Consider the following 52,649-nt stretch of genomic DNA (forward strand, 5'->3'; position numbering starts at 1 on the left):
GCGAAGCCCTGCTCGTCCGTGCGCGGCGCGGGCGTCCGCGTCGGCTCGGCGCCGGGAGAGGCGCCCGCCTCTGCGGGCTCCGCGGAGGGCGACTCCCCCGTGGTGTCCGGAGACGCCCGCTCCGCGACGGGGGCGGTGTCCGCCGCCCGGGCGCCCGTGACACGGTGGACCCATATGCGCGCGCCGCAACCGATGAGCACGACGACGGTCACCAGCGCGAGAGCCCGGACGAGCTTCCACGGCTCGGTGAGGACGAGGCGACGACGGCGCGGCTTCCCGCCCGACGCGCGGACGGGGCGGGAGGCCGGCGGCCCGCCGTCACCGCCGGGCGCGCCGCCCCCGCCTGACGCGCGGTCCGGGCGGGAGGGGGCGGTGCGAGCCCTCGACCCGGCGCGGGAGCGGCCGGCCGATGTCGACGACGGGCGCGCGGGCCGCCGCTGCGGCCGCGAGGATGACGGGGACATGACTGCATAGTAGGCGCAGTCGCCTCGAGGACGATCCGCGGGCGCGGGACCCGGGAGCCGTCCGGCCGGTCGGCGACCGGCGCCGCCTCACGCCTCCCAGGGGTTGAGCAGGGTGACGCCGGTGGGGGCGAAGTCCCTCACATTGCGAGTCACGACGATCATGCCGTGGACGAGAGCCGTCGCGGCGATGTACATATCGCGTTCGGGGCGAGGATCGGGCACCTGGAGCGCCGCCGCCTGGCGCGCCACATCGGCGTCGATCAGCAGGAGCCGATCGGCGAAGGCCTGAACGACCTGGTCGTCGATCCAGCGGCGAAGCCGTCTGCCGCCCACCTCGTCGCGGCGCTCCAGCCTGCGCGCGCCGACCTCCAGCTCGTACAGGGTGACCATGCTGAGGTAGAGGCTGTTCGGGTCCTGCGCCGAGGCCCATCGCACGACCTCGGGGGCGACTCTCGACGGGGGCTTGCGCAGCTCGCAGATGACGTTGGTATCGAGGACGAGCATCAGAACTCCGGAACCTTGGCGCCGAAGAAGCCGGGAGCGAAGTCGGCGTACACGTAGTCCTCCTCGCTCATGCTGAGCCGTTCGACGAACTCCTCGCCGGTCACCCCCCGGTCCCGCTCCCCGGCGAGCCGCCGGTAGTCGTCGATCCCGAGCAGCACGTACGCGGGCTGCCCCCGATCGGTGACGATGACCGGGCCGTTGGCGGCCGCACGCTTGGCGGCGCTCACGTCCCGGTTGAACTCACGCGAGGTGAACGTCGTTGTTGCCTCCGCCATCATTCAGGCCGCCTTTGATGTAGGTACGTGTTACTACGACGCAAGGATCTCCTGCCGCGGAGGCCGCGTCAACCCCCGATTCCCCCGGTTCGGGGCGGTCGCGGCGCCCCGCCGCGCGGCGTCGGAGAGCGGGCCCCGCTGCGCGGGCCTCTCCCGCCGGGCGGTGCGGCGACCGGCCTGCGCATGGCGACGCCCGCCCCCGCCGCGGGTCTCTCACCGCGGACTCCTGTGCCACACGACGATCGACCACGGCTGCACCGCGACGCCGTCGGAGACGACCTCGCCCTCGCCCTCGGGCCAGCAGTTGTCCTCCTTCTCCGCTCCCACGGCGGTGTCGACCAGGCGCCGCCACGCACGGTCCCCGTCGACCTCGGGCACCCGGAAATCGACCGGGTCCGAGGTCATGTTCAGCATGACCCAGAAACCGTCGTCGGGGGCGTCGATGTGGATCGCGAGAGCCCGGTCGCCCTCGTTCGGGGAGCCGTCGGCGGTGGGCGCGTGGAACAGGTAGGAGACGTCGTCGCCCCCGACCGCCATGTCGCCCCAGGCGGCCTGACGCAGGCAGGCGTGCCGGCCCCGCAGCCGCATGAGGAAGGTGGTGAAGCGGAACAGAGGGTTCACCCGCTCGTCCCGGCCGTCGAAGACGCCCAGGTTGTCGTGGTAGACGGCGCCCGTGCCGTCCTCGATGCCCACCCGCTGGGGTGCGCTGGTGGCGATCATCGCGTAGTTGTTGCGCATGGCCGTGGAGTCCAGCGCCCACGGGTTGTTGTTGCCGTTCTGGGTGCGGCCGAACTCGTCTCCGGCCACCACCATGGGCACGCCGCGGGAGAGCATGAGGATCGTCCACAGGTTGCGCAGCCGCTGGCGCCGCAGCCCCTGGTCGCCCCCGGAGTCCCACGACAGGTTGTCGTCGCTGCCGCCGTCGGAGGGGCCGAAGGGGTAGGGCTGGTCGTTGACCTTCGTCTGGTAGCTGACGAGGTCGGCCAGGTTGAAGCCGTCATGGGCGTCGATGAAGTTGATCGACTTCTGCGGGCCGCCGTTGTCCTCGAAGTGGTGGTAGTCGCCGTTGACCATGTCGAGGAAGTCGGCGGTGTTCCCGTCCCCCTTGGTGAAGCGGCGGACGGCGTCGCGGTAGCGGCCGTTCCACTCGCCCCAGCCGCGGGGGAAGTTGCCCACCTCGTAGCCCCACAGGTCCCAGGCCTCGGCGATGACCTCGATGTTCTCCTCCTCGGCGAGGGCGGCGATGTCGGTCAGCAGCGGGTGCTCGTTGAAGAAGCGCTTCTGGGCGCCCCAGTCGTCGGGCTCGGCGTCGGCGGGCAGCCGGCCCAGCACGGTGGCCAGGTCGAAGCGGAAGCCGTCGACCCCCATGTCACGGCTCCAGTAGCGCAGCGAGTCCAGGACGAGCCGCCGGGCCACCGGGGAGGAGTAGTTCATCTGGTTAGAGGTCCCCGTGGCGCCGTCGACGAGGATCTTCTCGCGGGTCATCTGGTAGTACTCGGCGGTGGCGAAGCCCCCCAGGCTCGTGAAGCCGGTGGTGCTCACGTCGCCGTTCCAGTTGCCGCCCTCGGCGGTGTGGTTGTAGACGACGTCGAGGTAGACCTCCATGCCGGCGTCGTGGAAGGCGCGGACCATCTCCTTGAACTCGCGGGTGGGGCCGCCCCGGCCCTTGTCGGCCGCGTAGCGGCGGTTGGGCGCGAAGAACGACAGGGTCATGTAGCCCCAGGCGTTGGCGGCGCCGGCCCGGCCGGTCTCGGACGCGTTGGTCTCGTGGACGGGCAGGAGCTCGACGGTGGTGACGCCGGCGGCCTTGAGGTACGGCGCCAGCATCCCCGCGCCCCTGTACGTGCCCTGGTACTCGGCGGGGATGCCGGCCACGCCCTCGAAGCCGGGCTCGCCGACCAGCAGGTCCGCCAGCCGGGCCGCGGAGGGATGGCCGGTGAGCTGCGTGACGCCCGCCTCGTAGATGATGGCCCGCTCCGACGGCAGCTGCGGCTTGCCGACCCGCCCGTCGCCGCCGGCGCCCCCGGGATCCTCGGGGACGACAATGCCCTTGGGGGCGTAGGGGGCGGTGTCGATCCGACGGCGGGGCACGCCATCGACGAGCTCGCCGCCGGTGCCGAACACCCCGTCGTCGACGCCGAGGCGGGCCAGGGCGTCGGTGCGCACGTTGTGGGTGATCTCGCGGGAGTAGGGGTCGAAGAGAACCTTGTTGGGGTTGAAGCGGTTGCCCTGCTCGTCGAGGTCGGCGATGAAGCCGGCGTCCGAGCCGGGGGTCCAGGCCTCGTCGTAGGGCCAGTTGGGGCCCCAGACGCGGAATCCGACGAGTGCGCCGGCCTCCAGGCCTCCCAGCCGGGCGCGCCAGACGCCGTCGGCGCCGCGAGCGGGCAGGAAGACGGCCGAGGCGGTGGCGCCGAGCGCCTCGGGGTAGATCTCCAGCTGGACCCGGGTGGCGGCGGGGGCGTGGACGGCGAAGACGACGCCGTCGCCCTGGATGTGGGTGCCGAGCGGCCAGGTCGCATCGGCCCATGCGGTCTCATCGAGTGCGGTGATAGCAGACATGCGGGGCATGATCGCACCCGAGTCTGACCGCCGGCTGATCACGGCCCGCCCGAACGCGCCCGCCGGACGGGCCCCGGCCGAGGCGGACCGACCCGCCGAACGGGGCCCGGCCGTGACGGGCCGTTACATTGGATGCTTGAATGCACGGATGCACTGAACGCGTCGAGGACGACGCCGCTACGAGTGAGGACCGAACCATGGGGAAGTTGGGAGTATCAGCCGGATCGCGAGGCCTCCGGGCCCTCGTCGCCGGGGCCATCATCGGATCGCTGCTGTGCGTCCAGGGGTGCGCCGGCGCCGACCTGCCGGAGGGCACGTGGGTGGTGACCTCCTCCGAGGGCCACGATCTCGTGGAGGGGACGCGGCCCAGCATGGTGCTCGACGGCCGCGGCATCAGGATCGACAGCGGCTGCAACACCCTGTCCGGTCGGGTCGGCTACTCCCACGGCGTCCTGTCGGCCAAGGACCTGACGTCCACCCTCATCGGCTGCGACCCGGACCGGTTGGCCCAGGAGGAGTGGCTGACGGAGTTCTTCAGCGCCGGGGCCGAGGTCGCGCTCCAGGGCGACACGATGACTCTCACCCAGGACCGGGTGACGCTCACCCTGGAGCGGGAGTCCTGACCCTCCGGGGGACCGCGCCGGGAGTCTCCCAGCGCCGTCGAGCGCGAGCATCGCGTCGCCGGCGAACGCGGCCGTCGGCGCCTCCACCGAGAGGATGAGAGGCGCCGGAGCCCGCCGTACCCCGGGTGGACGAGGGCGGCGGCGGATTCGTCCGGCAGCCCGATGTGCACCAGGTCACCACCACGAAGACTGGGCTCATGAACACGATCACGACCACCTACCCGCGAAGCCGGCTCCTCGTCCTCGCCGATCAGCATTCTCGCCACCGCTGGACCAAGTCCGTGCAGGCGGCGTTTCTCACCGGGCTCCTCTGCCTCGTGCTCATCGGCGTCACGGGCACCCTGCTGGCGCTGATCGGAGGCGGCTCGACGACGGGCTCCAGCCGGTGACGACGGCGTCACCGCTCTTGGCGGTCGGACGCCGAGGCGACGTCCGGTGCCGTGGCGCCGCGCGCCCCGGAGCCGGCCATGAGACCGTGACGTGCCCGCTTCACCCGAGCAGTGCCGGCAGCACGCCCTCGACGCGCTCGCGCAGCTCGTCCAGATCGAGGACGAGCGGGCGACCCACCGGCCCCTCCCCCGCGGCGTCCCCACCGGCGAACCCGGCCCCGCCCTCGTCGAGCAGATCGGTGCCGGCCACGACGAGCAGGTCGCCGCCGGTGGTGCCCAGACGCGCCCAGGCGACGTCCTCGGCCTCGGCGGCCGCGGACACGGCCGCCACGGCCCACTCGGGCACGGCCACGATCGCGCGGGCCCCGGACTCGGAGAACAGGGCGGTGACGTCGTCCACGCCCTCGCCCTGGATGGCGGTCAGATCCACGCTGGCGCCGACGCCGTGGCGCAGGCAGGAGTCCACAAGGGTCTGGACGAGCCCACCGGTGGACAGGTCGTGGGCGGCGCGCACCAGCGTCTCGCCGTCGGGCCCCTCCGCCTCGCCGAGGGCCAGCAGGACACGCCCGAGGGCCATCTCCGCCTCGAGGTCGACGCGCGGGGGCAGCCCGCCGAGGTGGTCGTGGACCACGCGCGCCCACGCCGAGCCGTCGAGCTCGTCGGCGGTGGCGCCCAGGGCCATGATGGCCAGGCCCTCCTCGAACCAGCCCGAGGGGTTGGCGCGGCGCACGTCGTCCATGACGCCCAGGACGCCGACGACGGGCGTGGGATTGATCGAGGAGTCGATCCGCCCCTTGACCTTGCCGTGGGAGTTGTAGAGGGAGACGTTGCCACCGGTGACGGGCACGCCCATGACGGCGCAGGCGTCGGCCAGGCCGGTGATGATCTCGACGAGCTGCCACATGGCGTCGGGGTCCTCCGGCGAGCCGACGTTGAGGCAGTCGGTGACGGCCAGGGGCCGGGCCCCCACGGTGCACACGTTGCGGTAGGACTCGGCCAGGGCCGCGGCGGCGCCGGTGGCGGGGTCGAGCTTGGTGAAGCGGCCGTTGGCGTCGGTGGCGATGGCCACGCCCCGCCCGGTGGCCTCATCCACGCGGATGACGCCGGCGTCGTCGGGCTGGCACAGGGCGGTGCTGCCGCGCACGAAGCGGTCGTACTGGTCGGTCACCCAGGCGACGGGGGCCTGGTTGGGGCTGGTCACGACGGCGAGGACCTGCTCGGCGAGCTCGGCCGCCGTCTCGGGGCGGGGCAGGCGCGAGGAGGAGTCGGCGTTGAGTTCGTCCTGCCAGGCGGGACGGGCGTAGGGCCGCTCGTAGGTGGGGCCCTCATGGGCCACGGTGCGCGGGTCGACGTCGACGATCCGCTCCCCGAAGTGGTCGATGGTCAGGCGGCCCGAGCCGTTGACCTCGCCGATGACGGCGGCCTCGACGTCCCACGTGTCGATGACGGCCATGAACTCCTCGAGCCTGTCGGGCGCGACGACGGCCATCATGCGCTCCTGGGACTCGCTCATGAGGATCTCGCCGGCGGTCAGGGTGGGGTCGCGCAGCAGCACCTTCTCCAGGTCCACGTGCATGCCGCCGTCGCCGTTGGAGGCGAGCTCGCTGGTGGCGCAGGAGATGCCGGCGGCGCCCAGGTCCTGGATGCCCAGCACGAGGTCGCCCGCGAACAGGTCGAGGCAGCACTCGATGAGGACCTTCTCCATGAAGGGGTCGCCCACCTGGACGCTGGGCCGCTTGGCGGGCATGCCGTCCTCGAAGGACTCGGACGCCAGGATGGAGGCGCCGCCGATGCCGTCGCCGCCGGTGCGCGCCCCGAAGAGCACCACCTTGTTGCCGGTGCCCGAGGCGTTGGCCAGGTGGATGTCCTCGTGGCGCAGCGCGCCCACGCACAGGGCGTTGACCAGCGGGTTCTCCTGGTAGGAGGGGTCGAACTCGGTCTCGCCGCCGATGTTGGGCAGGCCCAGGCAGTTGCCGTAGCCGCCCACGCCGGCCACGACGCCGTGGACGACGCGCGCGGTGTCGGGGTGCCCAGCGGCGCCGAAGCGCAGCTGGTCCATGACGGCCACGGGCCTCGCCCCCATGGACATGATGTCGCGCACGATGCCGCCCACGCCGGTCGCCGCGCCCTGGTAGGGCTCGACGTAGCTGGGGTGGTTGTGGGACTCGACCTTGTAGGTGACGGCCCAGCCGTCACCGATGTCGACGACGCCGGCGTTCTGGCCCATGCCGACCAGGAGGTGCTCGCGCATCTCGGGGGTGGTCTTGTCCCCGAACTGGCGCAGGTGGATCTTGGAGGACTTGTAGGAGCAGTGCTCGGACCACATGACCGAGTACATGGCGAGCTCGGCGCTGGTGGGGCGGCGGCCCAGCAACTCGCGGATGGACTCGTACTCCTCGTCCTTGAGGCCGAGCTCGCGGTGGGGCATGGCCCGCTCGGGCGTGGCGGCGGCATCGGCGACGGTGTCGGGGTGCTCGGCGGGCCGGACCCGGTCGGCGGAGGGCGCGGGCGGCGCAGAACTCGTGGGCGCAGTGGATTCCGCAGCGATTTCAGCGGATTCGGCGGACTCAGCGGATTCGGCAGCCATGAATGCTCCTGGGATGCTCCTGGGCGGGGACGGAGTGGGACCCCGCATGAGGATACCCGTGCCGGCGACACGGACGCGCGCGGTGGCCCCGGCGCGCGCCGCGCGGCGAACGCACGGTGGCGCCCCTCCCCGCGGGGAGGGGCGCCACCGTCATCGGGTTCGAGCGGGTTCGGCAACCGACCCGCGCGCGTCACCCGACCCGCGCGAGCCGGCGGCGCCTCACTGAAGCGTGCCGTCCTTGGAGACGAGGATCATGATGAACTCGACGAGCGTCCAGATCCCGTTCGCCGTGCCGGCCAGCCCGGCGATAAGGCCGCCGAGGCCCAGGCCGGCGGCCGCGCTATCGGTCATCTGCCCGGTGCTCGCGGTGTTCACCGCTGTGACGATGGCGATGATGTAGCCGATGACGAAGATGAGGGACAGGACGAGGTGGCCGAAGCCGCGGCCCTTCTGACCACGGTAGAAGTTGTGAATGCCGAGGCCTCCCAGGAAGAAGGCCAGCAGTGCGGCGGTCGTCTTGGACTTGGGGGCGACGCCGGTGCCGTAGGCGGGCTGGCCGTAACCGGCATCGGGGTATCCGGGCTGACCGTAAGGGGGCGGGGTACTCATTCAGGTCCTCCAACTGAATTGCGGGCCTCGGAATCGGCCCTGCGATGGCACTGCATCATGACTCGTCTGCGGACTCAACGCAACCAGTGCCGCCGATCGTCGGCGGCCGCATCCTCCGATCGCGCGACACACGCCCTCGAAAGTGCCTCGCATCACACGCATGTAGGGCAGGATCGGTCCATGAGAAGCATTGACGTAGCCTCCCTGCCCATCCCGGAGCTCGAGAGCCATCTGGACGAGGTCGCCGGACATCGGCTGAAGAGCGGCATCGACGCCGCCCGCACCCTGCTCGAGGGGCGCACCGTGTGGACGGTAACGCCATCGGCCGCCGCAGGGGCGGGGCCCGCGGAGACGGTCGCCCCCCTGGTGGGCTACGCGCTCGGGCTGGGTGTGACGGCGCGGTGGCTCGCGCTGGACGCGCCCGCCGACTTCGTGCGCGTGGCGGCACGGCTCCACGCCGGCATCCACGGCGACCGGGGCGACGGCGGCAAGCTCGGCGAGAAGCAGCGCGACCTCTACGAGCACGTGCTGGCCTCGAACGCCGAGAACGTCGTCGACGACGTCCGCGAGGGCGACGTCGTCATCCTGCACGACCCACCCACCGCGGGCCTGGCTCGGGCCTTCCAACGGGCCGGCGCCGCGGTCGTCTGGCGCTGCCACCTGGGCGGCGGCCGTTCCGGGGAGGCGGCGGAGCGCGCCTGGGCCTTCCTCGACCGGTACCTGGAGGACGTCGACCTCGTCGTCGTCTCCCGGGAGGAGTACCGCCCGCCCTTCATCGAGCCGGAGCGCTGCGCCGTCGTCAAGCCCTCGATCAACCCCGACTCCCCCAAGAACCGGGTTCTCGACCTCGACGAGGCCTGGTCCGTGGCGCGCCTGGCGGGGATCTTCGACGGCGAGCCGCCCTTCGACGCGGTCCCCTTCGTCCACGAGGACGGCCGCCCCGACGCCATTCGACGAATGCCCTCCCTGGCCGGTGCGGGCCTGCCGGTGCCGACGGGGGTGCGCACGATCGTGCAGGTGGGCCGTTGGGACCGCCTCAAGGGCGCCCGGGAACTCATCGGGGCCTTCGCCTCGAACCTCGCCGTCCTCCCCGAGGACGCCCACCTGCTGATCGTCGGCCCGGACCCGGACCCGAACCGCGACGAGGCCTCCGCCGAGGTGCTCGGCGAGGTCCTCGACCGCTGGGACCTCCTGCCGGAGTCGGTGGCGGGCCGGGTCCACATCGCCGCGGTGCCGATGCACGACCGGGAGGTCAATGCGACGGTGGTCAACGCCGTCCAGCGCGTCGCCGACGTCGTCACCCAGCGCTCGCTCGTGGAGGCCTTCGGACTGCCCGTGGCGGAGGCCATGTGGAAGAAGGCGGCCGTGGTCGCCTCCGCGGTCGGGGGCATCCAGGACCAGATCGTCGACGGAGTCGACGGCGTGCTGGTCGATTCGGCCGAGGCGGGCGCGTGGGCGGAGGCCACCGCCGACCTGCTGCGCTTCCCGGCCAGGGCTCGCGAGATGGGGCTGGCGGCTCACGAGTCCGTGCGACGCGAATTCCTCCCCGACCGGCACTTGAGCGAGATCGTCGGTGCCATCGACCGCGCCCTGGAGCTCCGCGCGGACTGAGGGGCTTGACGGCCCGCGGCGGACCGACGATGCGCCGCTCCCGGAGCCCCGCGCGGACCGAGGGGCTGCTGCGGCTCCGCTGAGGGGCCGGAGCGGATCCCACCCGCCCGGCGACATCCGCTCGCCCCGCGCCGACCGCGTTATCCACAAGGTGAATCCACAGGCTTGTGCGCGCGCACGGCGGAGCGACGCCGTGACGCGATCGACACCTTGGTGGCTCGATGAGAGGACAAACCTGCCGAGCCGAGCAGGTCCCGGACCGAGGGACGCCTCCCTCGCAACCTTCATTAAACCAACGAGTCCATTGCGTCAAATCGTTGGCAGCAGGGGCCAATCCTGTGACCGACCGACCGGCGGGGACACGAGATCCGCACCACGGCGCGCCATGATCGTTATCCAACCGTGATCTTCAATGCGTGCGAGCGGCTCGGTCGCCCCTCGCTGTGTTCGCCGATGGCGGAGACTCCTCACCGCCATCGTCCACAGTTATCCACAACTGTCCACATGGCCGGGGAGTCTTCCACAGGCCCGATGAGACGGAGCGAGAAGGTGGGCTCGTCGGTGCTGTCCGGGCCGGGGAAGCAGCGGGGCCGTCCGCCCGGAGCGTCAGGCCCCTTCCCCGACACGACATTCCGCGGATTGACGCGGGGCCGTCCGCCCGGAGCGTCAGGCCCCCACCAGTGAGTCGATGGCGGAGCGGAAGAGCCGCAGACCGTCCACGCCGGTGCGCGGGCCCGCCGCGGAGTCGGGGCCGAAGCCGGGCTCGACGGCGTGCTCGGGGTGGGGCATGAGGCCGACGACGGTGCCCCGCTCGTTGCGCACACCGGCGATGTCGCGAGCCGACCCGTTCGGGTTCCCGCCGACGTACCGGAAGACGACGCGTCCCTCCCCCTCGAGGCGGTCGAGCTCGTCGGGCGGGGCGATGAAGCTCCCCTCCCCGTTCTTGAGCGGGACGGTGATCTCCTCGCCGTCCTCGAACAGTCGCGTCCACGCGGTCGAGGTCGACTCGATGCGCAGGCGCTGCTCGCGGCAGATGAACCTCTGGTGGTCGTTGCGGATGAGCGCGCCGGGCAGCAGGTGCGCCTCGGTGAGGATCTGGAAGCCGTTGCAGATGCCCAGGACGGGCATGCCCTCGCCCGCGGCCCGGACCACCTCGCTCATGACGGGGGCGAAGCGGGCGATGGCGCCGCAGCGCAGGTAGTCGCCGTAGGAGAAGCCGCCGGGGACGACGACGGCGTCGACGGCCTTGAGGTCGGCGTCCTTGTGCCACAGGGCCACGGAGTCGGCACCAGCCAGGCGCACGGCGCGGGCGGCGTCGACGTCGTCGAGGGTTCCCGGGAAGGTGATGACGCCGATGCGAGTCATCGGGTCTCCTCGTCGGCGCGCACGGAGACGACGTCCTCGATGATCGGGTTGGACAGCAGCGTCGAGGCGGCCTCCGCGGCGGCGGCCAGGTGGGCGTCGGTGACCGGGCCGTCCACCGTCAGCTCGAAGCGGCGGCCCTGGCGCACCGCGGTGAACTGGTCGAACCCGAGGCGCGGGAGGCTTCCGACGACCGCCTTGCCCTGCGGGTCGAGGATCTCGGGCTTGGGCATGACCTCGACGACGATGCGTCCCATCGGTCCTCCTGAGTGCGGTGCGGGAAGCGTCCAGGACGCAGAGTACCCGGGCGCCCGGCGCTACGGCGAGAGGACCGCGCCGATTCTCCCATCGGGATCGACCGGCGGCTCGCCGGCATTGGGCTCGACCGCCAGCGCGGCCCGGCAAATCCGTCAGGCCCGTCAGACATGGCCCAGCCAGTCGCCGGCCAGGCGGATGGCGAGCGCACCGCCGATCGCCAGGGACACCGTTCCCAGCAACCACGCCGCGCCCAGCACGAGGGCGAGGATCGCGCACACCACGGCCGCCGCCAGCATGAAGCCGCCGACGGCGCCGGCCACGCCCGCGGGGGCGTGGGCGGACTGATCGAGGGTGGAGCCGCCCATGAGCGGTGCGGGCCCGGAGTCCAGCGCCGCGCGAGACGGCCCCGCGCGCCCCTCTCCCGGCGCACTGTCGCCGGTGGCGCTCCCGGTGGCGCCGGCGGTACCGGCGGCACCGGCGGGCGACGACCGGGGCGGGGAGGCTTCCTGACGGCCGACCAGGAGACGCTGGGCGTCGACGACGTCGACCGTTCCCACGGTCAGGCCCGCGGCCGCATCCAGCACGGTCGGCGTCCAGCGCTCGCCCTCCCGGCGCACAGCAGTGCCCCCGGCCCACGCCAGGTACCCGGCGGCGGAGACGAGTCCCGCCCCCGCCAGGACGACGACGAGCCACGGCGGGATCCACAGCCGCCCGGCCTCCGCATTGGTCGCCAGGTTCATCGCCGACCAGGTCGCCAGAGCCAGCCCCACCAGGGCGAAGGCGATCCCCGCCAGGCGCTGGCGCCGCACGGCCACCGGCCAGGGACTGCGCGCCCGCTGCCCGGGCGTCGGCTCGCTCGGCGCGGCGCCGCGACCCACGCCCCAGTCGACGGGACCGCGCTCCGTCGCCGGACGCCGGTCCCCGCCCGGCGGGGTCACGAGAGCACCTGCCGCAGGATCGAGGCCAGTCCCAGCGCCATCAGGAGGAACCCGAGGGAGCCGGCCAGCAGCTGCGTCACACGGGCGAGTCCCTCGCCCGCCGTCGTCCCGGCGAGGCGCTCGTCGGCGACCCGCCCGATCGTGGAGGCCGCCAGGGCGGTCGAGAAGGGGCCGGAGACGACGTCGAGAGTGGTCAGCTCGCGCCGACCGGTCGATTCCGGGATCGCGATGTCGGTGCCGGGGACGGTCAGGGGGACCGCCAGGTCGCCCCCGGGCATCGCGGCGCCTCCGGTGCCGGACGAGTCGTGTCCGGCGCGCCGCCCGGTCCCGGAGGGATCGCGGGTGTCACGGGCATCGTGGGCGTCACGAGTACGACGTCGGGCGAAGCGCGCGCGGTTGCGCTCCAGCCGCAGACGCGGCGCATTGACGACGAGCGAGCGCGCCGGTACGCGCAGCAGGGCGAGCAGGCCAGCGCCGACCGCCACCAGCGCGATGCCGCCCAGGACGCCGGAGGTCCCGCGGGCGCCGAGCGCCGCCGCGACGGCCGCCGCGAGCATCAGCACGACCACGAGGGCGGTGATGGCGACGGCGACGGCGAAGCCCGGCCCGGGGCGGAAGGTTCGGGTCGTCGACCGCTGGGAGGAGGTCGGGCCCGCCTGGTCCGCGGGGCCGGAGGCGGTCATCGCGGCCCCGCCGTCGGCGCTGTCGGGCTTGCCGGTGCTACCGGCTCCACCGGTACTGCCGGTGCTGCTGGCCCCGTCGAGGCCATCGGACCCGTCGGCGCCGTCCGCCCCACCGGCTCTGCCGGTGCCCGCGCCGTCGGCGCTGACGGTGGTGCCGACTCCACCGGTCCTGTTGACGCTGCCTGCGCCGTCGCCTCCACCCACGCCCCCGGAGCCGGCAGCGGGGAGCCGGTGAGGCGCTCGTAGGCCTCGAGGTAGCGGGCCCGGGTGCGCTCGACGACGTCGGCGGGCAGGGCGGGGGGCGCCTGCCTCGAGGAGCGGTCCCATCCCGACGCCGGCGAGGCGAGCCAGTCGCGCACGTACTGCTTGTCGAAGGAGGGGGTGACCCGGCCGGGAACCCACTGGTCGGCGGGCCAGAATCGGGAGGAGTCCGGGGTGAGGACCTCATCGCCGAGGACGAGCCCGCCGCTCGGGCCGACGCCGAACTCGAACTTGGTGTCGGCGAGGATGATGCCGCGATCGCGGGCGATGGCCGCGGCGCGCGCGTACAGGGCGAGGGAGGTCTCGCGCAGCGCGGCGGCCGGCTCCTCGCCGATCATCGCGACCACACGGGAGAAGGGGATGTTCTCATCGTGGTCGCCGAGCTCGGCCTTGGCGGCGGGGGTGAAGACGGGCTCGGGCAGTCGGGAGGCCTCGGTGAGTCCCTCCGGCAGCGCAACACCGCACACGCGCCGGTTCTCGCGGTACTCGGCCAGGCCCGAGCCGGTGAGGTAGCCGCGAACCACGCACTCGACGGGGTGCATCCTCAGGCGGCGGCAGATCATGGCGCGGCCGGCGACGACGTCGGGCACATCGAGGCTGACGAGGTGGTTGGCAACGATGTCGTCCAGCTGCTCGAACCACCAGGCGGACAGAGCGGTGAGGACCCTCCCCTTGTCCGGCACGGGTGTGGGCAGGACGTGGTCGTAGGCGCTGATGCGGTCCGAGGCGACGACGAGCAGGACGTCCCGACCGGCCCACGGGGAGTCGGTGGCGGGGGCGTAGACGTCGCGGACCTTGCCGCTGGACACGTGCGTCCAGCCGGGGACGTCGGGGGCCGGGGGCAGGGAGAGGCTCATGGGCTCATTTTGCCACCGCGACGGCCGGGCTTCCTTTGCATGACCTGCATGACCTGCGAGACCACGGCGTACGACCGAGGTCCAGGGTTGACTCGAACCGACGATATCGCTACCGTGAGTCGCGTTTGCCATGCTCTGAATGTCCTTTGAATATCCTGAGTGTTTTCGGCGTTTCGCACCGCTCAGGATTGCTCCTCACCGTCCTCTCACTGTCCCTGCACCCTTCGGAAGGCGTGCGGCAATGACCGCGAATATCCACATCATTAACGGCGACCTGGAGATGGCGGCCGCCTCGATCGACTCGATTCGCGACGGTTTCCACGGCCTCGACGCCATCGGAGCCATGAACGGCGCCGAGTCGGCGATGCCCGCCTCCGCGAGCTCGGGGGCGGCGAGCGGGGCCGCCGCGGCTCTGAACGATCTGACGGCCGCCCTGGTCGGCCGGTACGGGAGGACGAGCAGCGGCACGCGCAGACTGCTGTCCATCCACCGCAGCAACGACGAGGCGGTCGCCGCGTCCCTGCCCGGCCCGTCCGGGCCCACGGCGGAATCGACGAGCCAGTGGGCGCGCGAAGGGGCTGGACTGAGCCGATGGCGACCTGGGCGAATGTATGCGAATGGCGCCCCGAGCCATTGGAGGAGTCCGCGGAGAGTCTGAGAACGATGCACGGCACGCTGACGCACCTGCGCGAGGACGCCCAGCTGACGCTCGCGCGGGTCGCGTCCCGGGGCGAGGCCGTGGACGCGGCGCGTGCGGCGCTGCGCACGTGCATCACCTCCCATGGGGAGCACATCGACGTGGTGACTCGCCTCATGACGGCCACCCGTGAAGCCGGAGACGGGGTCGCGGCGGTCAGGCGGAAGGCGCTCGCCTGCCTGGACTACGCCGACGCCCACCCTCAGGTGGTGCTCGGCCCGGACGGGGCGGTCACCGTAGCGCCCACGGCGAGCGGGACGGGCGCCGGCGGGACGCCGCCGACCGCCGATGGCAGCACCGCCGATGCGGGTCAGGCGCAGGCGCAGGCCGCCGAGCTGTCGACCATGGTCTCGTCCACCCTCGCTCTGGCAGACCAGGTCGACGCCGACTACACCCAGTCCCTGACCATGGTGTCATCGAGCGCGCAACCGGCGTCATCCGCACCCGACTCCTCCTCGTCCGATAGGGCCGATAGGGCTGACGACCCCGACACACTCGCATCTCGAGGGGGCCGTCTCGTCCCCTACGGCGGTCGGCGTCCGAGCAAGGATGGCGAGGAGGGCGGGAGCAGTGACGACACCACGGGCCTGGGAGATCCCGTTCCCGGCGAGCACGCGGACATGCCCGGCGTGGATCCGTGGCAGTACCCGGGCGACTCCGATAATGAGGGCTCCGGCCAGTACAGGCAACGTCCTCCGACTCCGCGCGACTACGCCGTTCACGAGGCCGCCACTCTCGCCGCGGGGACGTGCGCGTCGATGTGGCCGGACGCCTCGAAGAACCTCTACCACTACCTGCAGAACACCGGCAGCCACCAGGACATGGACGTCGATGGCATGCTGAACGACCTGCCCAGTCTTGACAATGATACGCAGACAGCCGTGACTACTATGGCAGGTCAGGCGGTCGATGATGCGCAGGCCTCGGGATACACCGGGCCGATGACCTATCCGTTCAATACCCCGTGGGAGCATGCGGACGCCAATCCTATCGAGAGCGACAACTGGTTCTACGCCACCGGCGGCTACCAGCGTGCCACGGACGGGACCATCACCGTGTACCCTCCTACCGACGGCAACTCGGAGTGGACCTACTCCTACGACTACCGCGCCCACACCGCCGACCGGTACAACTGGGACGGCGATAAATCCACCGAGATCTTCGGCATGACCATCACCGACAAAGAGTTGCAGGAGCTCCATCGGGCCGGGCTCGCTCAGGAGTACGACATGAGCGGGGAGTCCTCCGTCCGCCACGGGACCGGGCCATGAGCCGGCCGCGCCCACCGGCGGTGGCCGGCACCGTCCTCGCGTTCGCCCTGCTGGCGGCCTGCGGCGGCCCATCGACCCCGCGCACCACGACCACCACCCAACCGGCACCCACCCAGGAAACCCAGGAGGCCACAGTGGCGGTCACCCAGGAGGGCGCGCCCTACCCCGCGGACATGGACCACCTGGACGACATCCTGTCCATCGGCAAGGGCCACCAACTGCCCGACAACGCCCACGTGCTCTCCGTGGACCCCGCCACCAACTACGCCAAAAACAACCCAGGCGGCTGGGGCTACATCATCGCCTTCACCGCCACCGACCAGGCCATCCGCGACTACGTCACCAACAACACCGGCTATCTCGGGAAGAATATCGAGATATTCCCACAATCAAGACCCGACGACATGCGCCTGGAGGACGTCGACCTGTCCACCATCGCCAACCCCTGGAACACGGGATTCGATGACACCACCCTCCTCCTCGAGCGCCCCCTGGGACGCGGCTGGCTCATCATCCGCGGCGGATCCCGGTAAAGCCCGCACACCCAAGGAGTACGACATGAGCGGGGAGTCCTCCGTCCGCCACGGGACCGGGCCATGAGCCGGCCGCGCCCGCTGAGCCCACCGGCGGTGGCCGGCACCGTCCTCGCGTTCGCCCTGCTGGCGGCCTGCGGCGGCCCATCGACCCCGCGCACCACGACCACCACCCAACCGGCACCCACCCAGGAAACCCAGGAGGCCACAGTGGCGGTCACCCAGGAGGGCGCGCCCTACCCCGCGGACATGGACCACCTGGACGACATCCTGTCCATCGGCAAGGGCCACCAACTGCCCGACAACGCCCACGTGCTCTCCGTGGACCCCGCCACCAACTACGCCAAAAACAACCCAGGCGGCTGGGGCTACATCATCGCCTTCACCGCCACCGACCAGGCCATCCGCGACTACGTCACCAACAACACCGGCTATCTCGGGAAGAATATCGAGATATTCCCACAATCAAGACCCGACAATATGAGCCTGGAGGACGTCGACCTGTCCACCATCGCCAACCCCTGGAACACGGGATTCGATGACACCACCCTCCTCCTCGAGCGCCCCCTGGGACGCGGCTGGCTCATCATCCGCGGCGCACCCCGGTAAAGCCCAACGCTGTCACCGACCAGCGGCAATGTCCGTGCGGTACTGGCCGCCGTCGAGGTGGATGCGGGACATGGCTTCGTAGGCGCGCTCCCGGGCGGTCTGGACCGAGGACCCGAGCGCGACCACGGACAGCACGCGCCCTCCGGCAGCGACCAACCGACCGTCGTCATCGAGGCCGGTACCGGCATGCAGGATGTGAATACCGGGAAGAGCCTCGGCCTCCTCGACTCCCGTGATGAGGCCGGCAGTGAGGTCAGCAGAGCCAGCGGTTTCAGTGGCCTCGACGGCCCCGGCAGAACCAGTGGACCCGGCGGAGCCGGACGGCATCGATACGGCGCCGGGGTAGCCGGGAGCCGCCAGGACCAGGTCGACGGCGGCCTGCTCCGACCAGGTCGGCGCGGGCGCCTCGGCGAGGCGGCCGGTCGCGGCGTGGTGCAGCAGTTCGGGCAGGGAGGAGGTCAGACGCGCCAGGACGACCTGGGCTTCGGGATCGCCGAAGCGCACGTTGAACTCGACGACTCGCGGGCCGTCGGCGGTCAGCGCCAGCCCGCAGTAGAGCAAGCCGATGAAGGCGGTGCCGCGCCGGGCCATCTCATCGACGATGGGCTGGGCGATCTCGCGCACGACCTGCTCGGCCAACTCCTCGGGAGCCCAGGTCAGCGGTGAGTAGGCGCCCATCCCGCCGGTATTGGGTCCGACGTCGCCGTCGCCCAGACGCTTGAAGTCCTGCGCGGGGGCGAGCGGATGGACGGTGGCGCCGTCGCATACGCAGAAGATGGAGACCTCCGGACCGTCGAGGTAGTTCTCGACGAGGACGGAGCCGTGCTCCTCGGCGAGTCGGGCCCGGCCATGATCCATGGCGGCAACGCGATCGGAGGTGACGACGACACCCTTGCCGGCCGCCAGACCGTCCTCCTTGACCACGTACGGAGGGCCGAAGCGGTCCAGGGCCGCATTCAGCTCGGCCTCGGTGGTGCACACGACGGCGTCGGCGGTGGGCACGTCGGCGGCGGCCATGACCTCCTTGGCGAAGGCCTTGGACCCCTCGAGACGGGCGGCCTCCGCGCCGGGGCCGAAGACGGGGATGCCGGCCTCGCGCACGGCATCGGCCACGCCCGCGACGAGTGGCGCCTCCGGACCGACGACGACGAGCTCGGCACCCATCTGGGTGGCGAGCTCGACGACTTCCGTGGGACTGGTCGGATCGATGGCGAGATTGGTGGCGATCTCGGCGGTACCGGGGTTGCCCGGGGCGACGACGAGTTCGCTGGTGGCTGGGTCTGAGGCGAGGCACCGGGCCAGAGCGTGCTCCCGCGCGCCGGAACCGAGAAGCAGGATCTTCACGTCCCCAGGTTAGCGGCCCTGCCGCCCGTGGTCGCGCCCACTCGGATCGTGACACGGCGGTGGACCGCACGCGCCCCGCCCGCTTCGCCGAGATCGGTCCGGTTCCGGCTCGAGATCGGTCTGGTTCCGGCTCGAGATCGGTCTGGTTCCGGCTCGAGATCGGTCCGGTTCCGGCTCGAGATCGGTCTGGTTCCGCACCGAAATCGGTCCGGCCCCATCTTTCGTTGGATCGCTCACGCATCTCATCGGCCCAGAGATTCACTGATGAGTGACTCGGGCGGGAGAATCCGCCCCTGCGTCCCCTCCGAAATTATTCGAATGCGGAGCTCGTGTGCCACGAGTCGACCATGCTGCGATCCTGCGGGGCCGAGGTTGATTGCGACATCGCCGTCTTCCCTTCCGACCTCTCGCCAGACAAAATGATACCGAGTTCATCATCGATGTAACGGCGCACGTTGGCCGCATCCTTCCCCGCGCAGCGAGGCTCATCCCCGGACGGTACCCAGACCTTCGCACGCTCCACCCACGACCTTTTCATCGGCTTTCCGGACTTCCCCGATTTCCTCCACCGATTTCACCAACACCTCAAGGAGCTCCGCGTGTCCGACGAAGACCCAGGAAACCTAATTGTCTCGCCTTCAGAAATCACAATACCCTCAATCGGGAGCGGCGTCGTGGGACACCCGGTCGCGTACGGTTTTCCCGCGAAACCAAACCGATCTCGATGCGGAACCGGACCGATCTCAGCGAAGGGGGGGGATCCCCGTAGGAGCGGCAGTCGGCCACGATGTCGCCGTCCGACCAAGAGCACAGCCCGGCCGGAGTCACAGCCCGCGGGCCCCTCAGCGAGGTGCGACTCCGCCAAGGTAGCCCCCATGAGCCAGGCGGTTATCGTCATGGTCCGCTGGACCGCGGCGGGTCTGATCACGTCCACGCTGGGCGATCGGATGACGGCCTACCGCAAGCGGAAGGCCGGCGAGCAGAAATCCGCCACCCGAACCACCACCTGCCGGAATGGCACCTCCCATGGTCGCCCCTCCTCCACGACGAAGGAGGGCCGACCCGCATGCTGCCGCCAACCGCGGGCGCCGCGCACACCTCCGGTCCCGCGGAGCGCGAACTGGTGACCACATCGCATGCGCACTACAATCTGCACCATATGATGACGTTCATGATGTAGGAGTCACCATGCGGACCACCGTGACACTCAATGACGACCTCATCGCCAGCGCCCAGGAGCTCACAGGCATCACCGAGCGCACCGAGCTGCTGCGAGAAGGGCTGGAGACCCTGGTCAGGGTGGAGAGCGCGCGCCGCCTTGCGGCTCTCGGCGGTTCCGACGCGGAGGCGAGTGTCTCGCCACGACGGCGGAACGATCCATGGTGATCCTCGTCGACACCTCGGTGTGGATCGACCACCTCCACCACACGAACCCGAAACTTCGGGACCTGCTGCACCACGACGAGATAGGTGTCCATCCACTCGTCATCGAAGAACTGGCGACGGGATCGCTGGCGGCCAGGGACGACACCCTGAGATACCTGTCATACCTCCATCGATTCCCGGTTCTCTCACATGAGGAGCTTCTTGTCCTGGTCAGAACCCATGCGCTGTGGGGACGAGGCCTCAGCCCGGTTGACGTGCACCTGCTTGGCTCCGTAGCGCTGGTTCCCAGCGCACTGCTGTGGACTCGAGACAAAAGACTGTTCCGGGCGGCGGAGGAGCTGGAGATCTCCTATCTCGGCGGCTCCACCGCGTGAGGATCGATACACCAGTCGCACGCTAGCCTCGACGCGGGACCGCCATGCCCATGCCTTTCTCAAGAATCTCGCGTTCTCGCTGCATGCTCTCGTCCCGCACGGGAACATACCGACCGCTCTCACGGGTGGCGCCGTACGCGACGCCCCAGAGCCAAATGGCCTCGCACCGGGCCACCAGCCTCTCCTGTCGTCGTTGGAAACCGCCCCACGTGACGCCGGCGCCATCCAGGGCGATACCCCGTCCGCCGGCGCACGCCAGGAAGATCCTGTCCCCGACGACGAACAGGCCGGAGCGGGACTCCGGCCACGCGCAGGACTTCCCACCAGCGCGGATCTCCTTGTCATCAACGATCACCCGTTGAAAGCACCCATAGATCCTGTACAAGGGAGGGGCCATGGACAGGGGACCGAGAATGAGGAATAGAACTGCGTAGAAACGGTCGGATGCGCTCAGCGGCGAGGACTCGAAGAGCAACTGCTGACCACCCATCGCGAGGAGCAGAACCCCCAAGCCTATGAGGAACATGCCGCCATTGCAGAAATGCTCCTTGATCCTGCGCCAGGCCGGGACGCAGAACACGAGACGGCTCCTTTGCGCGATCTCATCGGCTCCATGGCTCTGACGCGCCCTCACCAACCCAGGATCCTCCCAGCCGAGGTCAGTATCCGACACGATCCAGCCTTGCCCGTCGACGTAATTCAACAGAGCCCTGAGAGCAGCGGATCCCCTTTTACGAGAGTCAACCAGAGTCGTACCGAGAACACAGCCGGGAAGCCTGATGACATCATCGAGATCACCATTAACGAGAGCGATCCGAGTTCGGTCGATTCCGCTTTCAGCCCCAGGGCCGCTCATATCAAACGTCGAAAGAGTGAGCCTCGAGAGCACCGACACCCAGGGACGCCGCTCCGTGAACAGCAGGCGCCTCATTTCAACGCCATACTCGCTCAAAACAGTCCTGCGCCGTAAAACGTTGACAGCCCAGACCGTCGGGATGCTGAGCAGCACAACAAATATCGCATCGTCAGAACGATCGAACCCGCTCGTCAACGGATCCAGCATCTGCAGGGCCAGTAGGGCCATCCAGATGGCTCCGACAACAGCCACAGGCACCGCAAGACACCGAATGAGCACTGAGCGCCGCAGGATCAGCCGCCCATCGGGCATCTGCATCGTCCACCCCCGCAGTGACGCATCCCCACCTGAGCGACCAACCGTGAAACCTCCGGAGGAGGACTTCCTCCCGCCATCGCCGGACATCCTCACGTGAAACCCCATCGCGCATCACCTCGCCCGCTCCATTGCAACAGAAAATGAAAACGGGGGCTCCGACCGGCGAAACGGTCGGAGCCCCGTCGGATCCTGCCCAGGACAGGAGGGAGTCAGCCGAGATCAGGCCTTCTTGGCCTCGGCGATGCGCTCGCGGAAGGTCGCCAACTGCTCCTTGACGGCAGCGGGCAGCTTGTCACCGAACTGCTTGAAGTACTCCTCGGTGTCGTCCATCTCCGCGGCCCAGGCGTCGGGGTCGATGTCGTACATCTTGTCCCAGGTGGCCTTGTCGACGTCGATGCCCTCGAGGTTGAAGTCCTCGAACTTCGGGTACAGGCCGGTGACGCCCTCCTCGGCCCCGACCTCGCCGCCGGCGCGGCGGACGATCCAGTCCAGGACGCGGGAGTTCTCACCGTAGCCGGGCCAGAGGAACGAGCCGTCCTCGTCCTTGCGGAACCAGTTGACCTGGTAGACCTTCGGGAACTTGTCACCCAGCTCCTCCTGCATCTCCAGCCAGTGGCCCCAGTAGTCGGCCATGTTGTAGCCGCAGAAGGGCAGCATGGCGAAGGGGTCGTGGCGGAGCGCCCCGACCTTGGCGTCCAGGGCGGCCGCGGTGACCTCGGAGGCCACGGAGGCGCCGATGAACACGCCGTGGGCGGGCTCGTACTGCTCGGCGACCAGCGGCACGTTGCTGGCGCGGCGACCGCCGAAGAGGACGGCGTCCACGGCGACGCCCTCGGGGGCCTCCCAGTCGGGGCAGATGATCGGGCACTGCGAGGCGGGCGTGGTGAAGCGCGAGTTCGGGTGCGCGGCCTTCTTGCCGGCCTCGGCATCGGCGGGCGTGTAGTCGTTGCCCTGCCAGTCGATGAGGTGCTCGGGCAGCGGGGCGTCGATGCCCTCCCACCACACGTCGCCGTCGTCGGTCAGGGCGACGTTGGTGAAGATGGAGTTGGCCTTCATGGTCTCCATGGCCATCGGGTTCGTCTTGTAGGACGTGCCCGGGGCGACGCCGAAGAAGCCGGCCTCCGGGTTGATGGCGCGCAGGCGGCCGTCCGGGCCGGGGCGCATCCAGGAGATGTCGTCGCCGACGGTCTCGACCTTGTAGCCCGGGATGGTGGGCTGGAGCATGGCGAGGTTGGTCTTGCCGCAGGCGCTCGGGAAGGCGGCGGTGACGTGGTACTGCTTGCCGGTCTTCTCGTCGGTCAGTCGCAGGATGAGCATGTGCTCGGCCATCCAGCCGTCGCGACGCGCCATGGTCGAGGCGATGCGCAGCGCGTAGCACTTCTTGCCCAGCAGGGCGTTGCCGCCGTAGCCGGAGCCGTAGGACCAGATCTCGTTGGTCTCCGGGAACTGAGTGATGTACTTCTCGTCATTGCAGGGCCAGGGGACGTCCTGCTCGTGCTCGGCCAGCGGCGCGCCGACGGAGTGCGCGCAGGGGACCCAGGTGCGGCCCTCGCTGATGAGGTCCATGGCCTTGGAGCCCATGCGCGTCATGATGCGCATATTGACCACGACGTAGGGCGAGTCCGTGATCTCGATCCCCAACTGGGAGATCGGGCCGCCGAGCGGCCCCATCGAGAAGGGGATCACGTACATCGTGCGGCCCTTGTAGGTGCCGTCGAACTTCTCGTGGAGGATCTTCTTCATCTCCACCGGGTCGTACCAGTTGTTGGTCGGACCGGCGTCCTCCTCCTTCTCGGAGCAGATGAAGGTGCGGGACTCGACCCGGGCGACGTCGCTGGGCAGCGACCGGGCGAGGAAGGAATTGGGGCGCTTCTCCGGGTTGAGGCGGGTGAACATGCCCGACTCGACCATCTCGGACGTCAGGCGGTCCCACTCCTCGTCGGAGCCGTCGCAGAAGTACACGTTCTCCGGCTTGCCGAGCTCGGCGAGGCGAACGACGAACGCGATGACGTCCTCAGGAGCGTTGGCCGGCGCAGCAGCGCGAACATCCTGCTCAGTCACAGTCATATGAGTCCCTTCCTTGGATTCTTGCGACTCTTACTGTCGACTCAATCCTCTCCCATCGGCCCGTTCGGAGCACGCCCCTTAGGTCCCATCGACACCACATCCGTCACATCCGTCACTTTCGGCTCGTGTTTCCGGACACATCCGCACCCGTGTAGCGTCGAAGCCGTGAAGACCCGACGTCGCACCGCCCTGACCACCGGAGCCGCAGTCGCGGCCGCAGCGCTCGGCCTGTCGGCCTGCACGGCTCGCATGGACATGACCATCGCCCCCTCCGATACCTACGACGCCACCCTCGTCATGCGCGATACGACCGGCACGGTGCTGACCGGCGACACCGACTGCCAGGACTACGCGGACCCCTCCCTCGTGGGCGTTCCCGCCGGCACCGCCGTCAGCTCGACGCCCGTCGGCTCGGTGGACGACGCCGAGGGCGTGGGCTGCGAGGTGACGGTGACGGGCGTCAGGATCCTCGACGCCGAGGAGGCGAAGGAGTCCGGCACCGCTCCCCTCGTCGCGCGCGACGGCGACCTCTACGTCGTCACCCTCTCGGCGGTGGCAGCCGGTCTCGACACGGCCCCGAACGGCTCCGCCGGCGCGGACTCGACAGCGGCGGGCACGGACTCCGCAGCCCCCTCCGCCCCCGCGCCCCCCTCCGCGTCGTCCGGCTCGCTCAGCTCCATCGTCGATGCTCATCTGTCGATCACCTTCCCCGGTGCCGTCGTGGATGCGGGCGGGGGAAGCGTCTCCGGGCGCACCGTCACCTGGGAGGGAGCCGACGCCCTCGCCAACGGCGTGAGCGCCTCGGGCTACGCGACGCCGAACGAAGGGGTGAGCGCCTGGAGCCGCTTCAGGCCGTGGGCCGTCGCCGGCGTCGTGGTCATCGGGCTCGGTGCGGGCACCGCGGGCGCAGTGCTCGCCATGCGCCGACGCCGGTCGGCCCCGCAGCGGGCATCGCGCGGCTCCGCGGGCGATCGGCGATCCGGCTCGAATCGGACGTAGCAGGAGGCGGGCCGACGTAGACTTCCTCACTATGCACGCTCCCCACCTTCTCCGCGGGCTCGGCATCGCCGTCATCGTGTCAGCCGTCCTCACCCTGAGCGCCTGCGGCATCAGTTACGACGTCACGATCCACGACGACGACACACTCGACCAGACGATCCTTATCTGGGACTCCGGAGGAGTGATGGGGAAGTCCGACTGCTCCGCGGAGGGAATGGGCGCCAGCGGCGCCACGGCCCCCGCCGGCGCGGACATCACCTACACCTTCACCGACCATAACGGGGATCCGGCCTGCCGGATAAGCGCACGGGGCATCCCCGTCTCGGAATTCAGCGGCTCGAACAATTCCATGTCCATCACGCACAATGATGGGAAGTTCGACGTCACAGTGCCGTCGGGCGACGCGAGCGCCAAAGCCCTCTACGACGACTCGGACTCCAGCTACTCGGTGACCTTCCCCGGAAAAGTCATCAAGGCCTCGGGCAACGCGACCATCGACGGCAACACGGTGACCTGGAACAACTATCTGGAGGAGAACGGAGACCTGCACGCGGTCGGCAAGGACTCTCCGGACCGGCCCTGGACGTGGGTCGCCATCGGCGTCGCGGTCGTCGCCGTCGTCGGAGGCAGCATCGTGCTGACCCTCGCGCTCACCACCCGCGGGAAGAGGCCGCCCGCCCAGCCCGGAGTGCCCGGGCTCGAGTACGCCCAACCCGCGCAGCCGGCCCCCGGCGCTCACGGTCACGTCCCGCCGGCCCAGCCCGACTACGGCCAGTTCCAGACACCCGCCCAGCCCGCCGCCGGCTACGCCGGGCCCTGGACGCCCCAGCCCGGCGGTCAGAGCGCCCCCGGCCACGTCCAACCCGGGCAGCCGGACTATCCCCAGCCCGGCGGTCAGAGCGCCCCCGGCTACGGGCCGTACGGCCCGTACAGCAATGGGCAATTCTGATGAATCGGTGAATCGACCGTCCCCGAGTCACGGTCGAGCACGATCGAGCACGATCAGCGCAGCCCTCATCCCGACTCCGATCGAACCCGGGCGCGGAGGGACGGCACGAGCGCGACAGGCGGAGAGTCCTACCGGTCAGCCCGGCGGGCCCCGTCCCGTAGACTCATCCGCATGCGCACCCTTCTCCGCAACCGCCTACGTCATCTGACAGCAACCGTCGCCATCCCCGTTCTCGCACTCGCTTTCGCACTCGTCGGCCTCGTCGGCGCCTCACCGGCCGTCGCCGCTACAGGAGACGTCACGAGCTCCTTCGATATCACCATCCACGAGAACGACACGTTCGACATCACCTTCACCATGAAGGTCGAAGGCGCGTCCCCCAGCCTCTACTGCACCAAGGAGCTGCTGGATCTCGACGACCCGGGTACTGACGTCGACGTCAGCACCCAGAGCGACCAATGCATCCTGTCCGCGACCAATGGGGACATCGAGAGCACGAGTGACGACGATGATTTGTCCATCAAGCACGAGGACGGCAAATACATCTTCAAGGCATCCAATTTCTCCGACCTGAAGGAGGCGAACACCTCCATGGCGGTCACGTTCCCCACCAAGGTCACGGACTCGGACAGCCATGCCACGGTGGACGGCAACACGGCCACCTGGTCCGATATCGGTTCCCTCACCTCGATCAACGCCGAGAGCAAGGACTCGTCGGGACTGCTCGGGATATGGATCATCATCGGTATCGTCGCCGCCGCCGTCGTCGGAGGCGGCATCGTGCTCATCATCGTACTCACCACCCGCCAGAAGAAGCAGCCCGTCGCACCGGTCGGCGCCTACGGCCAGCCCCAGATGCCCGGTCAGCCCGGGATGCCCGGTCAGGCGTCTCCCGGTTACGTCCAGCCCGGCGGCCAGCCGGCACCTGGGTTCGGCCAGCCCCAGACGCCCGCCCAGCCCGGGATGCCCCAGCCCGGGACGCCCGGTCAGGCGTCTCCCGGTTACGTCCAGCCGGGGCAGCAGCCGTACAACCCCAACGGCGAGGGACAGTACTGAACCCGTACTGAACCGCACCGCGTCTGCTTCACCGTCGTGTTCGCCCGGGTCCGGGCCGCTCGGGCCACTCGGGACCGGGGCGGACGCCCGTGCGGAGCGGTCGATGGTGGTCAGGAGTCCTCCGGATCATGGGGAGCCCGCAGCACGGCCGTGACCCTGGGTATCGTCATCCCGTAGAGTACAGGGCCATGCACCTCCCCCACTCCTTTCGACGGCTCGCCATGACTGCGGTCGTCCCGGTCCTCATCGGCACCGCCGTCGGCTCGCCGGCCGCGGCCACGTCCACCCCGAGCCCCGACTCGGACGGCTCCTACAGCTTCTCCGTCACGATCACCGAGGAGAGCCTCGTCGATGTGGATGCCACGGTCAAGGGCAAGCAGGTTGATTCAATGAACTGCGATACCGACGACATAGAGGATAGATTCAGCTCCAGTGTCAAGGTCCAGGCCAAGCTGGACTCCAAGAACGACACGTGCACGCTCAAGGCGAGCGGCATGACCGTCAGGGAGTTCAACAACTACTTCAGCGCAACGATCGAGCACGATAACGAGACCTTCTCCTACGAGGATCACTCATATCTCACCCGCTTCGACGAGGCGGAGATCTCGGTGACCTTCCCGGGCAAGGTCTCGCGGGTCTCCGGCGGTGGCAAGCGCTCGGGGAGCACCGCCACGTGGAAGAACGCCGAGAACGAGACCGCCACTATCGAGGCCATGGGGGCCGACCACGGCACGCCGCCATACCCCGCCATCATCATCGGCATTCTGATGGTCTTCGCGGCCGTCGGCGGACTGTCCTACTACCTCCTCGTCGTGCGCAAGAGGAAGCAGACGGCCTACGCCGGCCTCCCCATGAATCCCGGCGCGCCCCAGCCCGGTTACGCCCAGCCGGGCGCGCCCCAGCCCGGTTACGCCCAGCCCGGCGCGCCCCAGCCCGGTTACGCCCAGCCCGGCACGCCGCAGCCCGGTTACGCCCAGCCCGGTCAGCCCGGCACGCCGTTACCGCCCGCCCCGGCCCAGCCGACCGCACCGCCACCGCCCGACCCCGGTCAGGCCTGAGTCGGGCGGATCCGAGGCTCCCGCCGGGACCGGACGGACGAACCCCGGCGCGGCCGCCCGACACCCCGAGATGTCGAGCCGCCGGGCATGAGCCCCGGCATAAACTGCGGGGATGAGCTCCCTCATCAGACCATCCCGCACCGCTCTAACAGCGCTCGCACTGTGCGCGCTCGCACTGGTCGGCATCGTCCCCACCTCCGCGGCCGACATGCTGGACCCGCAGTTGAAGGCGAGCTATGAGTTCACGATTCATAAGGAGGAGACAGTCGACCTCACCGCGACGATGACCGCCGCCGGGCTGTCGGACGACAACTTCTCCCAGTTCTGCAAGAAGGAGAACTTCCCCACCTTCGAGGGCGCGACCCCGGACACCGTTGAGCAGATCGAGCAGGACGGGAAGCCGGCGTGCAGAATCTCGGTCGCGAACCTGTCGCCGGATGAGATGTCGAGCGTCACCTGGTCGGTGACCCACGAGGACGGCCGCTTCACCTTCTCCGCGACGACCTACGCCGATCTCGATGACACCACGATGACCGTGAACTTCCCGACCAGAGTCGCACAGGCCAACGCGGACGGGACGATCAACGGGAGCAGCGTGACGTGGACCGGGCTCGCCAGCAACACGGCGATCGAGGCCACGGCCAAGGACTCCTCGGGACCGCCCTGGATGTGGATCATCGCCGGCGTCGCGGCCGTCATCGTCGTCGGGGGCGGCGCAGCACTGGCCATCGTGCTGCGCTCCCGCGGGAGGAAGCCGGGCGGGCGACTGAATCAGTAGGCGATCGGAAGCCGAATCAGGCGGAGCGCGTCCATGCGGCGGCCCGGCGCCCGATGCGCCGGGCCGCCGCCGCGCGACGCATCATGACGCCGGCGGCCCGTCGTCGTGATGCCGGCGCGCCGATGGGTCCTTCCGGGTCCTTCCCGCGGCCGCCTCAGCCGAGCAGCGCGTGGCGCGTGATCGTGGCCTCCCGTCCCGGACCGACACCGATCGCGGACACCCGCGTGCGGGCGAGCTCCTCGATGCGCAGCACGTAGTCGCGGGCGGCGCGCGGCAGGTCGGAGAAGTCGCGCGCCCCGGTGATGTCCTCGCTCCAGCCGGGCATCTCCTCGTAGATCGGCCGGGCATGGTGGAAGTCCGTCTGGGTCAGCGGCATCTCGTCGGTGCGCGCGCCGTCGATGTCGTAGGCGACGCACACCGGGATGGTCTCGTGACCGGTTAGGACGTCGAGCTTGGTCATGACCAGGTCGGTGAGCCCGTTGACGCGGGCCGCGTAGCGTGTGACGACGGCGTCGTGCCAGCCGCAGCGGCGAGGGCGGCCCGTGGTCACGCCGTACTCCCCGCCCTCGGAGCGCAGGCGCTCGCCCATGGCATCGGTGAGCTCGGTGGGGAAGGGCCCCTCACCGACGCGAGTGGTGTAGGCCTTGACGACGCCGACGACGGAGTCGATGCGGGTCGGCCCGACCCCGGTGCCGGTGCAGGCGCCGCCGGCCGTGGGGTTGGAGGAGGTGACGAAAGGGTAGGTGCCGTGGTCGATGTCGAGCATGGTGGCCTGACCGGCCTCGAACAGGACGGTCCGGCCCTTATCGAGGGCGTCGTTGAGGACCAGGGAGCAGTCGATCATCATGGGGCGCACGCGGTCGGCGTAGGCCAGGAGCCCGTCGGCGACCTCATCGGGGTCGATGGCCGGGCGGTTGAAGATCTTGAGGAAAAGGCCGTTCTTCTGGTCGAGTGCGGAACGGATCTTCTGACGCAGGATCGACTCGTCGAAGAGATCCTGGACGCGCAGGCCCACGCGATTCATCTTGTCCGCGTACGTGGGTCCGATCCCCCGCCCCGTGGTGCCCAGCCGGCGGGCACCGAGGAAGCGCTCGGTGGTGCGGTCCAGCACCCGGTTGTAGGAGGGGATGAGGTGGGCGCCGGCCGAGATGCGCAGGGACGAGACGTCCTTGCCGCGCGCCTCGACCTCGGCGATCTCGCTGAAGAGCACGTCGAGGTCCACCACGACGCCATTGCCGATGATCGGGACGACGCGGGGGGTCAGCACACCCGCCGGCAGGAGATGGAGGGCGAAGGCCTCGCCGTCGATGACGACGGTGTGGCCGGCATTGTTGCCGCCATTGAATTTGACGACGTAGTCGACGTCCTGGCCGAGCTGGTCGGTCGCCTTGCCCTTCCCCTCGTCCCCCCACTGAGTCCCGACGACGACGACGGCTGGCATGGGCTTCTCCCCTGTTGTGACGGCAGCGCGGAAGCACCCGCACCGCGCACCAGCCTACCCGAGAGCGCCGCGCCCATGGGGTGCGAACGGTCCGCGCCCCGCGGGACGGCGCCTGCCGCCGCATTGCCGCCGAGCAGCAACTCCGGAACGGTCCGCGCCCCGCGGGACGGCGCGCGCGGAGCACGCCTGCTCGTCGTCGCCGATCCGGACGCCGCCGGACGACTCGCGGAGCGGGCCCGGGATATGACGACCCGCGGAATGGAGCCGGGATACCCGGTCTTGACGGGGCCGAACAGGAACCATAACATCGTTACTGTAGATAACGACGTTATTGACCAGGATCTCCATGAGTCGCAGTTCCGAGCAGACCAGGGCGCGCATCCTGGATGCGGCTATCGCCGAGTTCCGACACCGCGGGTACGCGGGGGCGAGCCTGCGCCGCATCGCCTCCGCCGCCCATGCGACCACCGGCGCCATCTACAACCACTTCGGGAGCAAAGAGGGACTGTTCGACGCACTCGTGGGCGAGTCCGCGGAGCGACTCGTCTCGGCGTGGGCCGCCGGCAGGACGGGGAGCGGCTCCGGTGGCCCTGGCCCCGCGACCGGTCCCGGCGGTGGCCGGGGCGAGACGGCCCCCGGATCCGATGGCGGTGCTGCCGACTCGGAGGCGCTCGCGCACTCAGTCGGCCGCACCAACGACCTCCTCGCTCTCATCTACGACGACCTCGACATCTTCGAGCTCCTCCTGTGCCATGCGACGGGAAGCCGCTACGAGCACTTCCCCGAGCAGCTGGTGCGGATCGAGGAGGAGGCCTACCGCAGCCTGCCCGGGCTGACGGACTCGCCGGCTGACCGGCTCTTCGCGCACTCATTGGCCTCCAACGGCCTCGAGGCGCTGCGCGCCGCGGTCGATCACGGCCTGACCCGGCAGGAGGCCCGGCAGTACATGGACCGGGTGACGCGCTTCCGTCTCAGCGGCTGGGCCGGACTCCTGGCTCAGTCCCCCAGCGCCCCGCCCGCCCCCGGCACTTCCCCCGACGATCCTCGGACAGGAGAGCGCTCATGATCCTCAGCACCGCCCTGGGACGCCTCACCGCGCAGCAGGTGGGACGCACGCGGACCGGGTCCCCCGTGATGAGAATCCTCGGCATCCCCTACGCGCGGGCCAGGAGATTCCGCTCCCCCGTCCCCGTCGGCGCTCCGTCCGGACAGGCCCCGGTCAACTCCGGCCTGGGCCACTGCTTCCCGCAGCGCCTCGTGCCCGGGGCCGTCAACATCGCTCTGCGTCACTTCCAATTGCGCCCGGAATGGCAGCCGCGCCACGACGTGATGGGCGAGGACTCCCTGCGGGTCAATGTCTGGACATCCGGAACCAGCGCACCCAAGCCCGTCCTCGTGCTCATCCACGGCGGGGACTGCGGCTCCGGGACGCTGCCGGTCTACGACGGCACGCACCTGGCCGAGCAGGGCATCGTCGTCGTCACGGTCACGTACCGCATCGGTGCACTCGGGCACCTGCACGTCGTCGACGGCGATCGGGTGAGCTGCGACCGCGGCCTGCTGGACCAGCAGATGGCGCTGCGATGGGTACGGGAGAATATCGGGGAGCTGGGCGGGGATCCGGACAGCATCACCCTCCTCGGGCACTGCGGAGGCGCCCAGTACGCCCTCTACCAGGCCCTCAACCCGGACAACGTCGGCCTGTTCCACCGGCTCATCCTGTGCAGCGGCCAGAGGGCCGCACCCGTACCGCTGGACCCCGATGACGAGCGCAGAGCCTTCGCGGACCTCCTGTCCGACAACCGTTTGTCGAGCTATCGGGAGCTGGTGGGACTACCGATCGAACGCCTGCTGCGCTTGCGGATGCCCCGGGCGAGTCTGTCCACCACCATGGACCGCCCCTTCTTCTCCACCGACCCGCGCGTCGTCCTGCACGACGGCGCCTTTCCCCGCCTGCCCGTCCTGATCGGGACCACGGCGGACGAGTTCTCGATGATCGAGATGCCCATGTGGTACAGGCGCATGGGCATCGCGACCCGAAGCCGGGATCTCACCCGGAGAATCAAGGAGGTCTACGGGCAGCACGGCGAGCGCATCGCCGCCGAGGTGCGGGAGGAAGCGGAGAGCGTCGTCGACCTCCAGATCCGGATGATGGAGCTTGTCGTCTTCCACGGAGCGGCTTTGAACCTCATGGACCGGTTCTCCCGATTCACCACGGTCTACGGGTATCGTTTCGAGGGCGTGCCCAGGGTGTACGGCGGACGACCCGGCTCCTACCACGGCGCCGAGGTGGTGTTCCTCTTCGGCACGCTCGACCGGATGCGCGTCCCGGTGACCGCGGAGAATCGCGCCGTCGTCGAGCGGGTCCAGAGGGACTGGCTCGCCTTCATGCGCAACGGCGAGATCCCCGACCGCCCGGTCTTCGAGCCGGAGTCCAGCCGCATCACCCGCTACTGCGACGACGGCGGGGTCCGCACGGCCGCGTTCCCGCACGCGGGTCTGCTGCGGAGTCTGGAGGGGACAGGACTATCCACCGACGTGGTGAACGCCTACATGCGGCGTCGGTGAGAAGGCGGGAGAAGCGCGTCGGGCGGCCGATCGGGCCGGCTCGTCCGCGGGAGGCGGCTCTCGCCGCTCCTCGGAGGCCGGGTCTCCCCGGCCTCAGCCCGGCATAGGCCTCAGCCCGGCACGGGCCTCGAAGACCTCGCGCTCGCGCTGCCAGTCGGCGAACCGCAGAGGAATGTAGCGACCGGACTCCCGGGTGGCGCCGTTGGCCGTACCCCAGCGCCAGATCTCCTCGCACTGCGACGCGGCCAGCGCCTCACGCCGTGCGAACCCACCCCGGCCACCGCCGGTACCCGGCAGAGGAACGGCACGCCCGCCGCCGTCCACCATGAAGACCCGATCCCCCGCCACGTACAGGCTGGAGCGGGACCCGGGCCACGGGTACTCCTTCCAGCCCGCACGAATCGCTCCACGGTCCACGATGGTTTTCCGGAAGAACCGGCGCATTCTGACCAGAGGAGTCATCACACCGGCCAGCCCCAGAACCAGGCCTCCGAGTCCGATGAGCACAGTCTTGGTGTCCCCTCCGGGCTGATGCAGGGCCAGGACCCCGATCACGCCGAAAACCACTCCCGCGCAGAGGAGGAGCAGGCCGCCGTCGAACAGGAACTCCCGCACCCGACGCCACGCGGGAGCGCCGTAGATCAGAGGCCCGCTCGCCGCGCTCCGAGCGGCTTGGATACTCCGGGCATTCCGGGACGCCTCCGCCAACTCCGGCTCCGCCCGCACGGTCCCGACGTCGGGGACGATCCACCCCTGGCCGACTGCGAAGGCCCAGATCCCCTCCAGGGCGAAGCGGGCCCTGGTGACGCAGTCCTTGCTGAAGAACCGGAAGGTCCCGCCGAAGATGCATCCCGGCATCCTCATGACGTCGTCGGGCCCGCCGTTGACCAGCATAAGCCGACATACTCTGTAATGAAATGAGGACTCCGAGGACTCCGGATTCGATAAATCGATCTCACGCTCCGAGAGGGCGAATCCCGAGCGCGTGGCCGGCCACGGCCGCCTCTCCGTGCGGAACAGGCGGCGCATGTCGATGCCGTGGGCGCTCAGAACCGTCCGGCACCGCAGCACGCCGGCCCCCCACAGCAGTATTGGGAGATTCACGAAGAAAAGAAGAAAAAGGGAGAAAACGGTAAGAGAATCCAGGGCGGTCCGTCCCGTGATCAGACCAACCAGCCACGGAATGGTGAACAACTGGATGAAGGCGGTGTGGAGCACAACGATCCCCGCGACGACCCGTGCCGCGATCGACCGGCGCCGGATGAGTCGGGGTCCCGTCGCGCCGCTCGTCTTCACCCGCGCCCAGCTCCTCAGGAAGGAGTCGAGGGCCTGCGGGGCGACATGGGGAGGAGTCCACCCCACGCCGTCTGCTTCCGGGAAATCAGCACTCCATTCCATATCGTTCTCCGTGAATAGTCGCTCGTCGGCCAGGAGATCCCGAACGGGCGCGGACCAGATTCATGTGTAAGACCCGAACGGGGTGCCCCACCGCCCTATTCCGGCGGTCGCACAATCGGGACCCGCTGGCCCCATGACTCATCCGTCCATTCCGGTCAGTCATCACTGTATCCTGATACGCACCCGATGGTTCGGCGCGGCGATGGGGACCGCTCCCCGAATGCGGGGCGCACCCCCGGCATTCGGCTCCGGGCGACCATCCGGGCCCGATAGGTCCCCGAATGCGGGGCGCGCCCGACGACGATCTTGACGGCCCGGCCCGCCCGTCGCGCTCGCTCTCCGGGCGCGGGTCGCGCCTCTCCACCCGATTGCAGCGGCGGACCACCGGTTCGGACCGATCTCAGTGCGGAACCGAACCGATCTCAGTGCGGAACCGAACCGATCTCAGTGCGGAACTGAACCGATCTCGAGCCGGAACCGGACCGAACTCGACGCGAGCCGGCACGGCACTGCCCCGGCACCCGCTGTGCGGCGGGTGCCGGGGCAGTGAGGAACCAGCGAGGACGCCGACGGCCGCGGGCCGGTCAGCCTCGGGCCGCTCCCCTGACGGGGACGGGGGTCACTTGGCCGCGGAGCCGACGGAGCCGAGGCGCTCGCAGGCCTCGACAACACGGGCGGCCATGCCCTTCTCGGCGGCCTTGCCCCAGGCGCGCGGGTCGTAGGCCTTCTTGGAGCCGACCTCTCCGTCGATCTTGAGCACGCCGTCGTAGTTCTTGAACATGTGGTCCGCGACCGGGCGCGTGAAGGCGTACTGGGTGTCGGTGTCCACGTTCATCTTGATGACGCCGTTGCGCACGGCCGTGGCGATCTCCTCCGCGGTGGAGCCGGAGCCGCCGTGCATGACGAGGTCGAACGGGGAGGACTTGTCCCCGACCTTGGTCTGGAGCCGGTCGCCGAGGCGCCCCGCGACCTCGTCCTGGATCTCGCCGAGGAGCTCAGGGCGGAGCTTGACGTGGCCGGGCTTGTAGGCGCCGTGCACGTTGCCGAAGGTCAGCGCCGTGGTGTAGCGGCCGTTCTCGCCCAGGCCGAGGGCCTCGACGGCGGCCCACGCGTCGTCGGCCGTGGTGTAGAGGTTGGCGTTCTCCTCGCCCTTGATGCCGTCCTCCTCGCCGCCGACGGCGCCGATCTCGATCTCGAGAATGGTGTTGGCCTTCTTGCTCATGGCCAGCAGCTCGACGGCGAGCTTGATGTTGTCGTCGAGGGACTCGGCGGAGCCGTCCCACATGTGGGACTGGAAGGCTGTGGGCTCGCCGCGCTTGGCCTGCTCGATCTCGATCTCGAGCAGGGGCTTGAGCCAGGTGTCGACGAGCTTGCGCGGGCAGTGGTCGGTGTGGAGGGCAACGATCCCCGGGTAGAGGTCGGCGACCGTGTACGCGTAGGCGGACAGGGCGAGGGAGCCCTTGACGCGGTCGGCCCGCGAGGAGCCGGACCAGTATGCGGCACCGCCGTTGGAGACCTGGATGATGCCGTCGGACTCGGCGTCGGCGAAGCCCTGGAGGGCGGCGGAGAGAGTCTGCGACGAGGTGACGTTGATCGCGGGGATGGCGTACTTGCCGGCCTTCGCGCGATCAAGCATATCGGCGTAGGACTCCGGGGTTGCAATAGCCACTGTGTGCCTCCTGATAGTCAGTGAATGGGCAGTGGTGTGTTCTCGATTCTTCCACGGATCGGGGCGACCGGGTACCGGATCATGGTCCCGGATCGGCCGCGCGCCGGGCACGGCCGGTGGTCACGCGCTCCACTCTGAGCGATACTCCTTAGCACTCTCCGGTCAAGAGTGCCAGAATCGAGGTGTCCGGAAGGGGCGCGGGAAGCGCCCTTCCGGTGCTGCTCCGGACGGTCCGGCGCAGTGACCGCATGAGAGACCGCATAGAAACCGCATGGAGATGGTTGACATGGCGACAGCAGCATCCTTCGACCCGTTCCGCGACCTGGACCGCCTGCTGACGGGCGGCATGGTCCGCACACCCGCGTCCGTGGGCATGCCCCTCGACCTGTACCGGAAGGGCGAGTCCTTCATCGCCCGCATCGACCTGCCCGGCGTCGACCCGTCGACGATCGACGTCGATGTCGAGGACCGCACCCTCACCGTCCGCGCCGAGCGTCCGGCCGAGGAGTCCGACGGCGTCCAGTGGCTCGCCCATGAGCGCCCGTCCGGGACCTTCGCCCGGCAGCTCACCCTCGGCTACGGGCTCGCGCTGGACCGGATCTCGGCCCGGTACACCGACGGCGTTCTCACGCTCACGATCCCGGTCGCCGAGGAGGCCAAGCCCCGCAAGATCGAGGTCACGCACACCTCGCCCTCGCACCCCGTGATCGAGGGCGGTGACGAGGCCTGACGCCTTTCGGCGTCCGCAACTGCGCGGGCCGTCGACGCCGGGGACGGCGGCGGCGGCCCGCCGCGCGTCATGCGCGGAGCGCGCGTGCAGCCTCCGATCGGGTGGGCCGGGGCCCGCCCCCGGGACGTCTCGCGACGGGCTCCGCCGTCGTCGAGAGTCGAGGTCATATGGGCGCCCGGCATGCCGGCCCGCGTTTCAGTCCGGGGCCGGCCCACCATGCTGAAGGACCCAGGCGTGCATGGCGACGGCGGCCGCCGCGGCCACATTGATGGAGCGCGTCGAGCCGTACTGGCCGATGCGCAGCAGCCTGGAGCACCCGGAGAGCAGTGCGGGCCCGATCCCCTCCCCCTCGGAGCCGAAGATCATGAGGCAGCGCTCGGGAAGGGGCTCGCCCTCCAGTCGCCGAGAGCCTGGACCGTTGTCGATGGCGACCACCTCGTACCCCGCCTCAGCGGCCCAGGCGAGCAGCTCGGCGGGCTCGGGATGATGGCGCACATCGAGGTACCGGTTGGTGACCATGGCGCCGCGCTTGTTCCAGCGGCGTCGGCCGACGATGTGGACTCCGGCGACGTTGAAGGCGTTGGCCGTGCGCACGATGGAGCCGATGTTGAGGTCCTGGCTCACATTCTCGATGGCGATGTGCAGTGGATGCGCCCGGGCGGCGAGGTCGGCGCGGATGGCCTCGACGCTCCAGTAGCGGTAGCGATCGACCACGTTGCGCCGGTCGCCCACCGCGAGGAGCTCGCGATCGTAGCGGGGGTCGGTCGGCCAGGAGGCCTCTGCGCCGGGCCAGGGCCCCACGCCCACGGCGGAGGCGTCCAGGTCCAGCGGACTGGTCCGGGACCGGTGCTCGCCCTCGGGCAGATCGCCCACCCGCTCCGGGGCACCGGCACTCGCAGCCGCCCGCGTCCTCCGAGCGGGGGCGGCACGGCTCGCGTCATGAGTCATGGCAGTATTCTGCGCCCCGAGTGAGAGTCTCCCGCTCTCGCGCCCCGTCGTCGGACACGAGTACCCGCGCGTCAACCGGGGAGCAGGCAGCACATCCTCGACCATCCGCGGTTCGTCCACCGAGTACCCGCGCGTCGACCGGGGAGCAGGCCGTCGTCGCGCACGGCGAACGGCGACTCCCACGCACTTTCACGGTGGCCGCACCGCCGCACCGACGATCGGCGCGATTCCGAGGATCCGTCACAGGCCTGAGCCGGGTCGAGCGCAGAAGTGCGTGAGAGCATCAGTTCTCGAACGCCGAACGGCCCCTCAGCCGAGTCCGAGGTCGGCCAGGCCCAACGCGGCGTAGTAGGGCAGCCCCTTCGGCTCGATGCGTTCGCGCGCACCGGTGTCGCGGTCCACGACAACGGCCACGGCCAGCACGGTCGCCCCCTCCTCCCGCAGCGCCTCGACCGCCTCCAGCGGGGAGCCACCGGTGGTGGAGGTGTCCTCAAGGACGACCACCCTGCGGCCGGAGACCTCCGGCCCCTCGATCCGACGCCTCATGCCGTGGTCCTTGGCGGCCTTGCGCACGACGAAGGCGTCGAGGTCCAGGCCGCGCGAGGCGGCGGCATGAAGCATGGCCGCGGCCACCGGATCCGCTCCCATGGTCAGGCCCCCGACGGCGTCGACGTCGTCCGTGCTCAGACCGGCCTCCTCAAGCATGTCGAGCATGACGTGGCCGATGAGGGGGGCGGCATCGTGGTGCAGGGTCGCCCGGCGCATATCGACGTAGAAGTCGGACTCGGCGCCGGAGGCGAGGGTGACCCGGCCGCGCACGACGGCGAGATCGGTGACGAGCCGGGCCAGACGGACGCGCTGGGAGTCGTTGGTACTCACGGGCTCAGGCTAGGCGACCCGGCCGCCGAGATCATACTCGGCTCCCGTAGCGGCATGACGCGAGATCGGTCCGGTTCGGCTCGGTGTCCTCAAGACGTCGCGCTCCGGTCAAGCCGGCACGCCACCGTGCGACCTCGCGAGTCGGGCTTTTCGGCGCGAGTCGGGCGGCGGCGTCGTCGGACTCGCGCAGGAATGCCCGACTCGCGGCCCCGACTCCCGGGCGCGCCGCCGTCGGACCGATCTCGACGCGGAACCGGACCGATCTCGAGCCGGAACTCGACCGATCTCGGGATCGGGATCAGGGGGCCTTGAGCGCCTCGATCGACCGGGCCATCTGGTCGGGGCCGAGCAGCCCGACATGCGTCTCACGGACGACACCGTCGCCGTCGATGAAGAAGTGCGAGGGCACGCCCATGACCCCGTACGCGGCGGAGATCTCCTGGCTCTGATCGGCCACCTCGGTGAGGCCGCCACCGTCGCCACCGCTGCCGCCATGATCACCGCCGCGATTGCCAACACGATCGGAGTAGGAGCGCACCGCGGACGCGCTCTCCCCCACGTAGACCACGACGACCTGGACGTCGTCGCCGTGAGCGGTGACGGCATCCCGCACATCGGGCATCTCGGTGCGGCATCCCGTGCACCAGGTGGCGACGAACATCAGCCACACCGGCCTGCCCCGCAGCTCCGTCAGCGACACCTGCCGGGAGTCGATGTCGGTACCGGCGAAGGCCGGGGCGGCATCTCCCTGCGTCGGGGCCCTCTGCGCGCCCTCGACGTCCACCTGGGTGACCACGGCCGTCTCGGCCTGCGGGTCCTCGGAATCGTTCGGCTTGATCGCCCACCAGGCCGCGATGGCGATGGCGAAGGAGGTCACCAGGAGGACGGCGACCTGGCCGAACCCGGAGCGGCGGATCCTGGCCCGCCAGTCCGCCTTCGCCGAAGGCGTCGGTTCCTCCTCGACCGGAGGCTCTCCCACGGGCGCCGGCTCCGGCTCCCCGACCGGCCCGTCACCGGACCCGGGAAGCTCGACCGGATCGTCCACCGGCTCCCCGACCGGCTCCTCGTCGTGATCAGGCATAGGAGTGCAGGCCCCCGAAGAACAGGTTGCCGAGGTAGGTGAAGATGACGGCGCTGAAACCGAGGATGAGCAACCACGCCGACCTGGAGCCCCGCCAGCTGCGGGTCACCCGCGCGTGCAGGTAGGCGCCGTAGATCAGCCAGGTGACCAGGGCCGCGGTCTCCTTCGGGTCCCAGCCCCAGTAGCGGCCCCATGCGACATTGGCCCAGAGCGCGCCCAGGATGAGCATGAGCGTCAGCATCGGGAACGTGACGACCGTGGCCTTGTAGCCGAGGTCGTCGAGCACCTCCGGCCTGGGCCAGCCCTTCCACGTCACGTATGGCGAGAGCAGGTACATGACCGCGGCCGCGAAGGAGACCACCGCCGCTCCGTAGCCGATGGAGGCGGTGAGCACGTGCAGGGTGAGCAGCGGGGAGTTCTGCAGAGCCGGCATGAGCGGGCTCGGCTGGTAGGACAGCGTGGAGGCGTAGATGAGCATCGCCAGGATCACCGGTAGCACGATGATCGACACGGTGCGCACGCGGTAGCGCCACTCGAAGGACACCTGCGCGAGGATCATGCCCCAGGCGAAGGAGATGGCGAACTCGTAGTGGTTCGAGAAGGGGGCATGACCGGTGGCGATCGTCCGGATGACCAGCGACCCGGTCAGCAGCACCAGGCTCAACTGTGTGGACTTGGCGGCCCACCAGGTGACGGTGAATCGCTTGATCGGGGCATGACGGATGCCCCCGGTGACCGCCACCGTACGGTCGCCGTCACCAGTGTTGATGACCACCGTGCCGGTCGGCTCGGTGGCGACGGCCGCCGCCACCGCCGCCCGGGACATCCGGGCGGCGAAGAAGGCTCCCAGATAGGCGATGGTCGACACGACGACGAGCGTCGTGGTGATGAGCAGAAGGGCTTGGGAGTACTCAATCATTGGCTCGGGTCCTCTCATCGGCTCGGGTCATGTCGCTGCTGACGCGCACGGTCATGTCCGTGAAGAATCTGGTGAACCCGGAGTCCTGCCGATCCGGTGAGGCCATCTGGACGAGGGCCCCGTCATCGGTCTCGGTCACTCGCACCCACATCCGCTGGTGCCGGAAGAACATCGTCATGCAGGTGCCGACCATGAGCAGGACGAACCCGAACCACACGATCCCGATCCCCGGATCCTTCTTGACGATCATCCCGGTGAACTGCTGCTCCCGCTCGAAATCGAAGGTGTAGGCCCCCACGGTCGCGGGGACTCCCGTGTCGAGCACGGCCTCACCGACCGGGGTGCTGGTCTCGCCCTCGTGCACCTCGATCTTCATCTGGCCGGGCTCGATGCCGGTGCCGGTCTGGCCGGAGGCCGCCCCGATGACGAAGACGGTGTTGCCGTCGGGCAGGGTGGTGCGGCCGTAGGTGAGCTTCTTGTCACGGGTGGTCCGGTCCAGGGCGACGCCGTCGTGGAAGACCTCGGCGCCGGAGTCGTCGGTGATCGTCAGGACGGCGGCCACACCGAAGTAGGCCTGGTGGAACACGACGCCGTCGTAGCTCAGTGGTGAGTTGATGCGCACCTCCCGGTTGGCCACCTCCTCGCCGCCGTCGTAGATCGCCAGATCGGCCACGTAGTCCTTGGGGGAGCCGTCCTCGTAGTAGGTGTCCTGGAAACTCCTCGCCTCGGCCACCAGGGCGGTGCCGTGGCCGACATCCTTGGGGTGGCCGATGGTCAGCGTGAACTCCTGGTCGCTGAAGCCGGTGACCGAGGAGACGACGAAGCCGGCCATGATGATGACGAAGGCGGTGTGGGCGAACGCGGTGCCGAAGGGTCCCCAGCGGTTGCGGTCGATATAGGCGTTGCGCCCCGGTCCCCCGTCGTCGACGATGAACCGCATGCGGTGCCCGCGGGCATCGGCGCGAATGACCTGAAACGCCTTCTCGGCGCTGACCGGGGCGGTGAAGCGGGAGCGCAGCCGGGCCCGGTCGAAGAACCGGGCGGTCACCCTGGTGCGCGGGTGGCGGGCGGCGTTCCAGATGACCGGCAGCCGGTGCACGGTGCACGCGATGATCGACAGGGCCAGCAGCGCCATGACGACGAGGAACGGGACCGAGGAGAACATCGTGAAGACGCCGGCGGTGCGCAGGACGTCGGTCCAGCCGCCGAAGACGCTCCGGGCCGACTCCACCCACCGGGCAGCGGCCTCCGGGTCGCCCCTGACGGATGAGGGCATCTGCGGGAAGAGCACGCCGAGCAGAGAGAGCGTCCCGGCCAGCAGGAGGAGGACCAGACCGACGGCCTTCTTGTAGAAGAAGGCGTAGATCTGCATGAGGACCTGGCCGGGGGACAGGGCGGCCTGGTCGTCAAGACCGTCCATCGGACCGGAGCTGTCCGTCCGGTCCGGCTCGGGGGCCCGGTCCGGCCCGGAGATAGTGTCGTCGGTCATCCGTGTCTCCTCAGAGTCCGAACTGCGGGATCAGCCCGGCCAGCTTCGCGAACAGGTTGGTGATCATGAGAAAGCCGACGACCACCAGCAGGCCCCCGCTGGCCAGCGAGACGCCCGCGTGGTGGCGTCGGAACCAGTCGAAGCGCCTGGTGACCCCCGCCGACCCGAGGGCGACCGCGACGATGGGGACGCCGAGCCCCAGGCAGTACGCGACCATGAGGGAGATGCCCGACCAGGCGGTGGCGCTCATCGTCGCCAGGGCCAGAATGCCGCTGAGGATCGGGCCGATGCACGGGGTCCAGCCCGCGCCGAAGACGATGCCCATGAGGCCTGCGCGCAGCGCCGACGCCTCTCGCCCGCCGGACGGCATGGCGCCCCTGACCAGGGTGTCGAACAAGCCGATGCTCAGGAGCCCCGCCACGTGCAGACCCATGAGCACCAGGACGGCGCCGCCGATGATCCGGGCGTGCACCGCATAAGGGCCGAGCGAGCGCCCGATGAGCCCCATCGAGGCCCATACGGCGATGAAGACGGCGGAAAAACCCGCCACGAAGCACAGCGCATTGATCAGGGCAGCGCGCCCACTCACCCGTCGGGCGCCCGTGCCCACGAGCTGGCCGACGAAGGCCGGGACGATGGGGAGGAAGCAGGGCGACGCGAAGGAGACGAGTCCCGCGAGCAGGGCCACCGGAAGCGTGATCTCCACGGCTAGCCCCCGGTCGCCGCCGTCGGGGCCGCCGAGGCGGAACCCATCCGGCCCTGGTGGGCGCGGACGGACGCGGCCATGTCCGAGTCGGGTGCGATCGTGAGCACCTTGTTCCAGCACTCCGTCGCCCGCCCGGCGTCCGGCGGAGTGCGGGCCATGTAGAGGAGCCCCAGGTTGTACCAGGGCTCGGCGACGTCGGGGGCCAGCTCGGTCGCGCGGAGCCAGTGCTTCTCCGCGGCCTCGTACTGGTTCGACTGGTACTCCGCGACGCCGATGGTCAGGAGCGCGTCCAGGTTGTCGGGCTCGACGTCGAGGATCTGCTGCAGGTAGGTGATCGCATCCTGGTACAGGGCCGCCTTGAGGTACATCTCGCCCAGCTGCTGACGGGCCGAGACGTTCGTGGAATCCGCATCGGCCTCGGTCTTCAGCCTGGTCTCCTGCTCGGTGTCGACCGGTTCGGCCTCATCCATCTGGGCGATGGCGGAGGGATCCGCGCTGGAGGTGACCGCCGGATGGTTGGACGGCATCGTCATCTCGGAGGCGGCCCCGTCACCCGCCGTCTGCCCCATCTGCCGGATGATGATGACGACGGCGGCCGCCAGAAGCATGACCAGCACCAGGTTCACGCGGGAGACACCGGTCCTCCGCTGCAGCCTCGACGGCGTGCGGGGGCGGTTCCTGCTCTCTTCGCCAACCGTCCGAGCGGTTTCCGGGTCGGGTTCCGGTCCCTCATCATCGGCGAGCAGGTCCTCGACGTCCGCCGCCTCGCCGGGCTCGTCGCCATCGCCCGGACGCCCACCATCCGGGGGCTCACCGCCATCGGCCGCCGGCGGATCCGCAGCCTCGCCGGGCTCGTCGCGGTCGTCGCCACCCGTGCCAGTACCGACGCCCCCATCCGCGGACTCGGCACCATCCCGGCGCGACCGCTCATCCGGGGACTCGGGCTCGGCGTCCGGCGCGCCCGAGTCGTCGTCGCCGGCCGCCAACCCGGCCAGCTGCTCGTCGGCCCAGTGCCTCAGGTGCTCAGGAGCGGTGGCGAGGAAGGCCGCGAGCTCCTCCCGATCCACTCCGCCGTCCTCAGACCGCATCGTCCGCACCATTCCCCGTCGCCGCTCCCCTCTGCGTGACCGCGCTCGCCCACGGCCCCTTCCGAGGCCCCGTCACTTATCCCCGCTCGGCATGTGCTGCTCCGGCACCGCCGGGCCGACACCGTTGCTCACCTCGACGCCGCGCAGCGCCAGCTGGCCGGAGCGCGCCCAGTCGGTCGCCTGGTTGAGGATGGAGATCGAGTAGGCGGGGGCGTGGAAACCGCGTCCGTTCTCGGAGAACGAGTAGTCGACGACGAACTGGGCCTTGCGCTGGTAGTCGCGCGCCGCCGTCAACTGCTCCTCGGTGGCCGTGCCGTCGTTGGCAGCCGTGGTGATGTCGGTGATGAGCGAGTCCAGGGCGGTGAAGCTCACGTTCAGCGAGGTCTGCCAGCGGCCCTGGATGCCCTCGACCCGTTCTCTCATCTCGTCGGCGGTCGAGTGATGGCAGGTGAGGCAGGACGAGTTGATCGTGTCGTCGTTGGCCATCGGACTCATGATCTGGTGGTTCGAGACCTTGGCCGCACCCTCGCGGTTGTACGACATGTGGCAGTCGGCGCAGGTGACGCCGTTGGCCGCGTGAATGCCCTGCGACCAGGTCTCGAAGTCGGGGTGCTGCGCCTTGAGCACAGGGGCGCCGGACTCCTCGTGGGTGAAGTCGGTCCAGCCGACTTCGTCGTAGTAGCTCATCTCGTCGTAGACGGTCAGGCCGTTCTTCCACGGGAACGTGAGGGTCTTGCCCTCACCGGCGAAGTAGTACTCGACGTGGCACTGGGCGCACACGTACGTGCGCATCTCCTGGTTGGTGGCATCGCGGTTGACGTCGTAGTCGGCGATGCCCTCGGCGGCCTTGGCCCGCTTGATGCCGTCCGCGAATGCCGGGCGAGTGATCCTCAGCTCCATGGTCTGCGGGTCGTGGCAGTCGATGCAGGCGATGGATGACGAGGCGTGCTGGTAGGCCTCGTCATAGCTCAGCGCGTTCATGGCGTCGAATCCGGCCTGACGGTCGCCGTCGCCCAGCTCGTCGTAGACCTCGGGCATCGAGGCGTGGCAGTTCAGACAGGTGCCGGGCTGCTTGAAGCGCGCGGCGGTGCGCTCGGTGTACCGCTGGTCCTGGAGCGCCCACTCGTGACCGCGGGGCTCGGTGTAGTCCACGGCGAAGGCGTAGCCGCGCCACATCCTCTGGGCCCGGGTCTCGGAGTCGATGCGGGAGATCGTGTGGTACTCGCGCGGGTCGTCGGCGGTGGGATCGACCTTGACGAAGTCGCCGTCGGTGTCCTCGGCGGTCTTCTTGTACTGCTCGTACTCGATGGGGAAGTTCTCCCCCCACACGGCCGGGTCGTAGGTCGTGTCGGTCAGCTGGACCACCTGGGCGAAGGGGGACTTCGCCTCCTGCTTGTGCTCGAAGATCGTGATCAGCAGCCAGGTGAGAGCGGCCGACGCCATGGCGACGACGATCAGGACGGCGATCGGCACCCACCTCCTGCGCGGTCCGGTCCGGGTGACGGGCCCCTCCTCGGGCTCCTCATCCCCGGTCGCGCCGGTCGTCTCTGCCGCCTCGGTGCTCATGCCGCATCACCTCTTGTGGCCGACGCCGTCGTGACAGCGGATGCACGACACCGTCTCGCCCTTGCGAGTCGAACTGTTGGTGGCCTGGTCGACGAAGTCGCCGTGGCAGTAGAGGCAGGCCGCCTCGGTGATCTCGCGATTGTGCTCGCGGATCTGGATATTCTCCGGGTAGTTCTGGAAGGTGAACTTCAGCGAGTGCCAGAAGCCGTTGTCCGCCTTGTTGATGTACTTGTAGACGAGATTGTCGTGCGGCGCGTGGCAGGAGTTGCAGGTGGCCACATCATGGTGGCTGCCCCTCTGCCAGCCCTCGTACTCCTCCTGCATGGCGTGGCAGTTCGCGCAGGTGGCCGGATCATCGCCGAGGTAGCTGGTGACGCCCGAGTACTGGAGAGTGAAGACGCCCACCCCCAGGAGGACGCCCATCATCCCCGCGAGGGCGATCCCCGTCCATCCGGCGAAGGCATGCGTGAAGCCGCGCCACAACGACACGATGAGACGTATCACGCGGCCCCCCTTGCACTCCGTGACGACCATGCCCCGATCTCGTCGCGCGTCGTCGTCGATGCCGACACCCGCCGGGTACCACAAGGATAACACATCGTGTCGTAAAAATTGAGAGGAGGCCCCTGGGGCGACGCGTGCTCATTGGCCGCCTCGCGGCGGGACCCGGCGTCGGGGCGGCTCCGGGGGTCCGGCGCGGGCAGGGGCCGCCCGCACCGAGCTCCGGGGGAGGGCGGAGCGGCGGCTCAGGCCAGGGCCGCGACAGCCGCCTCGTAGTCGGGCTCCTCGCCGATCTCCGGAACCTGCTGGGCGTGGAGCACGGTCCCATCGGCGTCGAGCACGACCACCGCGCGCGAGAGCAGGCCCGCCAAGGGGCCGTCGGTCAGGGTGACGCCGTAGTCCTCGCCGAAGGTCGAGCGGAAGGCCGAGGCGGTGACGACGTCGTCGAGCCCCTCGGATCCGCAGAAACGAGCCTGAGCGAACGGCAGGTCCTTCGAGACGCAGACGACGGTCGTGTTGACCAGCCCCGCGGCGCGCTTGTTGAACTCGCGCACGCTCGTGGCGCACACGCCGGTGTCGACCGACGGGAAGATGTTGAGCACAACGCGGCGACCGCTCAGAGACTCGGACGCGAGCGGACCGAGGTCGGCGCCAACCAGCTCGAAGGCCGGGGCGTGCGAGCCGACAGCGGGCAGCTCGCCGATAGTGCGGACGGGAGAACCGTGGAACGTAATGGAAGCCATGCACTCATCATGGCACCCAATGGATTAAGCATCTAGTGAGATACAGAACCTTTGGGCGAGGTCGACCCGTCGGATCAGGTACGAGCCCCGGCTCCGCGCCGAGCGGGCCCTCTCGGTCCCCGCCTCCGGTGCGCCAGCGCCGCGCGGACGCCCCCGCGCGCGCGTCCTCAGTACTGCGTGCGCGCGCTGCCGTGCCCGGCCACGCGTCGCACGAACCAGCGCGGGGCGATCCGCAGAACGGCATTGGCGGTCCGGTATCGCACGCTCGGCGTGCAGATGACCCGCCCCCGGCGCACGGCATCCAGGGCGGCGCGCGCCACGTCCTCGGCCCGCAACCAGACGACGTCCGGCCAGGCCGTCTCGTCCATACCGGCCCGTTCGTGGAACTCGGTGCGGGTCAGACCCGGGTTCACCACGGTCGCCGTCACCCCGGTACCGCGCAGCTCGGAGACGAGTCCCTCTGTGAAGGTGCGCACCCAGGCCTTATGGGCGGCATAGGTCCCCATGGCCGTCAGCGCCGTGACGCTGGAGATATTGAGAATGGCGCCGTGCCCGCGCGCCACCATGCCCGGGAGCGCCGCATGGGTGAGTTCCATGACCGCGCTCACCATGACCGCCAGGGCGCGGCGCTCCTGTCGCAGATCGCCTCCGACGAAGACCTGCCCCACGGCGAACCCCGCGTTGTTGACGAGCAGGTCGATCGGACGGGCGGCGACATCGCCGACGCGTGCGTGCTCGGACGAGGACGTCGCGCGCGCCACGGTGGGCTCCAGCCGCAGTCGTTCGGCGACGGCGGTCAGGCCCTCGGAGGTGGACAGGTCCGCGGGCAGTACCTCGACGCCGACGCCGGCGACCTGGCAGAGCTGCTCGGCGACGGCGGTCAGGCTCTCCCGACTGCGCGCGACCAGGACCAGATCGTGGTGGGCCTCTGCCAGTTGCCACGCCAGCTCGAGCCCGATGCCGGAGGTGGCCCCGGTGATCAGTGCGGTTCCCATGGGACGAGCCTAGATGATCGAGTTGTGATCGTGCGTCAGTGAGCGGGCGTGGGCGGCACCGTGGAAGGAGCCCCGCACGGGACCCGGCCGCGCGGATTCATCCCGCCCCTCGGGGCATCCCAGCCAAACCCGCCGTGCGGGTTCGTCGGCAGCTCCTGTCGGAATGGGGGGCGCCACCCCGTGCGGGCCCCGGCCGCGCATCGCCGCCGCTACCCTGAGCGCATGCGCCTGGCCACCTGGAACGTCAACTCAGCCCGCACCCGCATCGACCGCATCATCGCCTTCCTGGACCGCCAGGACATCGACGTGCTGGCCATGCAGGAGATCAAGTGCAGGCCCGAGCAGTTCCCCCGCGAGGCCTTCGCGACCGCGGGATACGAGTTGGCCGTGCACGGCCTGGACCAGTGGAACGGAGTGGCGATCGCCTCGCGCGTGGGGCTCACCGACGTCGCCGCGTCCTTCCCCGGCCAACCCGCGTGGGCCAGGAAGGAGGATGCCCCCGCCGTCGTCGAGGCCCGAGCGCTCGGCGCGACCGTGGGCGCGCGAGCCGCCGACCGGACGGACTCGCCTGGAGCGACCGCGCCCGAGGCGGACGGGCCGACGTCGGGCCCGGTGCGGCTGTGGAGCCTGTACGTCCCCAACGGGAGGGAGCTCGACCACCCGCACTACCGGTACAAGCTGGCATGGCTGGCGGCACTGCGCGAGAGCGCGGGGCAGTGGCTGGCGGAGGACGCCGGGCAGTCGCTCGCGCTCGCCGGCGACTGGAACGTGGCACCGCAGGACGAGGACGTGTGGGACATGAGCGTCTTCGACGGGGCGACCCATGTCTCGGAGCCGGAACGAGCCGCCTTCCGGGCATTCGAGGAGGAGGGACTGAGCGAGGTGACCCGCGGGCGCGTCACCAACTACACCTACTGGGACTATCAGAAACTGCGCTTCCCGCGCAACGAGGGGATGCGCATCGACTTCGTCTACGGCTCCGCGGCGCTCGCCTCACGGGTGACCGGCGCGGCCATCGACCGCGACGAGCGCAAGGGCAAGGGCGCCTCCGACCACGTGCCCGTCATCATCGATCTCGACTGACATCGCCCGAGCGGAACGCGTCGGGGATCAGAGGGCGAGGATCTGGTCGCTCAGCTCGGGCCAGTGAGCCGCATGCGCTCGGCCGAAGGGTCGCGCACCCAGGAAGACCGCCTGACGCCGCGCCTCCGGGTCGACCCAGATGAAGGAGCCCGACTGCCCGAAGTGCCCGAACGTCGCCGGGCTGCTGGTCGTCCCCGTCCAGTGCGGACGCTTGCGACCGCGCACCTCCACACCCAGTCCGAAGTCATTGGGCGCCTGCCGCCCGTAGCCGGGCAGTATCCCGTCCAGCCCCGGGAACACCACCGACGTCGCCTCCCTCGCCGAGTCCGCACTGATCAGCCTCGGCGCGGCGAGCTCGCGGGCGAAGACCGCCAGATCGCGAGCGCTGCCCTCGCCCGAGTGCGCGGGCGATCCGGGCACGAGCACGCTGGACATGCCCAGCGGCTCCAGCACCGTCGTCTCGATCCACCTCTCAAGGGGCGTCGCCGTGGCCTCCTCGATCCGCTCGCCGAGGATCTCGATGCCGCGATTGGAGTAGATCCGCCGCGTCCCGGGCACGGCCAGAACGGCGTCGGAGTCGAAGGCGATGCCGCTGGCGTGCGCCAGGAGGTGGCGCACCGTGGCGCCCGTCAGGGCCGGGGCGGGCACGGCGCAGGAACCAGCCGGGGCGGGCACGGCGCAGGAACCAGCCGGGGCGGGCACGGCGCAGGAACCAGCCGGGGCGGGCACGGCGCAGGAACCAGCCATGCTGCGCGCCTCACCCGGCTGCGCCGGAGCCTCCAAGTCGAGCAGGCCGCGCTCCACGGCGACCAGCGCGCTCCAGGCCACGATCGGCTTGGTCACCGAGGCGAAGGGGAAGATCTCATCGACCTCCCCCGCCTCGGCCAGCACGCGCGTGCTCCCATCCGTCTCCAGCTCCGAGGCCATCACGGCCACGGGGAAGTCGAACGCGGCGAGCGCGGGCAGAGCGGTCGCCGCGGGGAGAGCCGCGGGCAGGGCAGCGGGCCTCCCCGCGGCCGCGCCCGTGAGCGGACCGGTTCCGTGCGCCGGGGCGGTCCCGCCCTCGGCCAGCGCGGATGAGCGGTGGAGTGAGGGGGAGGTCCGCGTCACGACCGACTCAGCTCAGGCACAGGAGCTGATCGTGAAGAACCTCCAGAACGGGTGCCCGAGAGGCCGCTCCCGCGCCCAGCGCTCGTGCGATCTGAGTGGTGAAGGAGTCCACGCGCCTGGAGGAGTCTCGCAGGTCGTAGTACTGCCCGACCTCGGCGTCGTAAGCGGTCAGCGCGTCGAGGTGGTCGTCGAGCTCCGGATAGGAGTCCGTCCCGACCACGATCTCGCGCGGCAGGCGGGGCTTGTACTGGGGGTCCTGGGCGGGGTGGCCGACGAGCAGACCGAGGACCGGGTATGTGCGCACGGGCAGATGGAGCGCCTCGATGACGCGCCGGACGTCACCGATGATCGAGCCGAGATAGGTCGTGCCGAGCCCGAGCGACTCGGCGGCGACGACGACGTTCTGCGCGGCGATGACGGCGTCCTCGACGCCCTGGAGGAACAGGGCGGTGCGCCCGAGGGGCTCGAGAGAAGCGCCGGCGCGCTCGCGCAGAAGGGCGTTGCGATGCAGATCGACGACGAAGACGAGGAGCTCGCCACGGTCCCCGCCGACGTAGGACTGGCCCGAGGCGAGATGGAGCTGCTCGCGCACGGCGGGGTCGAGGACGCGGATGACGGTGACCTGCTGCTGGAAGGACGCGGTGGCGGAGTGACGGGCGACGTCGAGCAGCGTGGTCACCGTGTCCTCGCCGAGGGGCTCGTCGGTGTAGGCGCGAATGGTGCGATGGGCGAGCTGAGCGGCGATGGTCGAGTTGGTGACGGGAGTCGTGGCGGGCACGCGCAGAGACGCGGGAGCGGACGTCGACGGCGTGGGCGCGTCGGCGGGCACGGGGGAGGGCGCAGGAGCGGGCACGGCATCGGTCATGCTCCGGAGCCTATCCCGGTTGCCGGACCGCGGGGCCAACACGGACCGACATGGTGGGGCGAGTTCGACGACGCCGTCTCCGACTCGCGCGGAGCAGCCCGACCGCGGATGGGGCCCTCGCGGATCGAGGCCTATACGATGCCGTCGATGCCCTTCTACCACCGCCCCGGCCGCGCGCTGCGCCCGCTGACCGCGCGAGCCTCCGCGCCCGCGGCGAGACGGGTCGAGACGCCGGTCGCAGTGAGCGCCGCCGAGGTGGGCTACGCGGTCATCGACCTGGAGACCACCGGCCTGTCCCCCGCCAGGGACCGCATTATCGAGATCGGTCTGGTACTTCTGGCGCCCGACGGCTCCACGCAGAGCAGCTGGACCACGCTGGTGGATCCCGGCGCGAGCGTCGACGTGGGCCCCACCTTCATCCACGGGCTCGTCGCCGACGATCTCATCGGTGCCCCGGGGCTGGCGGATATCGCCGACCTGCTCGTGCGCGATCTCGCCGGTCGCGCCGTCGTCGCCCACAACGCCCGCTTCGACGTCGGCTTCCTCACGCAGGCGCTGGGCTCGCTCGGCCATCTCAGTCGCGGGGCCCGCATCCCCCGGGTGTGCACCATGGAACTCGCCCGCACCTACATCGTCACCCCGTCGCGGCGCCTGGTGACGTGCTGCGAGGCGGCCGGCGTGCCGATCGGCAGCCACCACTGCGCACTGGACGACGCCCACGCCTCGGCCGGCCTGCTGCGCCGCTACATGTCCGTGGGCCGCGAGCGCGGCGATAGTCCCGTCGCCTGGTCACGATCCCTGGAGACGGCGGCGGCCTTCACCGCCTGGACATGGGACGAGGCCGCCGCCCGGGCGCAGGAGGACCGGCTGGTGCCCCGCAGCGGCCACGGCGTGCTGCGCCGACCGCGCGAGTTGCGGAGATCCATCGGCTGATCGACCGCTCGGGCACCGGACGACCTGCGCCGAGTCGGCCCGGTCCGACGGTCCAGGACCGACTCGCGCGCGTCATCGGGTGCGGCGACCACCGACCCGCGCCCCCGCCCGCCCAGGCGACCGACTCGCGCGCGTCGGGTCCGGGCTCAATCCAGGGCGACGAGGAACCCGTCGTCGTCCACCGCCACGCCGTGCGCGGCAGCGGCGAGCACCTGGGCGATCCGCTCGATGCGCTCGCGGGCGGCACCGCGGGCGCGTCGGGCCACCCGGGAGATCGTCTCGCCGCGAGCGTCGGCGGAGTCGCGCGGCAGCCAGATGACGCCGTAGGACACCACGCCCGCGGACGACGCCCAGGCCTCGCCCCGCACCGCCAGGGGCATCTCGTCGGTGCCCAGGACGCGCACCTCGATGGCGCCCCGGCTGGGGATGTCGGGATCGACGTCGGCGACGACGGCGTAACCGTCGCGCATCTCCTCGATCGGCTCGCCCGTGGCCAGAGCGCGGTCCTCGAGCTCCCCCACCTCGCGCCGCTGCTTCTCCGCCCGGCGCCACGCCTCATCCAGGACGTCCTCGCCGATGGACTCCACGAGTCGTTCCAGAGCCTCCTGACCGATGGCCTCCAGTCCGCCGGGGCCGAAGATGTTCGTGGCGTCCATGCGCAGGCTGGCACCGGGCGCCACCTCCCTGATGAGCGTCACCGACGCGTCCGGTGCGATCCACACGGGCGCGTAGACGGTCAGGGATGTGGACGTCTCCGGATCGGGGGTCAGGAGCACGGGCCGCGGCTTGCCTCCGGGGACCGCGGGGTCGCCCGCCAAGCGCAGCGCTCCGGCCAGACGACGGGCGATCGCCCGCAGCCGGGTCAGGGCGATGAGCTCGTTGCCGGTGGGCTGGGCCAGCGGGAAGGCGTCGGACAGTGCGTCGATGCCGGTGAGCGCGGCGGGCAAGGGGCCGCTGCGCGTCGGTTCGCACTCCAGCATCATGACCTGCGCGGCCCAGTCCGGCAGGCCGAGCATCCCCCGCAGCTCATCATCGACGGCCCAGGGCCCCTGAAGCTCGATGCCCGGGAGGAGCTGGAGGCGAGAGGCGCCGACCCATCCGGAGTGCAGGTCCTGGGACATGGCGAGGGCCTCGACCTCATCGGCGGTGATGTCCGCGGCCAGAACCAGCAGGTGGTGGGTATCGACACGTCCCACGGGCAGAGCGCCGAAGGCGGAGAAGGTGCCGGTCTCGGTGGGAAGGGACAGAGCGAGGTCGCCCGAGCCTATGCTCACAGCGGACGCGACTGCGCGGTCGCTGCTCGCAGCGGGCGCAGCCGCGTGCCCGCCGGCTCGACGGGCGGCGCTGGGGACCTCGCGGGCGGGGTTAGAGGCCCGACGGGCGGAACCGAGGGCCTCGCGAGAAGGGGCGGCGGTCCGAGGGGCGGAAGCGGAGGCCTCGCGGGCGGCAGACGGAGTCTCGCGGGCGGGGTTAGAGGCCCGACGGGCGGGAGCGGCGGCCCGACGACCTCTGCCGGCCCGACGGGACGCATCATCACCGCCCCCGGCAGAACCACCAGTCCCACGGACCGGACCGGCGGCCCGGCCCGTACCACCCCGGCGCCCCGTCCCTCGGGGCGCGTAGGCAGGAGCAGCGGCCTCGCGAGCGGGACCAGGGGTCTCA

General features: G+C 70.2%; 50 protein-coding genes and 1 pseudogene (1 of these 51 cut by a window edge). 20 read left to right on the forward strand and 31 right to left on the reverse strand.

The annotated features are described in order from the left end of the window. From G448_RS0113320 to G448_RS0113335, 4 genes are all read right to left on the reverse strand, one after another. On the reverse strand, positions 1-464 hold the 5' end (the start) of the coding sequence (locus G448_RS0113320; protein WP_026408379.1) for a DUF3152 domain-containing protein. Its footprint begins 550 nt before the window's first position; the window shows 464 of its 1,014 coding nt (coding positions 1-464); the start codon lies at positions 462-464; the stop codon falls past the left edge of the window. Between the two features lie 87 nt (positions 465-551). Beyond that, positions 552-968, reverse strand: a complete 417-nt coding sequence (locus tag G448_RS0113325) for a type II toxin-antitoxin system VapC family toxin (RefSeq protein WP_026408380.1) — start codon at positions 966-968, stop codon at positions 552-554. Beyond that, positions 968-1,246 (reverse strand): type II toxin-antitoxin system Phd/YefM family antitoxin, encoded by a 279-nt coding sequence (locus tag G448_RS0113330; protein ID WP_026408381.1) that lies wholly within the window; start codon positions 1,244-1,246, stop codon positions 968-970. The genes G448_RS0113325 and G448_RS0113330 overlap by 1 nt, the downstream gene beginning before the upstream one ends. 210 nt (positions 1,247-1,456) lie before the next feature. After that, on the reverse strand, positions 1,457-3,802 hold the full coding sequence (locus tag G448_RS0113335; RefSeq protein WP_051269129.1) for a glycogen debranching protein: 2,346 nt from the start codon (positions 3,800-3,802) through the stop codon (positions 1,457-1,459). Positions 3,803-3,999: 197 nt separating this feature from the next. Here G448_RS0113335 and G448_RS17195 point away from each other — a divergent pair, with 197 nt between their 5' ends. Further along, a complete protein-coding gene (locus tag G448_RS17195; RefSeq protein WP_026408383.1) occupies positions 4,000-4,425 on the forward strand; it encodes an META domain-containing protein in 426 nt (141 codons plus the stop codon). A gap of 197 nt (positions 4,426-4,622) precedes the next feature. Then, complete coding sequence (locus G448_RS0113345; RefSeq protein ID WP_026408384.1) at positions 4,623-4,814, forward strand: hypothetical protein; 192 nt, start codon at positions 4,623-4,625, stop codon at positions 4,812-4,814. A gap of 100 nt (positions 4,815-4,914) precedes the next feature. Here the strand turns inward: G448_RS0113345 and purL are convergent, their stop codons facing one another. Both purL and G448_RS0113355 read right to left on the reverse strand, forming a co-directional pair. Beyond that, a complete protein-coding gene (gene purL / locus G448_RS16750; RefSeq protein ID WP_245572346.1) occupies positions 4,915-7,401 on the reverse strand; it encodes a phosphoribosylformylglycinamidine synthase subunit PurL in 2,487 nt (828 codons plus the stop codon). A 219-nt stretch (positions 7,402-7,620) separates the two neighbouring features. Continuing rightward, complete coding sequence (locus G448_RS0113355; RefSeq protein WP_026408385.1) at positions 7,621-8,010, reverse strand: TM2 domain-containing protein; 390 nt, start codon at positions 8,008-8,010, stop codon at positions 7,621-7,623. 180 nt (positions 8,011-8,190) lie between these two features. Between G448_RS0113355 and G448_RS16755 the strand changes: the two genes are divergently transcribed. Next, entirely contained in the window at positions 8,191-9,621 is a 1,431-nt protein-coding gene (locus tag G448_RS16755; RefSeq protein ID WP_034495444.1) for a glycosyltransferase, read from the forward strand. A gap of 666 nt (positions 9,622-10,287) precedes the next feature. Here G448_RS16755 and purQ read toward each other — a convergent pair. The 5 genes and pseudogenes from purQ to G448_RS16760 all read right to left on the reverse strand — a co-directional run. Further along, entirely contained in the window at positions 10,288-10,986 is a 699-nt protein-coding gene (purQ, locus tag G448_RS0113365) for a phosphoribosylformylglycinamidine synthase subunit PurQ (RefSeq protein ID WP_026408387.1), read from the reverse strand. Next, complete coding sequence (gene purS / locus G448_RS0113370; RefSeq protein ID WP_026408388.1) at positions 10,983-11,240, reverse strand: phosphoribosylformylglycinamidine synthase subunit PurS; 258 nt, start codon at positions 11,238-11,240, stop codon at positions 10,983-10,985. Before purS ends, purQ begins: the two co-directional genes overlap by 4 nt. A gap of 162 nt (positions 11,241-11,402) precedes the next feature. Beyond that, positions 11,403-12,179 (reverse strand): PsbA protein, encoded by a 777-nt coding sequence (locus G448_RS0113375; protein WP_245572347.1) that lies wholly within the window; start codon positions 12,177-12,179, stop codon positions 11,403-11,405. Continuing rightward, complete coding sequence (locus G448_RS0113380; RefSeq protein ID WP_026408390.1) at positions 12,176-12,862, reverse strand: hypothetical protein; 687 nt, start codon at positions 12,860-12,862, stop codon at positions 12,176-12,178. Before G448_RS0113380 ends, G448_RS0113375 begins: the two co-directional genes overlap by 4 nt. A gap of 218 nt (positions 12,863-13,080) precedes the next feature. Continuing rightward, positions 13,081-13,980 (reverse strand): annotated as a pseudogene (locus G448_RS16760) (phosphoribosylaminoimidazolesuccinocarboxamide synthase); the annotation flags it as partial. 241 nt (positions 13,981-14,221) lie between these two features. On the opposite strand from G448_RS16760, the gene G448_RS16765 reads away from it, so the two are divergent. The 4 genes from G448_RS16765 to G448_RS0113405 all read left to right on the forward strand — a co-directional run bounded on the left by G448_RS16765 (position 14,222) and on the right by G448_RS0113405 (position 17,090). Beyond that, positions 14,222-14,638, forward strand: a complete 417-nt coding sequence (locus G448_RS16765; RefSeq protein ID WP_211228023.1) for a hypothetical protein — start codon at positions 14,222-14,224, stop codon at positions 14,636-14,638. 5 nt (positions 14,639-14,643) lie between these two features. Continuing rightward, on the forward strand, positions 14,644-15,948 hold the full coding sequence (locus G448_RS0113395) for a hypothetical protein (protein WP_245572348.1): 1,305 nt from the start codon (positions 14,644-14,646) through the stop codon (positions 15,946-15,948). Continuing rightward, entirely contained in the window at positions 15,945-16,481 is a 537-nt protein-coding gene (locus tag G448_RS0113400; RefSeq protein WP_245572349.1) for a hypothetical protein, read from the forward strand. The genes G448_RS0113395 and G448_RS0113400 overlap by 4 nt, the downstream gene beginning before the upstream one ends. Before the next feature lie 63 nt (positions 16,482-16,544). Then, positions 16,545-17,090 (forward strand): hypothetical protein, encoded by a 546-nt coding sequence (locus tag G448_RS0113405; RefSeq protein WP_245572350.1) that lies wholly within the window; start codon positions 16,545-16,547, stop codon positions 17,088-17,090. A 12-nt stretch (positions 17,091-17,102) separates the two neighbouring features. Here G448_RS0113405 and purD read toward each other — a convergent pair whose 3' ends face one another. After that, on the reverse strand, positions 17,103-18,434 hold the full coding sequence (gene purD, locus G448_RS0113410; protein WP_026408394.1) for a phosphoribosylamine--glycine ligase: 1,332 nt from the start codon (positions 18,432-18,434) through the stop codon (positions 17,103-17,105). An 875-nt stretch (positions 18,435-19,309) separates the two neighbouring features. On the opposite strand from purD, the gene G448_RS18300 reads away from it, so the two are divergent. From G448_RS18300 to G448_RS0113430, 3 genes are all read left to right on the forward strand, one after another. Further along, positions 19,310-19,561 (forward strand): hypothetical protein, encoded by a 252-nt coding sequence (locus tag G448_RS18300; RefSeq protein ID WP_156911056.1) that lies wholly within the window; start codon positions 19,310-19,312, stop codon positions 19,559-19,561. 61 nt (positions 19,562-19,622) lie between these two features. Then, positions 19,623-19,820 carry a type II toxin-antitoxin system VapB family antitoxin gene (locus G448_RS0113425; protein WP_026408395.1) on the forward strand — a complete coding sequence of 66 codons (198 nt, stop codon included), beginning with the start codon at positions 19,623-19,625 and terminating at the stop codon, positions 19,818-19,820. Next, positions 19,814-20,194: a type II toxin-antitoxin system VapC family toxin gene (locus G448_RS0113430; RefSeq protein WP_245572351.1), complete on the forward strand. Its 381-nt coding sequence runs from the start codon at positions 19,814-19,816 to the stop codon at positions 20,192-20,194. Before G448_RS0113425 ends, G448_RS0113430 begins: the two co-directional genes overlap by 7 nt. 22 nt (positions 20,195-20,216) lie before the next feature. Here G448_RS0113430 and G448_RS16770 read toward each other — a convergent pair whose 3' ends face one another. Next, the gene (locus tag G448_RS16770; protein WP_245572352.1) at positions 20,217-21,368 is read right to left on the reverse strand and encodes a hypothetical protein; all 1,152 of its coding nucleotides are present in this window, start codon (positions 21,366-21,368) and stop codon (positions 20,217-20,219) included. Positions 21,369-21,587: 219 nt separating this feature from the next. Beyond that, positions 21,588-23,435, reverse strand: coding sequence for a phosphoenolpyruvate carboxykinase (GTP) (locus tag G448_RS0113440; protein ID WP_026408397.1), 1,848 nt, complete (start codon positions 23,433-23,435; stop codon positions 21,588-21,590). 165 nt (positions 23,436-23,600) lie between these two features. On the opposite strand from G448_RS0113440, the gene G448_RS16775 reads away from it, so the two are divergent. From G448_RS16775 to G448_RS16785, 5 genes are all read left to right on the forward strand, one after another. Then, the gene (locus tag G448_RS16775) at positions 23,601-24,434 is read left to right on the forward strand and encodes an LppM family (lipo)protein (protein WP_211228024.1); all 834 of its coding nucleotides are present in this window, start codon (positions 23,601-23,603) and stop codon (positions 24,432-24,434) included. Between the two features lie 31 nt (positions 24,435-24,465). Continuing rightward, entirely contained in the window at positions 24,466-25,383 is a 918-nt protein-coding gene (locus G448_RS16780) for an LppM family (lipo)protein (RefSeq protein WP_051269092.1), read from the forward strand. 171 nt (positions 25,384-25,554) lie between these two features. Next, positions 25,555-26,439: an LppM family (lipo)protein gene (locus G448_RS0113455; RefSeq protein ID WP_026408398.1), complete on the forward strand. Its 885-nt coding sequence runs from the start codon at positions 25,555-25,557 to the stop codon at positions 26,437-26,439. Between the two features lie 188 nt (positions 26,440-26,627). Beyond that, positions 26,628-27,497, forward strand: coding sequence for an LppM family (lipo)protein (locus G448_RS19065; protein ID WP_026408399.1), 870 nt, complete (start codon positions 26,628-26,630; stop codon positions 27,495-27,497). Positions 27,498-27,609: 112 nt separating this feature from the next. After that, complete coding sequence (locus G448_RS16785; protein WP_051269094.1) at positions 27,610-28,275, forward strand: LppM family (lipo)protein; 666 nt, start codon at positions 27,610-27,612, stop codon at positions 28,273-28,275. 154 nt (positions 28,276-28,429) lie between these two features. Here G448_RS16785 and G448_RS0113470 read toward each other — a convergent pair whose 3' ends face one another. Continuing rightward, positions 28,430-29,716, reverse strand: coding sequence for an adenylosuccinate synthase (locus tag G448_RS0113470; RefSeq protein WP_026408400.1), 1,287 nt, complete (start codon positions 29,714-29,716; stop codon positions 28,430-28,432). Positions 29,717-30,062: 346 nt separating this feature from the next. Here G448_RS0113470 and G448_RS17200 point away from each other — a divergent pair, with 346 nt between their 5' ends. Beyond that, on the forward strand, positions 30,063-30,782 hold the full coding sequence (locus G448_RS17200) for a TetR/AcrR family transcriptional regulator (protein ID WP_026408401.1): 720 nt from the start codon (positions 30,063-30,065) through the stop codon (positions 30,780-30,782). Beyond that, a complete protein-coding gene (locus G448_RS0113480) occupies positions 30,779-32,284 on the forward strand; it encodes a carboxylesterase family protein (RefSeq protein WP_026408402.1) in 1,506 nt (501 codons plus the stop codon). The genes G448_RS17200 and G448_RS0113480 overlap by 4 nt, the downstream gene beginning before the upstream one ends. 93 nt (positions 32,285-32,377) lie before the next feature. Here the strand turns inward: G448_RS0113480 and G448_RS16800 are convergent, their stop codons facing one another. Both G448_RS16800 and fbaA read right to left on the reverse strand, forming a co-directional pair. After that, positions 32,378-33,646, reverse strand: coding sequence for a hypothetical protein (locus G448_RS16800; RefSeq protein ID WP_156911057.1), 1,269 nt, complete (start codon positions 33,644-33,646; stop codon positions 32,378-32,380). Between the two features lie 655 nt (positions 33,647-34,301). Beyond that, positions 34,302-35,351, reverse strand: a complete 1,050-nt coding sequence (gene fbaA / locus G448_RS0113490; RefSeq protein ID WP_026408403.1) for a class II fructose-bisphosphate aldolase — start codon at positions 35,349-35,351, stop codon at positions 34,302-34,304. Between the two features lie 277 nt (positions 35,352-35,628). Here fbaA and G448_RS0113495 point away from each other — a divergent pair, with 277 nt between their 5' ends. Next, entirely contained in the window at positions 35,629-36,081 is a 453-nt protein-coding gene (locus G448_RS0113495) for an Hsp20/alpha crystallin family protein (RefSeq protein WP_026408404.1), read from the forward strand. A gap of 195 nt (positions 36,082-36,276) precedes the next feature. On the opposite strand, the gene G448_RS0113500 is transcribed toward G448_RS0113495, so the two are convergent. The 11 genes from G448_RS0113500 to G448_RS0113550 form a co-directional block, all read right to left on the reverse strand. After that, the gene (locus G448_RS0113500; protein ID WP_026408405.1) at positions 36,277-37,029 is read right to left on the reverse strand and encodes a TrmH family RNA methyltransferase; all 753 of its coding nucleotides are present in this window, start codon (positions 37,027-37,029) and stop codon (positions 36,277-36,279) included. Between the two features lie 309 nt (positions 37,030-37,338). Then, entirely contained in the window at positions 37,339-37,908 is a 570-nt protein-coding gene (gene pyrE, locus G448_RS0113505; protein ID WP_026408406.1) for an orotate phosphoribosyltransferase, read from the reverse strand. A 298-nt stretch (positions 37,909-38,206) separates the two neighbouring features. After that, entirely contained in the window at positions 38,207-38,989 is a 783-nt protein-coding gene (locus G448_RS0113510) for a TlpA family protein disulfide reductase (RefSeq protein ID WP_026408407.1), read from the reverse strand. After that, positions 38,982-39,908 (reverse strand): c-type cytochrome biogenesis protein CcsB, encoded by a 927-nt coding sequence (ccsB, locus tag G448_RS0113515; RefSeq protein WP_026408408.1) that lies wholly within the window; start codon positions 39,906-39,908, stop codon positions 38,982-38,984. Before ccsB ends, G448_RS0113510 begins: the two co-directional genes overlap by 8 nt. Next, a complete protein-coding gene (locus G448_RS0113520) occupies positions 39,901-41,397 on the reverse strand; it encodes a cytochrome c biogenesis ResB family protein (RefSeq protein ID WP_026408409.1) in 1,497 nt (498 codons plus the stop codon). Before G448_RS0113520 ends, ccsB begins: the two co-directional genes overlap by 8 nt. A 10-nt stretch (positions 41,398-41,407) precedes the next feature. Then, positions 41,408-42,103 (reverse strand): cytochrome c biogenesis CcdA family protein, encoded by a 696-nt coding sequence (locus G448_RS0113525; RefSeq protein ID WP_026408410.1) that lies wholly within the window; start codon positions 42,101-42,103, stop codon positions 41,408-41,410. 2 nt (positions 42,104-42,105) lie between these two features. Further along, a complete protein-coding gene (locus tag G448_RS0113530) occupies positions 42,106-43,191 on the reverse strand; it encodes a tetratricopeptide repeat protein (protein ID WP_026408411.1) in 1,086 nt (361 codons plus the stop codon). 72 nt (positions 43,192-43,263) lie between these two features. Further along, positions 43,264-44,757, reverse strand: a complete 1,494-nt coding sequence (locus G448_RS0113535; RefSeq protein WP_026408412.1) for an ammonia-forming cytochrome c nitrite reductase subunit c552 — start codon at positions 44,755-44,757, stop codon at positions 43,264-43,266. A gap of 6 nt (positions 44,758-44,763) precedes the next feature. Then, positions 44,764-45,261 carry a cytochrome c nitrite reductase small subunit gene (gene nrfH, locus G448_RS0113540; protein WP_026408413.1) on the reverse strand — a complete coding sequence of 166 codons (498 nt, stop codon included), beginning with the start codon at positions 45,259-45,261 and terminating at the stop codon, positions 44,764-44,766. 242 nt (positions 45,262-45,503) lie between these two features. Next, positions 45,504-46,001, reverse strand: coding sequence for a thiol peroxidase (tpx, locus tag G448_RS0113545; protein ID WP_026408414.1), 498 nt, complete (start codon positions 45,999-46,001; stop codon positions 45,504-45,506). A gap of 167 nt (positions 46,002-46,168) precedes the next feature. Beyond that, positions 46,169-46,996: an SDR family NAD(P)-dependent oxidoreductase gene (locus G448_RS0113550; protein ID WP_026408415.1), complete on the reverse strand. Its 828-nt coding sequence runs from the start codon at positions 46,994-46,996 to the stop codon at positions 46,169-46,171. Between the two features lie 222 nt (positions 46,997-47,218). Between G448_RS0113550 and G448_RS0113555 the strand changes: the two genes are divergently transcribed. Beyond that, positions 47,219-48,079: an exodeoxyribonuclease III gene (locus tag G448_RS0113555; RefSeq protein ID WP_026408416.1), complete on the forward strand. Its 861-nt coding sequence runs from the start codon at positions 47,219-47,221 to the stop codon at positions 48,077-48,079. Positions 48,080-48,106: 27 nt separating this feature from the next. On the opposite strand, the gene G448_RS0113560 is transcribed toward G448_RS0113555, so the two are convergent. Continuing rightward, complete coding sequence (locus G448_RS0113560) at positions 48,107-49,006, reverse strand: serine hydrolase domain-containing protein (RefSeq protein WP_084436833.1); 900 nt, start codon at positions 49,004-49,006, stop codon at positions 48,107-48,109. A 190-nt stretch (positions 49,007-49,196) separates the two neighbouring features. After that, entirely contained in the window at positions 49,197-50,054 is an 858-nt protein-coding gene (locus G448_RS0113565) for a nitroreductase family protein (protein WP_034495454.1), read from the reverse strand. A gap of 147 nt (positions 50,055-50,201) precedes the next feature. On the opposite strand from G448_RS0113565, the gene G448_RS0113570 reads away from it, so the two are divergent. Beyond that, positions 50,202-50,987 carry a 3'-5' exonuclease gene (locus G448_RS0113570; RefSeq protein ID WP_034495575.1) on the forward strand — a complete coding sequence of 262 codons (786 nt, stop codon included), beginning with the start codon at positions 50,202-50,204 and terminating at the stop codon, positions 50,985-50,987. Between the two features lie 146 nt (positions 50,988-51,133). On the opposite strand, the gene G448_RS0113575 is transcribed toward G448_RS0113570, so the two are convergent. After that, complete coding sequence (locus G448_RS0113575; RefSeq protein WP_026408420.1) at positions 51,134-52,261, reverse strand: hypothetical protein; 1,128 nt, start codon at positions 52,259-52,261, stop codon at positions 51,134-51,136. Between the last annotated feature and the right edge of the window lie 388 nt (positions 52,262-52,649).

This window comes from Actinomyces gerencseriae DSM 6844 (genome assembly GCF_000429265.1).
Taxonomy (GTDB): domain Bacteria; phylum Actinomycetota; class Actinomycetes; order Actinomycetales; family Actinomycetaceae; genus Actinomyces; species Actinomyces gerencseriae.

Coding starts and splice junctions, on each gene's coding strand:
- G448_RS0113325 (WP_026408380.1), bottom strand. CDS start 968: ATGCTCGTCCTCGATACCAACGTCATCTGCGAGCTGCGCAAGCCCCCG.
- G448_RS0113330 (WP_026408381.1), bottom strand. CDS start 1,246: ATGATGGCGGAGGCAACAACGACGTTCACCTCGCGTGAGTTCAACCGG.
- G448_RS0113335 (WP_051269129.1), bottom strand. CDS start 3,802: ATGTCTGCTATCACCGCACTCGATGAGACCGCATGGGCCGATGCGACC.
- G448_RS17195 (WP_026408383.1), top strand. CDS start 4,000: ATGGGGAAGTTGGGAGTATCAGCCGGATCGCGAGGCCTCCGGGCCCTC.
- G448_RS0113345 (WP_026408384.1), top strand. CDS start 4,623: ATGAACACGATCACGACCACCTACCCGCGAAGCCGGCTCCTCGTCCTC.
- purL (WP_245572346.1), bottom strand. CDS start 7,401: ATGGCTGCCGAATCCGCTGAGTCCGCCGAATCCGCTGAAATCGCTGCG.
- G448_RS0113355 (WP_026408385.1), bottom strand. CDS start 8,010: ATGAGTACCCCGCCCCCTTACGGTCAGCCCGGATACCCCGATGCCGGT.
- G448_RS16755 (WP_034495444.1), top strand. CDS start 8,191: ATGAGAAGCATTGACGTAGCCTCCCTGCCCATCCCGGAGCTCGAGAGC.
- purQ (WP_026408387.1), bottom strand. CDS start 10,986: ATGACTCGCATCGGCGTCATCACCTTCCCGGGAACCCTCGACGACGTC.
- purS (WP_026408388.1), bottom strand. CDS start 11,240: ATGGGACGCATCGTCGTCGAGGTCATGCCCAAGCCCGAGATCCTCGAC.
- G448_RS0113380 (WP_026408390.1), bottom strand. CDS start 12,862: ATGACCGCCTCCGGCCCCGCGGACCAGGCGGGCCCGACCTCCTCCCAG.
- G448_RS16765 (WP_211228023.1), top strand. CDS start 14,222: ATGACCGCGAATATCCACATCATTAACGGCGACCTGGAGATGGCGGCC.
- G448_RS0113395 (WP_245572348.1), top strand. CDS start 14,644: ATGCACGGCACGCTGACGCACCTGCGCGAGGACGCCCAGCTGACGCTC.
- G448_RS0113400 (WP_245572349.1), top strand. CDS start 15,945: ATGAGCCGGCCGCGCCCACCGGCGGTGGCCGGCACCGTCCTCGCGTTC.
- G448_RS0113405 (WP_245572350.1), top strand. CDS start 16,545: ATGAGCCGGCCGCGCCCGCTGAGCCCACCGGCGGTGGCCGGCACCGTC.
- G448_RS18300 (WP_156911056.1), top strand. CDS start 19,310: ATGAGCCAGGCGGTTATCGTCATGGTCCGCTGGACCGCGGCGGGTCTG.
- G448_RS0113425 (WP_026408395.1), top strand. CDS start 19,623: ATGCGGACCACCGTGACACTCAATGACGACCTCATCGCCAGCGCCCAG.
- G448_RS0113430 (WP_245572351.1), top strand. CDS start 19,814: ATGGTGATCCTCGTCGACACCTCGGTGTGGATCGACCACCTCCACCAC.
- G448_RS16770 (WP_245572352.1), bottom strand. CDS start 21,368: ATGCAGATGCCCGATGGGCGGCTGATCCTGCGGCGCTCAGTGCTCATT.
- G448_RS0113440 (WP_026408397.1), bottom strand. CDS start 23,435: ATGACTGTGACTGAGCAGGATGTTCGCGCTGCTGCGCCGGCCAACGCT.
- G448_RS16780 (WP_051269092.1), top strand. CDS start 24,466: ATGCACGCTCCCCACCTTCTCCGCGGGCTCGGCATCGCCGTCATCGTG.
- G448_RS0113455 (WP_026408398.1), top strand. CDS start 25,555: ATGCGCACCCTTCTCCGCAACCGCCTACGTCATCTGACAGCAACCGTC.
- G448_RS19065 (WP_026408399.1), top strand. CDS start 26,628: ATGCACCTCCCCCACTCCTTTCGACGGCTCGCCATGACTGCGGTCGTC.
- G448_RS16785 (WP_051269094.1), top strand. CDS start 27,610: ATGAGCTCCCTCATCAGACCATCCCGCACCGCTCTAACAGCGCTCGCA.
- G448_RS0113470 (WP_026408400.1), bottom strand. CDS start 29,716: ATGCCAGCCGTCGTCGTCGTCGGGACTCAGTGGGGGGACGAGGGGAAG.
- G448_RS17200 (WP_026408401.1), top strand. CDS start 30,063: ATGAGTCGCAGTTCCGAGCAGACCAGGGCGCGCATCCTGGATGCGGCT.
- G448_RS0113480 (WP_026408402.1), top strand. CDS start 30,779: ATGATCCTCAGCACCGCCCTGGGACGCCTCACCGCGCAGCAGGTGGGA.
- G448_RS0113495 (WP_026408404.1), top strand. CDS start 35,629: ATGGTTGACATGGCGACAGCAGCATCCTTCGACCCGTTCCGCGACCTG.
- G448_RS0113500 (WP_026408405.1), bottom strand. CDS start 37,029: ATGACTCATGACGCGAGCCGTGCCGCCCCCGCTCGGAGGACGCGGGCG.
- G448_RS0113510 (WP_026408407.1), bottom strand. CDS start 38,989: ATGCCTGATCACGACGAGGAGCCGGTCGGGGAGCCGGTGGACGATCCG.
- ccsB (WP_026408408.1), bottom strand. CDS start 39,908: ATGATTGAGTACTCCCAAGCCCTTCTGCTCATCACCACGACGCTCGTC.
- G448_RS0113520 (WP_026408409.1), bottom strand. CDS start 41,397: ATGACCGACGACACTATCTCCGGGCCGGACCGGGCCCCCGAGCCGGAC.
- G448_RS0113530 (WP_026408411.1), bottom strand. CDS start 43,191: ATGCGGTCTGAGGACGGCGGAGTGGATCGGGAGGAGCTCGCGGCCTTC.
- G448_RS0113535 (WP_026408412.1), bottom strand. CDS start 44,757: ATGAGCACCGAGGCGGCAGAGACGACCGGCGCGACCGGGGATGAGGAG.
- tpx (WP_026408414.1), bottom strand. CDS start 46,001: ATGGCTTCCATTACGTTCCACGGTTCTCCCGTCCGCACTATCGGCGAG.
- G448_RS0113550 (WP_026408415.1), bottom strand. CDS start 46,996: ATGGGAACCGCACTGATCACCGGGGCCACCTCCGGCATCGGGCTCGAG.
- G448_RS0113555 (WP_026408416.1), top strand. CDS start 47,219: ATGCGCCTGGCCACCTGGAACGTCAACTCAGCCCGCACCCGCATCGAC.
- G448_RS0113560 (WP_084436833.1), bottom strand. CDS start 49,006: ATGGCCTCGGAGCTGGAGACGGATGGGAGCACGCGCGTGCTGGCCGAG.
- G448_RS0113565 (WP_034495454.1), bottom strand. CDS start 50,054: ATGACCGATGCCGTGCCCGCTCCTGCGCCCTCCCCCGTGCCCGCCGAC.
- G448_RS0113570 (WP_034495575.1), top strand. CDS start 50,202: ATGCCCTTCTACCACCGCCCCGGCCGCGCGCTGCGCCCGCTGACCGCG.